We start from the raw sequence: 56709 nt of genomic DNA on the forward strand, positions 1-56709 counted from the left end.
AAAATTGGTCCCATTCTGGGGCCACCACCTACTGAAACTGCAGCCATTCCCATTACGTAAAGTCCTGGGAAAACTTCTTTAGTATTTTCAACTACAAATTTTTCTCCTTCTTTTGCATTCATAGGATACTCCCTAATTTTCCCTATAGGAAGGTCGATATCAATTCCTCTATCAACTAACATATTCACAACATTTGCAGGATGTCCCGTACCATCAACTACGAACTTTGCCATAATTGTTATAGGATCAACATGGAGTTTTTGCCTTATAACTGGTGCCCAATTTATTACAATTCCATTCACTTTATTTTCATATAATACAATATCTTCAACTATAACATTATTGAATAAAATTGCACCAGCTTTAGTAGCATTGTATAGCAAAGAAGACGCAAAATGTACAGAATCAACTGAAATAAAATTGTTTTTAATTAAGTAATTCATTCCTAATTCATCTAAAAAAGATTTAATATCGTTTTCAACAACTAGTTCATTAAACATCATTCCTCCACCCCATGTACCACCACCAGGTTCGTTTTTTGCTTCAAATATAGCAACTTTCAATCCTTTTTTTGAAAGATAGTAGGAAGCCGATAAAGCGCTTGGACCACCTCCGACAATGGCTACATCAACGTTCAAATTATCATTCAATTTTTCAAAAAACCTTTCTACAATAATTTTGGAAACTTCATAATCCCACATTCCGTCTACCTCCTTAATAAAAAATTCCCCTCCGCAAAAGCGGAGGGGTTATTATAAACTTATAGACTCTTATCTTTTCCTTCCCAATCCCTCCGCCGGTATTACCCGGTTCAGGTTCTAAGGGTCGAAGGTTTCCACCTTCCTCTCAGCCCCGGATTATGGAGCTCCCCTTGGGATTTTATTCACTTTTCTTACACTAATATAGTACTACTAAATTTTTAAAATGTCAATTTAGTTTTTTAATTTCTTTTATAATGTCATAAAAGAAAAAGTAAGAATATATTCCAAGAGTTAGTATGGAAAATACAATAAACTTAAAAATTGATTTTTTTGACTTTATTATACTCAATATTACCTTAAGATATAACAAAATAAATAGAAAACTCATAAACTGCGCAACAAAATACGTAAAATATGATGAGGTTAAATACAAAGGAAGCAGAGAGAAAAGTGCAAGAAATAACGCTATATAAAAAATCCACATAAAGTTTACATTAAATTTCTTTCCAATTTTTCTACCAAATAAGAATAGTAAAAACATTAAAAATAACGATGAAATAGTCAACAATATTTGCGAAATAGGTTCATTAAAGAAAACAAAAATATTAGCTAAAATTGAAAAAAATGTATAACCCCAAAAAGAAATAATCATTATTAATATACCTCCATTTTTTTGTTTAATACTATTCTAAGTATAAAAAAATAATCGATTAAAGTCAAATATTTTCAACAAATAAAAAACATGGCTTCAAACAAATTGAAGCCATGTTTTCAAGATAAGAAATTTCCAAATATTCAACTTTTATCTTCAAACTCTGGAATCTTCTATTTCTTCTATCTCACTAAAATGAATAATATCTATCTTTTCTCTTTTTAACATATTTGATAAAACATTTTTAGGACCAACTTCAATAAATTCTTCTACTCCAAGTTCTAACATTCTTCTTATCGATTGCAACCAGTAAACTGGTCCTGCTATTTGTTCAAGTAAATAGTATTTTAATTCCTCTGGGTCAGTCGATTCTTTTGCTGTACTATTTAAAACAATCGGAACTTTTGGTTTTTTGAATTTAACATGTTCTATTTCTTTAGAAAGTTTTTCGCGAGCACTTTCTAAAAAGGGAGTATGGAAAGGTCCAGAAACAACCAATTCTGTTGCTCTAATACCTTTATTTTTACAATCTTCTATAAATTTTTGAATAGATGATTTCAAACCACTTATAACTGTTTGTGTTGAAGAATTATAATTTGCAACATAAAGACCTTCATAATTTTTAACAAGCTCTTCTACTTTCTCAGCAGAGATTTTTAGAACCGCAGCCATACTTCCTTTTCCCGGCTCGATTGCTTGAGAAATATATTCTCCCCTTTTTCTTACCAAATATATTCCAAAATCAAAATCGTATACCCCAGCTGCAGCAAAGGCGGTATACTCTCCCAGGCTATGCCCTGCAAATATATCATAGTTTATTCCTAAGCTTTCTAAGTGTTTAAAAGCCACAAAACTAGCTAAAAATATTGCAGGTTGCGCATTTTCGGTTAACTTTAGAGTTTCTTCATCTCCATTCATGATATTTATTAAATCAATATTAAGCACCTCTTCTGCTCTTTTACTTAGATCATTCCAAAATGGATATTTAGAAAAATCCTTTGCCATTCCAGAATATTGTGAACCTTGACCTGGAAATAAAAAAGCTTTCATGCTTCCACCACCTTTAAAACTCTTTTTGAAATTATAACTGCTAAGCACATTTTCAAAAAATCTATTCCAATAAATGGAACAACTCCGATCATAAAAGCTTTTTTAAAATCGTGCAAATGATAATTTAAAACCAAAACCCCTAATGTGTAGATGATTGCAATTCCCAATATCCCATGTAAAAACATAGAAAAATAATCTTTCTTAGATAGAGAAATTATCCAAGCAGCTAAAGGAAAAGCAATTAAATATCCACCAGTTGGACCAATTATACTTGCAAATCCTCCTGAAAAGTTAGCAAAAACAGGAAGGCCAATGATACCTAAAAGAAGATAAATAGATTGTGTTAAAAGGGCAAGTGTGGGTTTTAAAAAATAACCAGTTAAAAATACCATTAAGACCTGTAAAGTTATAGGTACAGTCCCAATTGGAATTGATATTTGTGCTCCGACTATGGTTAAAGTTACAAATAACGCAACTAATGATATATCTTTAGTTTTCATAACCTTACCTCCCCTAATTTTCTCACAGTCTCGTTAAATTCTTCCATTATTTCTTCAATAATTTCGTGTACAGGCTTTATATCTTTAATTAACCCAACACTCTGTCCTGCCATGAAAGAGCCTTGCTCAATATTTCCTTCCTGAACAGCTTTTCTAAGGCTACCAACCAATATATTTTCGGCATCTTGTGGACTTTCAACTTCCAAAGTTTTGACTATTTTTGCAAACTTAGTTTTTATAACTCTTGCTGAATGACCCAAACTTGCTCCAGTAATAATAGTATCTCTTATTCCTGATTTTATAATTAAATTTTTAAAGTTTTCATGAACTTCTGCTTCTTTACTAGCAATAAATCTTGTTCCCATTTGTATTCCCTCAGCCCCTAACGCAAAAGCAGCTGCCATTCCTTTTCCATCTGCAATTCCACCTGCAGCAATTACAGGAATTTTTACACTCTTTGATACAGAGTTAACTAAAACAAAAGTTGTAACTTCGCCTATATGCCCACCAGATTCCATTCCTTCAGCAATAACTGCATCAGCTCCAGTCCTTTCAACAAGTCGAGCAAGATTTTCCGAAGCAACTACTGGAACAACTTTAATCCCTGTACTTTTCAAATCATTTATGTATTTTGTTGGATTTCCCGCTCCAAATGTTACAACTGGAACTTTGTTTTTTAATACAACTTCAACTAGTTCATCTGCAAACGGTGACACTAATATTATATTTACTCCAAATGGTTTATCTGTGTGTTTTCTTACCTCATCAATCGCATTTTGTAAGTCTTCACCTTTCATAGCTCCTGCACCTATTATTCCTAGGCCTCCAGCATTTGATACAGCTGCAGCAAGTCTTGGTGTACCAGCCCAAGACATTCCACCCATCAATATTGGATATTTAATATTAAAGAGTTTGCAAATTCTATTCATAAAATTCACCTCTTTGAACCTAATAATAGAACTGCTTTCGCTACCATTTTACTACTAACATATGCTTTTGCATCTACAAACACTACTCCAGCTTTTATTTCTTTTATCTTAACTTCATATCTTAGTGTACAATCGGGCCTTACTTCTCCTTTAAAACGCGCATTATCAATCCCTAAAAATAATGGTATTTCATCATTTCCTTTTAAAAGCAGTATTCCTGCAGTTTGTGCAAGACCTTCTAAAATATAAACACCTGGATATATATGGTAATTTGGAAAATGACCTTTAAATATAGGATCAGAATCTTTAATTTCTCTTTCAGCAACAATATAATCTTCTCCTTTTTCAACAACTCTGTCAACAAGCAAAATAGGATCTCTATGAGGCAAAATTTTCATTATTTCCTCTTTTTTCATTATTAGTACCTCCCAATAACAACAGAAGCATTATGACCACCAAAACCGAACGAATTTTTAAGAAAATTATTAATCTTTGCTTCTCTAGTTTCTTTAACTAAATTTAATTTCGAAGCAATTTCATCAGGTTTCTCAAGATTTGGCATTCCATGTACAAAACCTTCATTCATTTCTAATATTGCTGCAATTGTTTCTACAACACCTGCTGCTCCTAATAAATGTCCAGTTAAAGCCTTGGTTGAATTTACAAATAAATTATTCCTTTCTCCAAAAACATTCAAAATTGCTTGAGCTTCAAGTTCATCACCAACTGGTGTACTTGTAGCATGACAGCTTACAAGATCAATTTCATCCGGAGAAAGGTTTGCATCTTTTAATGATTGAAGCATTACTGATGTAGAACCTTTTGATTGAGGATCGGGAGCACTAAAATGATAAGCATCATCGTTCATTCCAAAACCCTTAACTTGGGCTAATATATTTGCATTTCTCTTTTTAGCAAATTCTTCGGATTCTAAAATTAGTATTCCGGCTCCTTCTGCCATTACAAAACCATCTCTTTCAACATCAAATGGCCTAGAAGCTTTTTTCGGCTCATCATTCCTTGTAGACAAAGCTTTCATAGCCGCAAAACCTGCAATTGGTAATGGAGCAATAGTAGCTTCTGCACCACCTACAACAGCTACATCCACATAGCCGTGCCTTATTAAAAGTGCTCCCAAAGCAATAGCATGAACTGAACTTGCACAAGCACTAACAACTGAAAAATTAGGTCCTTTTAGCTTATAATTCATTGCAACAACACCACTTGCCATATTTGAAAGTATCATTGGGATCATAAATGGACTAACTCTATTTGCACCACGTTCTTTGAAAACATCATTTTGTTTGTCGAGAGTTATAAATCCTCCCATACCACTTGCTACTATTACCGCAACTCTTTCTTCTATTCCTTCAAAATTGATCTTTGAGTTTTCAATAGCCTCTTTTGCAGCAACAAGTGCAAATTGAGTGTACCTATCAATACGTTTAGATAATTTTTTATCAATGTATTCTTCTGGCACAAAACCTGTTACTTCTCCAGCAATTTTTACAGGTAAATTTTCAGCATTGAAGCTTGAAATTTTATCTATTCCTATATGCATTTTTTTCAGATTTTCAGAAAACTCGGAAATATTTTTTCCAATTGGATTTATGGTCCCCATTCCAGTTATAACAACTCTTTTCACATTTACACCTCCTATTAATATTTTTACAAGTAAAATTATATCAGTTTAACTTTTTTAAGTCAAGCAAACTTATCATGCTTTTATTTATCATCATCCGCGAAATTAGTTACATTAATCTTAACACAATAACGGAATTTAAAAATATTGAAAAGCTATTTATATAATAACATTCGTGGTATAATTTTATAAGAAAAAAATTTTAGGAGGAAAAAAAGATGGAATTAACAGCTGAGGTATACGGTGTAGAATTGATACCTATGGGACCGATTATTTATTATACTGAAAATGGCGAAGATATAAAAGTAAATGATACAGTTATTGTTATTAGTGAGTTTGGTTTAGACTATGGAGTTGTAAGAATTGGTAAAAGGCAAATGAGCATAGATGATATAGGGTACGATTTAAAACCAATAATTAGAAAAGCTACTGAAGAAGATTTAGAAACAATTGAGAAAAATAAAGAAATTGCAAAAAGAGCATTTGAAGTTACAAAACAACTTGTAAAAAAACATGGTCTAAACATGAAGGTTTTATATTCAAAAATGATGGTTGATGGTTCAAGACTAGTAATTTATTTTAGTTCTAAAAACAGAGTAGACTTTAGAGAACTTGTTAAAGATATTGCTAAAGAATTTAAAACAAGAATAGAACTTAGACAAGTCGGTGCCAGAGATGAAATGAAATTTATAAAAGGTTTGGGACTTTGTGGAAAAAAGTCATGCTGTTCTTACTGGCTTAGAAGTTTTGACAGTATTACTCTAAAACATGCAAAAAGGCAACAGATGATGATAAATACCGCAAAAATTACTGGTCCATGTGGTAGATTACTTTGCTGCTTAAAATTTGAGTATGATTTCTACATAGACGCATTGAAAAACATTCCAGATGAAGGAAGTATGATTAAATATAATGGTAAAGATGCAAAAGTTATTACTGTAAATGTGTTTCTAAAAAAGGTAACAATATACACAAAAGACGGTGAAACTATAGCTCTACCCTTTGATTATTTTAGAGGTGGTAATAATGTGGAAATTGTTGATGACAACAGGGATAATATTGATCTTGATATCACTGATGATGTTTTTAATGGAGAAGAGTAAAATTTTTCCTTTGCCTGGAGATATTGTTATAAAAAGAGGCAATTTTGTTCTTATAATACCAATTACAAGCATGATTATACTAAGCATTATATTAACAATTGTTATGAGTCTTTTTAGAAGGTGATACACTTGATGTTTGAGGCATTAGAACTAAACGATTTAAAAAAACTCTCGCAAATTATTTCAAAATTTTATATTAAGTATCCAGTCAGATTTCTTTATTTAAACGGAGATCTTGGAGCTGGTAAAACAACGTTTTCAAAATTTTTTTGTGAAAATTTTGGTGTTGATCCTGATTTAGTAAGTAGCCCGACTTTCTCAATTGTAAACGTATACGAAGGTTATAAAACAATTTACCATGTAGATTTGTATAGATTAGAAAGTCCTGATGAACTTTTTTATGTACTAGAAGAAAATTTCGAAGATGAAGATGGAATATTTTTAATCGAATGGAGTAATCTATTTGAAAACTATTTTACTGAGAAAGGTATAACATTAAATTTTTTTCATAGAAATGATGGAAAAAGGAATGTGGAAATAATAATCGATACAAAACTTTCTAGTTTAGACTTGATAGAAGATTTAAGGAGGTGGCAAGATGACCGAGAAAAAGTTCGAAAAATTGGAAAAGAAAGTAGCAAAATTGAATGAAGAAGAAATAGAAATACCTGATATATTACCTGCTATAGCAATGAGAAGTAATGTTGTAGTTTATCCTAATACTGTAGTACCTTTCTATGTTGGTCGTGAAAAATCTTTATATGCACTTGAAGATTCAATGGAAAATTACAAACAGTTAATTTTTCTTGTTAATCAAAAAGATACTAAGATTGAAGATCCTACAAAAGATGATCTATTCAAAGTAGGAACAGTTGCAAGAATAATGCAAATAGGAAAACTCCCAGATGGAACTTTTAAAGTTTTAGTTGAAGGACTTTCAAGAGCAAAATGGATAAAGTCAGTTGAAGAAAAATATTTTAAATTTGAAATAGAGCTCTTAAAATCAAAATATAGGAAGACGAAAAAACTAATAGCTTTAATGAGAGCTGTAAGAGATGAAATGCAAAAGTATATCCAATATTCAAGAAAACTTCCTACAGATGCTTTAATGTTTTTGGAAGATATGGAAGATCCTGATATTTTTGCAGATCTTGCTGCTTCAATTTGTCCAGGAAATCTTGAAGAAAAACAAGAGTTGTTAGAAATATTACATCCAGGTAAAAGACTTGAAAAAATCCTAGAACTTTTGTCTAAAGAAACTGAATTGTTAGAAATTGAACATCAACTCGATCAAAAAGTCAAACAAAGGATTGAAAAATCGCAGAAGGAATATTTTTTAAGAGAAAAACTTAGGGTAATTAGAGAAGAGTTAGGCGGAGAAGAAGATGCCGAAATAAAAGAAATTGAAGAGAAAATAGAAAAAGGGGATTATCCAGATTTTGTAAAAGAAAAAGCAAGATTTGAACTTAATAGACTTGAGAAAATGTCTCCCTATTCACCAGAAGCAAATGTTATTCGAAATTATCTTGATTGGATACTTAACTTACCTTGGAAAGAAAAAAGTGAAGAAAATTTAGATTTAAAAAATGCTAGAGAAATACTTGAGAAGTACCATTACGGGCTAAAAGAGCCGAAACAAAGAATTCTAGAATTCTTGGCAACTAGAAAAGTTTCAAAGTCAATGAAAGCACCCATAATTTGTTTTGTTGGACCTCCTGGTGTTGGAAAAACTTCACTTGGAAGATCAATTGCAGAGGCATTAGGAAGAAAATTTTTAAGAATGTCTTTGGGTGGTTTAAGAGACGAAGCAGAAATAAGAGGGCATAGAAGAACTTATGTAGGAGCTCTTCCCGGAAGAATAATTCAGCTAATTAGAAAAGCTGGTGTAAAAAATCCAGTTCTTTTGTTAGATGAGATCGACAAAATGGGTATAAGTTTCCAAGGAGATCCTGCATCAGCTTTATTAGAAGTACTTGATCCTGAACAAAACAAAGATTTTGTTGATCATTATCTAGAATTGCCTTTTGATTTATCCGAGGTTTTGTTTATAACCACTGCTAATACTCTTTATAATATTCCAGATGCTCTTAGAGATAGGATGGAGATAATAGAAATACCGAGCTATACAAATACTGAAAAATATTATATAGCAAAAGAATATATTATTCCTAAAGCACTAGAAGAAATTGATATAAAAAAATCTCAAATTATATTTAAAAATGAAGCAATTAATCATATTATATCTGATTATACTCTTGAACCTGGAGTTAGAGAGCTTGAGAGAAAGATTAGGGCAATTATTAGAAAAGCTGTTCTTGAGATAGTTGAAGGTAAAAATAAGGTAATAATAACAGAAAAAAGAGTAAGAAAATTTTTAGGAGCACCAAAAATACTTGAAGAAAATAAATTAGAAGAACCAACAATTGGTGTTTCAACCGGGCTTGCTTGGACCGCGTATGGTGGAACAACACTTTTTATTGAAAGTACTTTATTCCCTGGAAAGGGAAATTTAATACTTACGGGAAAATTAGGCGATGTTATGAAAGAATCTGCACAAATCGCTCTAAGTCTTACTAAAAAAATTTGCGGAAAAGATTGTATGGATATATTTGAAAAAAACGATATACATATACATGTTCCAGAAGGTGCTGTTCCAAAAGACGGACCTAGTGCAGGTGTTACAATAGTTACAAGTCTGGTTTCAGCTGTAAAAAAGATCCCTGTTAGAAATGACATCGCTATGACAGGTGAAATAACACTTAGAGGTAGAGTTCTTCCAGTTGGCGGAATTAAAGAAAAAGTATTAGCTGCATACCGTAAAGGAATTAAAAAAATAATTCTACCATATCAAAATAGATTTGATATTGAAAAAATACCTGAAGAAGTAAAATCTGATATTAACTTTATCTTTGTAAAGGAAATAGATGAGGTTTTAAAGGAGGCATTAATTTGTGAAAATAAAGAGTGTTGAACTTGTAAAAACTATATATAAAAGTAATGATAAGTATCCAGAATCATTGAATGGAGAATTTGTATTTGTAGGTAGATCAAATGTTGGTAAATCAACACTTTTAAACATTTTAACTGGTAGAAACATAGCAAAAACAAGTAAAAAGCCCGGAAAAACGGCCTCCATAAATTTTTACAAAATAAATAATTCATTTTATTTTGTTGACTTACCTGGATATGGCTATGCAAAAGTTTCTGTAGAAGAGAGAGCGCGTTGGCGAAAGATAATTGAAAATTATTTTTCAAAAAGAGCTTGGAATATAAAATTAGTCTTTGTCTTAATTGATGGCAGACATGAACTTCAAAAAAATGATGAAATATTACTCGAATGGTTGAAAGAATTAGAATTAGATTTTGCAATTGTTATGACTAAGATGGATAAATTGAAAAATTCTGAGAGAGCTAAAATGATTAGGTATTACAATGATCTTTACGGAGAAAATTACACTATTATTCCATACTCTGCCATCACAAGAGAAGGAATAGAAAAAATTTATGAATTAATAGAAATATTTGGAGGTGTTTGAATTGATTAGGGAAGTTATAAATGAGCGTTTAGAAAGTATTTTGCGTGAAGAAGGTCTCGAATATCAATTTAACGTTGAAATTCCTGATGAAAATTTTGGAGACTATTCAACAAATATAGCACTTATTGGAAGTAAGCATTTTAGAAAACCTCCAAGAGAGGTTGCAAAATTGTTTGTTGATAAGCTTTCAAAAGACCCTATTTTTTCTGAAATTACAATTGCAGGTCCCGGTTTCATAAATTTTAGAATATCAAAAGATTTCTACCTTAGTATTCTTTCAGAAATGATAAAAAAGGAAAAGGCATACTGGAAAATTCAAAAAAATAATAAAAAAATACAATTAGAGTATGGAAGTGCAAATCCAACTGGTCCGTTTACAGTGGGCCATGGAAGACAAATTGTTATAGGAGATGTTCTTGGTAATGTACTAGAATTTCTTGGATATGATGTAACAAAAGAAATGTATATTAATGATGCTGGAAGACAAATAAGACTCTTAGGAAGGTCCTTATGGGTTAGATACAATGAATTGTTCGGAAAAGAATATGAACTTCCAGAGGATGGTTATAGAGGAGATTATTTGATAGATTTTGCTAAAAAACTTAAAGATGAAATTGGTGATAAATATGTAGAAAAATGGGATGATGAAGTTGAAAAATTTTTCATGAAATATTCTGTTGAAAATATCTTAAAAACCATGGATGACACCTTATCAATGCTTGATTGTGGCTTTGATTCTAAAGTCAAGGAAAGCTTTGTAATAGAAAAAGGTTATGTAGATATTGTTCTTAATAAGTTTAAAGAAAAGAATATGATTTATGAAAAAGACGGGGCAGTTTGGTTAAAAGTTTCAAAAGTTATAGACGAAAATGATAAAGTTTTAATTAGAAGTGATGGAACTTACACCTATTTCTTAACTGATATTGCTTATCATTACTACAAATTTACTAGAGGATATGACAGGGTATATGATATTTTTGGAAGCGATCATCACGGACATATTCCGAGAATGATTGCAGCTATGAAATTATTAGATATTGATGAAAGCTTTGTCCACTTTATACTTCATCAATTTGTAACTTTAAAGAGGAATGATGAAATAGTAAAAATGAGTACAAGAGCAGGAAATTTCATTACACTTGATGAGTTAATTAAAGAAGTTGGAAAAGATGCAACAAGATACTTTTTTGCTATGAACGATGTAAATACACATCTTATTTTTGACCTTGAACTTGCAAAATCAAAATCAAATGATAATCCTGTATATTATGTACAATATGCATATGCAAGAATAAATAGTATTTTCGAAAAAGCAAAAGAAAAAGATATAGATTTTAAAATTTTAGATAATATTGAACTTTTGGAAAATGAACATGAAATGAGTATAATAAAAATGATGGATGAGTTCATCCACTCACTATATCAAGTTGAAGAAAAGCTTTCACCTCATTACTTAACAAATTATATATTTAGCTTGTCAGAAAAATTTCATAGCTATTATTCAAAATACAAAATTTTAGATGAAGAAAATAAATCTCTGTCAAATGCAAGAATGAACCTTATTTTTGCCTTAAAAAATGTATTTGAAATTTCCTTTGAACTTCTTGGAATAAGTGCACCTGAAAAAATGTAGAAGGTGATAATTTGAACTTAGATCTTCTTTTTTCATCTTTCATGCATGAAATTGGAAAAGCTACAAGTGAAATGGAGGTTTACAAAGCTTTATTAAACTCCGTTAAAAGTGTTCTAAATTATGAAAAAGCTCTTGTAATGAAAGAAGATAAAATAGTTTATTATGAACCTGAAATGTTAGACATTCAAAAGTTTGAAGATTATATTGCTTGGATAAAGCAAAGACTTTTACCAGCATTTTTTTCAGAAGAAGATAAGTTTATTGGAATAATTCCAATTGTCAAACAGAACAAACTCTTAGGGGTAATTTTGTTGCTAACAAAAAATGAACCAAATAATGAAATATTAAATTTATTACAAACATTTGCTTTTCTAACAGGTGTCACTGTAGAAAATTTAATTTTGGTTGATCAAATAAAAAAGTCAGAAAAATTTATGTCAGATGTTTTAAACTCGATCAATGAAGGTATTTTTGTTTTAAACGAAAATGGAAGGATAGAATTTCTGAATGATTTTGCAAAGGAAATATTGGATTCAGCCCCTCATATTAATGAATTTTTAAAATCAGCAATAAATGATGAAAGAAAAATTCTAACAAAAGAATTTAACAATCACTACTATACTATAGTTAAGGTTAAATTTAATTTTTCAAATGAAACAAAATATGTTGTTACTTTCAATAATGTAACCTATGAAATTGAATTAGAAAAACTAAAACAATTAGACAAAATGAAAACAGAATTTGTCGCAAACATATCTCATGAGCTTAGAACACCCCTAACTGCGATTAAAGCATATACAGAAACATTACTCAATATGGAAGTTGATAGAGAAAGTCAAAGAGAATTCCTTGAAACGGTTTATGAACAGAGTGAAAGATTAGAAAGCTTATTGAATGATCTGTTAGACTTTACTTTAATAGAATCTGGCACCATGGAACTTGAATATAGTGAGTTTGATTTGTGTGAATTAATTAAAGAAGTGGTTGAAAACTTGAAACAACTAGCTGAAAAATACAAAGTAAAAATTAATGTAAGTTGTGAAAGTATTTCTATATCAGCTGACAAAAGAAGAATTAAACAAGCAATACATAACTTAGTTGACAATAGCATAAAATTTTCGGATAAATCTAAAGAAGAAAGATACGTAAATATATCAGTTGAAAAGAAAGAAGAAAACTTAAGTATAATTATTGAAGATAACGGAATAGGAATTTCACAAGAAGACAAAGAAAAAATATTCGAAAAATTCTATAGAGGGGATAGAAGTCTAACATACGAAGTTCCAGGAACAGGTCTGGGGTTAACTATAGTCCAGGAAATAATTAAACTTCACGGTGGAAAAATAAATGTGAATAGCACCTTAGGAGAAGGTACAACGTTTGAATTGGTTATTCCATATAGGAAGTGATAAAGTGATAGCGGAACTTTTAAAAGATATTGAAGAATTACCAACACCAGATTTTCACGTGCAACAAATAATTAATATTGCTTCAAATCCAGATGCTTCGGTTAAAACACTGGAAAAAGCTATTTCTACTGAACCTACTCTTTCATTAAAAGTGTTAAAACTCGTAAATTCAGCATATTATGGTTTACCGAAAAAGGTTACAAAAATTAGCGAAGCAGTCATGATTTTAGGTTTTAAAACTGTTAGGAATTTAGCTTTATCTTTATTTACTTATTCTTCATTAAATAGGGGGACATCAAAGATAGATAAAAAAATGCTGTGGAAACATTTTATGTCGACAGCAATTATTTCTGAGGTAGTTGCTAAAAATATTGGATATCCAGAACAAGAAGAGGCTTTTATGGCAGGTCTTTTACATGATGTAGGAAAAATTGTTCTTGATATAGCTTTCCCAGAATATTTGACTATGCTGGTCAATAAAAGTATGGAATCAAAAATAAACTTATACAAACTTGAAAAGATGTTAGAAGTTGAAACTCATAACGAAATAGGTAGTTACTTGATTGAAAAATGGCAACTTCCTGAGTTGTACCAAATTGTTTCAAAGTTTCATGATGAACCAGAAGAAAATACTTCACCAGGTTTTAATAGTATAGTTTTTATAGTACACCTTTCTAATTATATATCAAATTTATTGTATCCAGGCTTTTCCGGATCTTTTGGCAAACCAATTCTTTCGAAAGATACATTTAAAGTACTGGGAATTAAACCATCAGATTTACTGAAATTAATTGTTAAATCTAAAGATTCTTTAGTAAAAGCTAAGGACCTTATGGAAGGAGGAGAAGATAATGAGACCTGAATACAGAAATAAAAAAATAGAAGCCTATATTAGGGAATTAATTGCTCAGGCAATTCAAAAAATGAAAGAACCTGAATTTGAATCTTTAAAAGATTATATCGTTATTTCACGTGTTTTGATTTCCAAAGATAGAAGATTTGCAGATGTATTTGTCAGTGTTATTGGAAATAGCGAGCAGAGAAAAAAAGCTGTGGAATTACTTGAAAAGTATAAAGGATATTTCAGAACTTTTGTAGCAAAAAATGTAAGACTTTATACTGCACCTGAACTGAGGTTTAAGGAGGACAAAGGTATAGAAGAAAGCGTTAGAATTAATAAATTATTAGATGAAATTATGTCTAAAGAAGATGAAAATGGTTCCGATAATTAAATTGAGGTATATTACACTTTAATTGTGGGAGGCAAATGCTATGGATGGAATTAAAGGGGTGGAAAATAGAAGAGTCGATGACCAGATAATTTATAGTGATAGAAACGTAAAAACAAGCGATAATGTTCAACAAAGAAACAAGGAAAAGGTGGATCCAGAATTTGCCGCTAATATTTTTAAAGAAAATTTGGAAAAACTTAAAGTGATTTTTAACGCGGAAGCAGAATTTAAAATTGATCAAGAAACAGGAATGATTATAGTTAAAATAAAAGAAAAAGATACAGGAGAAATCATAAGGCAGATTCCACCTGAGGTTGCATTAAAGTTAGCAAAAAATATAGAAGAGCTTTTAGGCATGGTCTTTGATGAACATGTATAAGTGAGGTGGAAAGCATGGATTATAGTTCAATAGCAAATAACATAAATTACAAATATACGTCAAATGCCCCGCTTTTTCAATTTGGCGGAGTAACTAGTGGTTTGGATACAGCTTCCATAATCGAAAAACTTATGGAAGTTGAATCTCAACCATTAAATAGATTAAACGAAAAGTTTAAAGAATTAGATTACAAAGAAAAAGCTTATAACGCAGTATCTGACAAATTAAGAGAATTAATGGATTATTTGACAGATTTTAAGCTTCAGTCAAATTTAATTCCTAAAAGTGCTTCAGTTTCAAATGAAAGTATTTTAACCGCAACCGCTAGTTCTTCAACGTTGGATGGTACTTATTCTATTGAAGTTAAAAGCTTAGCTACAAGGAGCTTTTTTGAAAGCTCAAAACTCGGTCAAGATATTACTCTAACCACATTATTTTCAGATATTAATCATAGGTATGTTCCGGTAGATTCTGTCGTAAAATTAACCGTAAATAATACTGAAGTTGATATAAATATCAGTACTTCAGATACGATAAATGATATACTTACAAAAATTTCTGATGCATTTACAACTGCAGGCAGTTCTGCAACCGTAAGCTTTGATGATACAAATAATAGATTGATAATTCAATCTTCAGATGTATTTGAACTTTCACAAACAAGTGGTAATTTTATGTTTGTGTTTAATTTAAACGATGCAAATCTAATAGCTGATGGTAGTGGGAACTATACTCTTCAAAGTACTAAGGACATTGGAAGCTATTTTACTAGTAAAACACTTTCAGAACTTGGAATTACTGGTTCGGGTACTTTTACAATTAATGGTGTCTCAATTAGTTATTCTCAAGATGACACAATTGCTGATTTAATTTCAAATATAAACAGCAATTTGGAAGATGTAATTGCTAGTTATGATGAAGTGAATAATAAAATAATTTTAACAGCAAAGGATATGGGAGATGTTATTATAAATGTTGCAAATGCTCCTAGCGAGTTAGGTTTTGATACTGGAACATTTACTCTTGGAAATGTTGCACACGCTGTTTTAAAAACAGATTCTGGATTAACATATGATTTATATTCTGATACTAACTCATTTTCTTATAATGGTCTTGAATTTACAGCTTTAAATGTTGGAACAACGAATGTAAGTGTAAATACTGATACAGATTCAATCATTGAAAAAGTAAAAGATTTTGTGGACAAATGGAATGAAACTACAGATTATTTATACACAAAATTAACTGAATCAAAAGTTGAAAATAAAGATGAATCTGAAATGACTGATGAGGAAAAAATACAAGGTTATTTGAAAAATGATCAATATTTGAGAAAAGTTTTTGATAAAATGAGAAATTATTTGTATGAATCCTACGGAGGAAAATATCTTTGGGAACTTGGAATAAAATCTGGTGATGCTGGTATAGGTTTTGAAAATACAATGAAAGGGCATATTGAACTTGATGAAGATAAACTAAGAGAATTTATTTCTAAAAATGGTTCAGATGCTGTTTGGGAATTTTTTGGTGATGAAAATGGTTTTGCATCTCAGGTAAAAGATTATTTATATGAACTTACAAAATTTAATGGAGAGATAGATCAGATAGCCGGAGTTAGTGGGCGTATTGAGCGCGAAAAAAGAACGCTCGCAAAGCAAATGGCTAATTGGATTGAAATTTTACAGAAAAAAGAGCAGGATTTGTGGCAAAAATTTACTGCAATGGAAGAGGCACTTTCAAAACTAAATGCACAAGGTGCATACATTGCCCAAGCTTTGGCTAAAAAATAATTTGTTATTTTACCATTTTATATTAAAGGTTCTCTTTAAAGAGAACCTTAATGTTTTTTATGATAAAATATAATTGTAAATATGAACTGGAGGGAAAATAATGAAAAAAAACATTCTTGATTTTAATTATGAAGAATTGGTAAATGAATTTAAAAGTTTAGGTCTTGAAAAATATAGGGTAGATCAGGTATTTGACTGGATTTATAAAAAGAAAGTCTTCGATTTTAAAGATATGACTAATTTATCAAAGGAATATAGAAGAATATTAGATGAAAATTTTGGAATTCAGATCCCCAAATTACTCGATATGCAAATTTCAAAAATCGACAGGACAACAAAGTTTTTATGGGAACTACCAGATGGTAATACAATTGAATCAGTAGCACTTTTTCATGAAGGAAGAGTTACTGCTTGTATTTCAACTCAAGTTGGTTGTCCTGTAAAATGTTCTTTTTGTGCTACAGGTCAAAGTGGCTATGTAAGAAATTTAACAGCAGGAGAAATAGTATCACAAATTTTAGGTATTGAAGTTCATAGAAAAATTAGAGTTGGAAATGTTGTATACATGGGTATGGGTGAACCCCTACTAAATTATGAAAATACAATTAAAAGTATAAAAATGCTTAATAATAGAAAAATGTTGGGAATTGGAATAAGAAGAATAACTATTTCAACGGTTGGAATACCTGAAAAAATAATTGATCTTGCAGAAAGTGGTTTAGATGTTAAGCTTGCACTTTCTTTACACGCAACTACTAACTTTAAGAGAGATCAAATTATCCCATTAAATAAACAATACAGCATAGAAGAATTGATTTTTGCTGTAAAAAAATATCAAGAAATAACAAACAATAGAGTTACAGTAGAATATATACTAATAAAAGAATTTAATGATTATCCCGAAGATGCTGAAAAGTTGGCTGAACTTTTAAAAGGTTTAAGTGTTTATGTCAACTTAATTCCAGTCAATCCTGTAAATCCAAATTATTACAGACCAAGCAGATGGGCAATGGAAAGATTCAAAGAAATTCTGACAAAGTATGGAATAGAGTGTGAAATAAGAGCTGAAAAAGGAACTGATATCGATGCAGCTTGTGGGCAATTACGAAGGAGGAATCTAAAATAAAGATTTTAAAGTTGATAATTATGTTTTCTATTGGGGCAATATTTGGAGGACTTTTTTTCCTAGGAGTTTTTTATTATATACAAAATACTTCTTACGTTCAAATCCCATCAATTGAAGAGTTAAAAAACTTAAAAGTGACTGAAGTAACTAAAATCTTAAAAAAAGAAGGTTTAGAAACCGAAAAAATCTTTGGCTGGGGTAATTTAAAACTAATTACACCAGAAGGCGGTAATTTAGTAAAAAGAGGAAGAAAAATACAAATATATGGGAATATAGAAATAAAAGACGGGATTTATATTCCAAATCTTTATGGTGTACACTATTTTATAGGTATAGATATTTTAAAAAACTTAGGCTTAAAAGTAAATCTAGTAAAAATAAATTACCCTGGTGCAGATGGAAGAATTCTTGCCGCATATCCAAGTTTTGAAAGTACTATATCTAATCTAGAGAAAATAAATTTATTGGTCGATAACGGAGAAATTGGAGGGAGCAAATGAGAAGAAAAGGCGTTGTGATAAAGTTTTTGTCGAATATGGCAATTGTTCAAGATTTTGAAACTGGCGAAGAATTTTTGTGTAAATTAAGAGGAAAGTTTAAGGAACAAAAAATTAGACCAATTGTTGGTGATCTTGTTGAATATCGCCCTATTGTTTCAAAAGAAGGAGTTATTGAGAATATATTAAATAGAAAAAATGAGCTTCCAAGGCCAAAAATCGCAAATATTGATCAAGTTGTTGTAGTAACATCCTTAAGAAAGCCTGAAGTACCTTTACAAATTTTAGATAAATATTTAGTTTTAGTTGAAAACGCTAAACTTCCGGCTGTAATTGTGTTAAATAAGATTGACTTATTAACCAAAGAAGAAATAAATAAATTTAAAAATATTTATGAAAAAATATATCCGGTTTATTTTGTTAGCGCAAAAACAAAAGAAGGAATTGAAGAATTAAAAGAAGTATTTAAAAATAAAATTTCTACAATGGCAGGAATGTCAGGTGTTGGAAAAAGTAGTATTCTGAATGCGATTAATCCAGGCCTTTCACTAAAAGTTAATGATGTTTCGGAAAAATTAGATAGAGGTCGTCATACAACGACAGTTATTGAACTTATGCATTTTGACTTCGGTGGGTGGATAGCTGATACTCCTGGGTTTGCAAATTTAGATATAAGTCATATAGAGCACGAAGAGCTAAAAAGATTATTTCCAGAATTTAATGACTTTTATTGCCTTTTCCCTGATTGTAACCATGTTGATGAACCAGGATGTGGAGTTAAGAAGGCGGTTGAAGAAGGAAAAATTTCTAAGACTCGATATGAATCATATTTGCAAATATATAAGCAATTATTGGAGGGGTAAGTTTTGTTTTTACCTACTACTAGAGATGAAATGAACGCACTAGGCTGGAAAGAATTAGATATTATATTAGTAACTGGTGATGCTTATATTGATCATCCATCAATAGGTATTTCACTAATAGGACATTATCTTTTGTCTAAGGGATATAAAGTAGGGATTATAGGACTACCTGATTATAATTCTGATGATATAACGAGGTTAGGAAAACCTCGTTTATTTTTTGGAATTACTAGCGGAAATGTTGACTCTATGGTAGCAAATTATACTGCTTCAATGAAAAAAAGAAGATTTGATGATTATATACCTGAAAAATTTAATATCAGAAGGCCCGATAGAGCTTTGATTGTTTATTCTAATTTGGTTAGGCGATACTTCAAAGGAGTTCCAATAATAATAGGTGGAATAGAAGCAAGTTTAAGAAGGTTTGCTCACTATGATTGGTGGTCGAATAAAGTTAGAAAATCAATCTTATTAGATTCAAAAGCTGATATTTTAGTTTATGGAATGGGAGAAAAGGCTATTTTAGAAATTGCCAGATGTATAGAAAAATATGGTGATATAAACAAGTGTAAAGATATTGATGGAGTAGTATGGTGGTCTTCTAAAAAACCAGAAAAGTGTGTTGAAATTCCTTCATTTGAAGAAGTTAAAGAAAATCCAGAAAAATATAATGAAGCTTTTAGAAAAATGACGCTTTTAACAGATCCAAATAAGAAAATAAGGATAGTACAAAGGCAGGATAATCGATATGTTATTCAAAATCCTCCGCAATCACCTCTAACTCAAAGTGAATTTGATAATTTATACCTTTTGCCATTTGAAAGAGAAGTGCATCCATATTACAATAAATTTGGAAAGGTTAAAGCAATAGAAACTGTAAGATTTTCTATCACTGCCGTAAGAGGCTGTTATGGAATGTGTGCTTTCTGCGCCCTGACTCAGCATCAAACAACACATGTAATATCAAGAAGTATTGATTCAATTCTTGAAGAAGTAAAAATTTTAAAAAGAATGAAAAAATTTCGTGGAACAATAAATGATGTTGGTGGTCCCACTGCGAACATGTACGGGTCTGATTGCTCTATAAGAGAAAATAAAGGACAATGCTCAAAGTTTTGTTTGTTTCCTAATATATGTAATAACGCAAAGGTAAATCACGAAAAGTTATTGAATCTACTATACTCAATAAAAAAGGTTCCAGGTATTAAAAATGTTTTTATTTCCTCAGGAATAAGGCATGATTTAGTATTAGAAGACAAAAAATACGGTGATATTTTCATTAAGGAACTTCCAAAATTTACACCAGGTCAATTAAAACTTGCTCCAGAACATTCTGATAAAAATGTTTTACAAATAATGAGGAAACCTGATATATCTTTGTTTTTGCAATTTAAAGAAAAATATGAGAAAGTTGCAAAAAAAAGATATGTTGTAGCTTACTTTATTGTTGGACATCCAGGAGAAGGAATGAAAGAAAATAACAACTTAAAAAAATTTATTAAGGAAAAGCTTGGCTATAGGCCACAACAGATTCAAATTTTTACTCCTACTCCTGGAACATTGAGTACAACAATCTATTACACAGGAATTGATCCTTTTACCAACAGAAAAATTTTTGTAGAAAGAAGCTTAAAAAAGAGAAATCTCATGAAGAAAAACATACTTGATATATGATATAATCTTTTTGGAGGTGGTTTCTAAGATGGAAGATCCTTTAAGTTATTTGTTAAATTTATTTTTGTTAATTTTTCTACTTTATCTTTCTTCTCTGTTTTCAGCTTCTGAAACTGCTTTAACTTCTGTTAGTAAGTTAAAACTTAGGGAATCTTTGAAAAAGGGTGATAAGAGCGAAGAGGAAAGCGAACTTCATCTTTTTAACAAGCTTTTAACTGTAATACTTATAATGAACAATTTAGTCAACATTTTAGCCTCATCAATTGCGACATTAGTAGTTGTAAACGCATTTAAAAATGTATTGCCAGAAAGTCTCTCGGCACTTTTTAGCACGTTAATTTTGACATTTTTTATATTAATTTTTGGTGAAATTACACCGAAAATATATGCAAGGCAAAATAATGAAAAGATATTTAATAAAATGATTGGCATTCTGATATTTTTGTCCAAGATATTTTCACCGATAATAAAACTTCTTGTTTCAATATCCAATTTTGTAATCAGAATAATTGGTGGTACATATGTTGAAGAAGCACCATTCATAACAACAGAAGATATCATAATGTATGTTGAAGTTGGAAGAGAAGAGGGAACCATCAAACATGAAGAAAGTTTTATGCTTAAAAGAACTTTAGAAATGGAAGAATCCGTTGTAAGAGAAATTATGATTCCAAGGGTTGATATAGTAGCAATTGAAGAATCGGAAACTTTGGATAAGGTAATGGAAATAATAAAAGAGGAAGAGTATTCAAGGATCCCAGTTTATAAAGAAACAATAGATAATGTAGTTGGTATTTGTTATGCTAAAGACGTTTTAGCATTTATAAGCGATAGAGGATCGGAAATATGCGAAAAGGTTAAGGTGAAAGAATTGATGCGCGAACCACTCTTTGTCCCAGAAACTATGAAAGTTTCTGAACTTTTAAAAATTTTCAAGGAACAAAAGATGCACATGGCAATTGTTGTAGACGAATACGGAGGAACTGCTGGACTTGTAACTATGGAAGATATTCTAGAAGAAATTTTTGGAGAAATTATGGATGAATACGATCAAAATGAAAATCTTGGGATAAAAAAACTCGAAAACGGCTCTTACATAGTAGATGCAACTGTACCTATTAATGATATAGAAAGAGAACTAAAAATAGAGTTTCCAGAAACAGACTATGAAACATTAGCAGGTTATATTCTAGAACATCTTCAAAGAATCCCAAAGGTTGGTGAGGAAATTATAATCGATAAATTCAAATTTAAAATAATTGCAGCATCAAAAAATAGAATTGAAAAAGTATTGGTTAAGGTGGTGAAAGATAATGAATGATAAGTTAATTGAACTTGCAAAAAAGGCACAAAAAAATGCATATGCTCCTTATTCAAATTTCAAAGTAGGCGCAGCAATTTTAACAAAGAGTGGAAAAATTTTTACAGGTGCAAATGTTGAAAATGCATCATACGGATTAAGCTGCTGTGCTGAAAGAAATGCTATTTTCAAAGCAGTAAGTGAGGGAGAAACTCAATTTTCGAAAATTGTAGTTGTTGGTGATACTGAAGAACCAATATCTCCCTGTGGTGCTTGTAGACAAGTTATGGCAGAATTTGGAGATTTTGAAGTAATTTTAGTAGGGAAAAATGGAAATATTAAGAAAACCACAGTATCGGAATTACTACCATACAATTTTGACAAGGAGAATCTTAACAAATGAAGAGTGTAGAGGTAGTATCTGTACACCTTCACGATTATTTGTATTTTAAAGATGTAGATATTTACTTTGATAAAGGATTAAATGTTATTACCGGTGAAACTGGTGCCGGAAAAAGTTTAATGTTGGATATTTTTGGGATATTGCTTGGAGTTACCCCAGGTAGAGTAGACAACTACAGCGTGGAAGTAGTAATTGATATTCCAGATGATATCTTGGAATATGAAATTTATAAGGGAGAAAATGTATTTTCAGTTAAAAGAAACAATTCAAGAACAACTTTTAAGATAAATGGAAGAGTATATCCAAAGAATATTGTATCTTCAATTTTATCAAATTATATAACTTTACATAGACAAAATTCACACATGAAATTTTTGGAACAAAATTTTTTGATATCTATTTTAGATGAAATTTCAAATAATAAAAACTTATTAAATGAGTATAGAAAATATTATGAATTATATAAAGAATTAAACGAACTTATTAAAAGTGAGAGTCTGAATAAGCTATATGAAAAGTTAGAATATTTAGAGTCAGTTATAAAAGAAATAGAAGAAGTAAACCCAACTGTCGAAGAAGAAGAACTCTTAAATGAACAGTACAACGTTGCTACTAAGCTTCAAGAAACCGTAGAAAAGTATAATGAAATTTTAAACGAAAGTGAAGTTATTTCAGAAAAATTGTGGAACATAAAAAAGATAATTAATGATAAGTATGAAGAATCAGTAAATGCAGCTTTAGATATTGTAGAAACATTAAAATTAGATATTCAAAAAGAACTTTCAGAAATTGAAGGATATGATGTTAAAGAAATAGAAGAAAAGATCTGGCAATATAACCAACTAAAGAGAAAATACGGTCCCACTCTAGAAGATGTTTTATTAAATTATGAAAATTATATGAAAGAATTAAATGAAATTAAAAAGAAAATAGAATTATTAGAAGATTCTCAAAAAAAGATAGAAGATTGTTTAAAAAACATGAAAGAACTTTCAGAAAAAATTTCGTTAAATAGAAAAAAAGCCGCTGAAAAAGTAAGTGAAGCATTCTTAAAGCACTGCAATGATTTAAATCTAAATATAGAAATTCAATTCAACTTTTCAAAAATTGATTATAATTACAATGGATTTGACAAAGTTGAATTATTAGGAAGAACTGTAAAAAATCAACCTCTAAAACCGTTGAAAGTTATAGCCTCTGGCGGTGAACTTTCAAGGTTAATGCTAGCTCTGGAACTTTCAGTAGTATCAGATGGTATCCTAATTTTTGATGAAGTAGATGCAGGAATCAGTGGTGAAACTGGTAATAAACTAGCTGAAAAGCTTAAAGAAGTGTCTGAAAGATATCAAGTAATCGTAGTCACACACCTTCCACAAGTTGCAGTAAGAGCCGACAAACATTTCGTAGTTTTAAAAGATCAAAAATCTGGATTAATAAAAGAACTAGATGAAGAAGAACGTTCAATTGAAATCAAAAGAATGGTAGGTTCCGATGATGTACTTAAGTTTATAGATTAAATTAGGGTGGTAATTTTATGAAAAAGGCGATAATTTATACATTACTTTTAGCGATATTTTTGTTTTTTTGGGGCTGTAATTATGAAAAATATAATAATTGTGTATCAATAGGGAATGAAAAGTATTGCCTTCAAGATAATGATGAAATAATTAGTATAAATACTAACTTTGGTTATCTAATAGGCAATAAAAAAAATTTGATTTACTTTGAAGGTATTTCTCAAAGCGGCGGAGTTGATATTGAAGATTCTCTTAACAAGGCAAGAATTGATGCAGCTTTAAAAATGATAGATTTTTTTGGCGTAAAGGTAGGAACTTACAACGGTAATGTAAAAATAAATTATGGAAGCATAAGTGAAGTCTCATTAAAAATTATTAAAATTTTAAACAGTTCATTAGAATACCTGGTTTTTAGAAGAAATAGAGGCAATTTTTATGAAATTCATACCATACTGATCTATATACCAGGTAATAAAAAATTCATCCCCATTTATGAGGATGAATTTTCAAAAAAATTATGGCAATATGCTAATCAATAATCATTTTTTTAAATTCATCTTCATTTATAATTTTTACACCAAGTTCCAATGCTTTTTGATATTTCGAACCAGGTTTTTCACCAACTAATAGATAATCCGTTTTTGAAGAAACAGTATTAGTAACTTTTCCACCAAGTTTTTCTATAATTTCTTTTACTTCTTCCCTTGTAAAAGAATTAAATTTTCCGGTTATTACAAATGTTAAGCCTGCTAACTTAGAAGACTTTTTAGTGTCTTCTTCCTGTTCTAGTTTTACACCTGCATTTTCTAATTTTCTAATTATTTCTTTTGTCTTTTCATTTTTAAAGTACTCGATAATATTTTTTGCAACTTCAGGTCCAATTCCTTCAATAGAAGTTAACTCATCATAACTAGCTTGAGAAAGTGCTTTAATACTTTTAAACTTATCGGCTAATATCTTGGCAGTTTTTTCGCCCACAAGTGGAATTCCAAGACCAATAATAACTCTATATAAAGGAGTATTTTTAGCCTTCTCAATTTGTTCTAAAATATTTGCAATAGATTTTTGACCTAATCCACTTATTTGTGCAAGATCAAATGGGGTAAGATAAAATATATCTGCTACATCATTTATTAATCTTGCATCTACTATCTTTTCAACTATTTTTTCTCCCAAGCCACTTATATTAAATGCAGATTTAGAAACAAATATTTCCATATGTCGCTTTAATTTTTGTGGACAATGAGGATTTAAACATCTTATAGCAACTTCTTCTTCTGAAATTTTACCAACTTTCCCACCACAAATTGGACATGATTTTGGAATTTCAATTTCAAGTTCTTTTCCCGTTCTCTTTTCTTTTATAACACTTACAATTTGAGGAATTATACCACCAGCTTTTTCTACATACACGTGATCTCCTATTCTTATATCCTTTTCTTTTATGTAATCAAAATTATGCAAAGAAGCTCTTTTAACAATAGAACCTTCTAAATTAATTGGTTCTAAAACTGCTACGGGTGTTATAACTCCAGTTCTTCCAACATTAAGTTCTATATTCAAAATTTTTGATTCAGCTTTAATGGAAGGAAATTTGAAAGCAATAGCCCATCTTGGAGCTTTTGCAGTTTCGCCCAATTTCCTTTGATATTCAAAATTATTAACTTTAATTACAAGTCCATCAATCCAATAATCTAATTGTGTTCTCTTCTTGGTCATTTCTTTCCAAAAATCTATTACACAATTAACATCATGACATAACCTTGAATAAGGATTAGTTTTAAATCCTATTTCTTTTAAGAATTTTAAAGCTTCCCATTGAGTTTTTAAACCATAATTCTCTGGGTTTACTACATAATAAATAAAAGAATCAAGATTTCTTTTAGCAACTATAGAAGAATCTAGTTGTCTTATAGTTCCAGCAGTAGCATTTCGTGGATTTGCAAAGGGTTGTAAGCCCTCCTCTTCTGCAATTTTGTTATACTTTTCAAATTCTTTTACTGGCATGAAAATTTCTCCTCTAACTTCAATTGTCAAATTTTTAAATAACCTAAGTGGAATAGATTTTATTTTTTTTACATTTTCGGATATATCTTCACCTTCAATGCCATCTCCTCTACTTAATGCAGTAACAAATTGGCCATTTTCATATCTTAAAGCTACAGAAATACCATCAATTTTTAATTCACAAACATATTCAACTTCATTAACCCCTAGTAATTTTTTTATCCTTTCATCAAATTCCTTTATTTCTTCTTCGTTATATGTATTATCCAAGCTTAACATAGGAATCGAATGCATAACTTTTTTAAATCCGTCAAGAACTTTTCCTCCAACTTTTTGTGTTGGCGACGTAGGAGAATAAAACTCAGGGTATTTTTTCTCTAACTCTATAAGTCTTTTAAGAAGTTTATCGTATTCTTCATCACTAATTACGGGATCAGCAAGAACATAATATCTGTAATTGTGATATTCTATTTCTTCCCTTAATTTTTCAATTTCCTCTTTAAATTTTTTCTTATCCATACCATCACCTCAAATTTTTTGATAAATTTGCAAAATTTTTTGTTATATGGTAAAATATTTTTGCAATACAAAAAAGGAGGGATAATATGATAAATTTTCTTGCCATTTTAGGAGTAATATTTTTAGTATTACTTGGTATTAAATTTTTCCCATTTTTATCTCCTATATTATCTATAGTTTTAGGAGCTTTATTAATTGTATTAATATTTGTGGGGCTTGTAACAATAGTTTTCCCAGTTGTTTTAGTTATAATAGCAATCGCCTTAATAGTTAAAGGTATAAAATATATAGCAAATAAAAGGTGAGGCTATTTAAGCCTCACTTTTTGCAATTTCAAAGTCTATTTGCATTCTTGTTTTGTTTGCATTTACAACTTTTGCTTTTAATTTGTCGCCAATTTTGAATACTTTCCCTGTGTGTGAACCAATTAAGATACTTCTTTCTTCGTCATAGAGAAAATAATCATCTAAAGTTGAAATATGAATTAATCCGGATATGTTTTTATCTATGATTTCCACAAATAATCCAAATTTTGTTACTGCAGTAACTACTACATCAAATGTCTCACCAATATGTTTTGATATATAGTCAATTTTCTTCAAAGCTGTATAATCCCACTCTGCTTCATCTGCTACTCTCTCCCTCTTACTTGAATGTACCGCAATTTTTGATAGTTTATCATTTAGTTTTGTAATTTCCTTTTTAGTTAATTTGCCATTTGTTGATAAAAATTGCTTTATTAATCTATGAACAACTAGATCTGGGTATCTTCTAATAGGAGATGTAAAATGTGTATAAGCATAGGATGCTAAGCCGAAATGTCCAATATTGTTTGCAGAATATACAGCCCTTTTCATAGATCTTACAAGAAGTCTTTCTATACTTCCACGAAGTGGATGGTTTTTAGTTTTTTCTAAAAGTTCTTGTAAAAGTTTTGACGTTATTTTTTTTGGAACTTTAAAGCTAATACCTATTGCAGAAAGATAATTTTTTAATTGAATTATTGTATCTGGATCAGGTTTTTCGTGAATCCTGTATACGAAAGGCAAATCAAAATTATAGAACAATTCTGCAATTGTCTCATTAGCCTTTATCATGAATTCTTCTATAATTACCTCGGCTTCTCCCCTCTCTCTTGGTATAATATCAATTGTGTTCCCCTTTTCATCTAGGATTATTTTTACTTCTCCACCTTCAATATCTAAAATCGCCCCACGTCTTTTTCTTGCATTTCTTAGAACATCTTTTAATTCTTTCATTAAAATAAGTTGGTCATACAAATCACCGATTTTATTAAAGGCTACTTTATCGCCCTTAAATAAAGCATTTACATCGTCATATACTAATCTTCTATGGCTTCTAATTACACCAGGTGCAACTTCAAAATCTACAACGTTTCCTTCTCTATCTATTTCCATAACAAGTGACATAACTAACCTATCTTCACCTTGTACTAGACTACAGATACCATGAGATAACTTAAAAGGAAGCATTGGAAGAACTCTATCTATTAAATAAACACTCGTTCCTCTTTTAAATGCTTCTTTATCTAATTCACTTCCTTCTTTTACATAATGAGAAACATCGGCAATATGTACGCCAAGTAAATAATTACCATTTTTTAATTTTTTAACACTAACTGCATCGTCAAAATCTTTGGCATCAGGTCCATCAATAGTAACTACAATTTCATTTCTAAAATCTTTTCTATTTCTAAGGTCTTTTTCTAAAACCCTATCTGGAATTTTAGATGCTTCTTTTAATACCTTATCTGGGAATTCAAGTGGAAGATCATGTTTAACAACCACAGTAGGAAAATCAGTTGCCGGATCATCGGCATATCCCAAGACTTCTATAATTTTGGCTACAGGATTTTTAGTTGGCGTTGGATACTTAATTATCTTTCCAACAACTTTTTCCCCTGGTTTTGCATTATTGAAAAATTCAATGGGAACGTAAAAATCATATTGAATTTTAGGATCATCTGGAATTATAAAAGCAGCCCTGCCAATAGGCTGAAAGGTTCCAACAACTTTTTTTAAGCCATGATCTAAAATTTTTACAACTCTTCCTTCTGGTATGTCGTACCATTTTCCTGTAATTTCTACAACAACCTTATCTTTATGAATGGCTCTTCCTGCCTTTTCAGCTGGAACTGCAATTTCTTCTCCGTTTTCAGTCCAAACAAAAGCCATAGTCCCATTTCTTGTAAACTCAATTGTTCCAACAATCATGTTCTTTCCTATAACTTTGTATCTTCCTTTTGAATCTTTATATATTTTTCCTTCATTTTGTAATTCTTTAAGTAATCTTCTAACAATTTTCTTTTCATCTTTATTTTTAATTTTCAAGGCATTATAAATTTCTTTTTGTATCATTGGTTTATAACTACTTGAATTAAAAAAACTTTCTAATTTCTTTTTGTTAATCATTTAATCACTCCTTTACCTTTCTTAAGATTGAAACATAGAATGGTGTTAATGTTTCGTCAGGATAAAATAATGCACCGTACCCATCCCAAATATATTTTATATTAAATTTTTCTAATTCTTCTCTTATATCAACAAATTCTGCATAACGTGAAAATTCTTTAACTACTTGTGTGTTTTCTTCGTAAGTAACAGTACAAGTTGAATAGATCAAAAGGCCAAATTTATTTAGATACTTCCAAAGGTTTGAAACAATCTTTTTTTGCAGTTTTGAAAGTTCCAAAATATTATTTTTAGATTGACGTCTCAACACTTCCGGATTTCTTCTACCTGTTCCAAGACTTGTACATGGGGCATCCACAAAAATTTTGTCGAATAAATTATCTAACTTTAATTTCGAAGCATCTTTGCACATTATTTTTTTAGGTGAAAGTCCTAATCTTTCAAATTGCTCCTTAAGAATACTAATTTTAAACTTTTCATAATCATTTACGTATAAATTAACATCGCTAATTTCTAAAATATGCGTTGCTTTTCCACCAGGTGCAGCACAAGCATCAAGAACATTTTCTTTACTTTCATAATTAACCAATAAAGGAATAATTTGCGAAGATTCACTTTGAAATGTTATGTATCCATTTTTATATTCTTCTAATTCCCAAGGGTTAGTTTCCAATCTTTCAAAAATAATACCTACAGGTGAATGAGGAGCAAATGTTATATTTTCTAATACTAAATCCTTCCTATTTATTTTTCTCATATTTACCCTTGCTGTAGTTTTTAATGGTTTTTGATTGTATTCTAACATTTCTAAAAGATAATCATTTGGAAGAAATGTTTTCCAGTATCCAATCAACCATTTTGGATGTGAATATTTAAGATGTAATTCTTTAGGTTCAATATACCCAATTTTTGCAATTTTTCTCAAGACAGCATTTACCAATCCTCTAAACGATTTTTTCTCAACCAATTCCACACAGTTATTAACTACAGAATAAGAGGGCTTGTTGGTAAAGATGAGTTGATAGGTTCCAATCCTTAAAATGGTTCTTATAGAAGGTGGAATATCACGCTTTTTTAAGAATGAATCAATTATCCAGTCAAGATATTCTTGTTTTCTCAAAACTCCAAAAATTAAATTCTTAAAAAAAGCTTTCTCCTCCACATAGGAGAAAGCCTGATAGAATTCTGTTGAAAATATTCCCCTTCTAAATTTTTTCCTTAAAAGCCGATACGCAATTATTAGATCATTCAATCTCTATTTCCTCCCAAAAAGCCTGCTATTAAAAGCATCCTAAGTAATTGTAAAAATGCCATCAATGTTCCAGCAACATATGTCATTGCAGCAGCCCCTAAAACTTTTTTAACACCTTCAAGTTCATTCGGTGACATCATAAGATTTGTTCGTAGAATTTTTACTGCACGATTACTTGCATCAAATTCAACCGGAAGTGTTATTAAGGAAAATATCACAGCAAGAGAAAATAATAACACACCGATCCTAATCAAAGCAATGTTCATAAATATAAAACCTGCAATAAATAATATCCAAGATAAATTAGACGCAAAAGATACAACTGGAGCAATTCCAGTACGGATTACCAAAGGCACATAATGTCTAGCATGTTGAATAGCATGTCCAATTTCGTGGGCTACTACTCCAAGAGCAGCAATAGAGTTTGAATTATATGTTGCATCAGATAATCTGACAACCTTTGTTCTTGGATCATAATGGTCTGTCAAATGCCCTGGAATTTTCTCAATTTTTACGTTGTATAATCCAGCTGATTCAAGCATGTATTTTGCTAGTTGAGCTCCTGTCATATTTAATGATGATGGAATTTTCGAATATCTTGAAAACCTTTCTTGAACGTAGGCTTGTGCTATGAAAGCTAGTAATAACCCCGGTATAAGTATAATGAATGTTGGATCAAAAAAGAACATTTAATCACCTCCAAATAATGATTATGATATAGTATATCCTATTCCCCTGACCGTTTTAATTATGTCTGAGGATAATTTTTTTCTTAAATAGTTTATATATACCTCAACAGTGTTTTCAGAACCTTCATAGGAAATCCCCCATACTGCATCTAATATTTCCTCTTTTGATACTACCCTACCAGCATTTTTTACTAGGTAAGCCAACAGATCGAATTCCGTTTTTGAAAGATTGATAGGCTTACCCTTAAATTTAGCCTCCCTCTTTGAGATATTTATTATTAGATCCTTAATTTTAATTTCATCATTCAAAGTTATATTTTTTCTTCTTGCAATAGCTTTTACTCTTGCAAATAATTCTTCAAAGTCAAAAGGTTTTACTACATAATCATCCGCGCCACTCTCAAACCCTTCAAGTTTATTCTTTTTTTCTGACAATGCAGTTAACATTATAATCCCAGCAGATGGATCTAATTTTCTTATTTTTTTTGCTACTTCTGTTCCATCTATATCCGGAAGCATAATATCTAATACAACAACATCAGGTTTAAACTCTTGATATTCAATTATAGCATCTTCACCATATTCACAAGTTTTTACTGTACAATTTTCATGCTTAAATTCAAGTTCAAGTAACCTTCTTAGCTTATCATCATCTTCAACTACTAAAATTTTCATTTTGTCTCATCACCTCATAAAGTAATATACCAGCACTAACTGAAACATTCAGTGATTCTACACTATTTTTCATAGGAATTGTTATTAAAGCATCGCATTTTTCTTTTACGTTAGGCCTAATTCCAGCGCCTTCATTTCCTAAAACAATAGCTATTGGTTTTCTTAAATCTGTTTTATAATAAACTTTTCCATTAGTATCTGCACCGTATACCCATATTCCCATTTCTTTAATATTTTTTATAAAACGTGCAATATTGATCGTTTTTATTATATTTATTTTAAAAATTGTTCCTACTGAAACTTTAACCACAGTTGGAGTAACTTGAACAGAATTCTTCTTAGGTATTATTATTGCATCTGCACCACTTGCAACAGCTGTCCTTATGATTGCACCAAAATTATGAGGGTCTTGTAATTGGTCTAAAATTACTAAAAATGGTTTTTCTAAACTTTCAATAATACTTTCATCTTTATATTCAAATTCTCCAATATCAATAACAACACCTTGATGCTTTTCCGTATTACTTAACCTTTGCAGAACTTTCTTATTTGCAATTGTAAAAGGCAATCTTCTTTTTTTTACTTCCTCAATTAGCTCAGTTAATTCAGCAGAGTTAGTATCTGAAAAGTAAATCATTCTAACTTTAGTATTTGTTTCAAGAATTTCTTTTAGAATATTTCTTCCATACACTTTCATTTTTTTGACTCCTCCCAGTACTTGTTTAGTTCATCAAGTGGAAGATCTTCAAATTTTTTACCATCTTTTTCGATCAATTTTTCCATTTTTTTAAATCTTTTTACAAATTTTTCGGTGGCTTTTCTCAAAGCAACTTCAGGATCAATCTTTAAAAATCTAGATAAATTCACAATTGCAAAGAGTAGATCACCTAATTCGTCCTCGGCTTCTTCACCATTTTTTGCATTTTTCAATTCATCAATTTCTTCATAAACTTTTGAATAAACATCTTCAATATTATCCCAGTCAAATCCTACATTGGCAGCATTTTCTTGAATTCTTCTTGAAAGTGATAAGGCGGGCAATGAATAATTTACTTTACCTATTCTTGAAAAATCGTTTTCTCCCTTCTCTTGAGCTTTTATTTTTTCCCATCTTATGTAAGAAAAATCTTGCTCATTCCCAAAGACATGCGGATGTCTCCTTATCAACTTGTCTGATATTGTATCGATAACATCATCAATCGAAAATTTTCCTTCTTCACTCGCAATCTGTGCATGAAAGATAACCTGAAGTAATATATCTCCAAGTTCCTCCTTGAGATTATCGTAATTTTTATTTTTTATTTCTTCAATTAACTCATAAGCTTCTTCAATTAGATAAGGTATCAATGAATCATGAGTCTGTTTTTTATCCCAATCACATCCATTGGGACCTCTTAATTGTTTCATTATATTAATTAATTTCTCAAACTTTTCCCCTGTTGTTGCCATAACTACCTCCTAAAATATAATATTTCCAAAATTTCTTTATGAATAATATCGTTGGTATAGCAATTAATATTCCTATAAACCCAAAAAAGTCATTGAATATTAAAAGGCTAATTATTAGTACAAACCAATGAATCTTTAAATTGCTACTTTGAATTTTTGGTGCAAAAAACCAACTTTCAAGTTGATTTACAATTACCAATATTATAATTCCTAAAACTATACCTGTAAATCCTTTTGATGTCCAACCTAGCATTAACATCGGTATCGAAACAATTATTACACCAAGAAATGGTATAAAATCAGTTATAAACGATAAAATACCCAAAAAAAGGGCACCTTTTATTCCAAAAACAAAACAAAGAAATCCTACAGATATCCCTACAAACAAAGCAACCAATACTTGCCCACTTACAAACCTTTCAAAATCTTTGTAGAAACTCCTAAAAAAGTTATATCCTTTTTCTGGATTATACACAAAAAAACTCTTTAAATTTTTTTTCAAATATGCTTTTAAATTAGAAACAGCAAGTGTAGTGACTATTATAAGTATTCCCATTGTTATGATAGATGGAGTGTAAGAAAATAATTGATTTAATACATTTAAGGCAAAATTTGAAATTTGTTTATTAGAATTATTCAAAAAGTCAAGTATCCAGGAAGGTAGTTGTGGATTTCCATTTATAGAAATTTTTGAAAGTTCAGAAAATATCTTTTTTCCTTCTTCTAATATAACTGGTATGAATGTTATAAACGAATAAAAAATTAAAGACAACATCAAAGTATATGAAATCACTTTAGATAGATTTTTATTTAACTTCTTTGATAATAATTTTGCTGGAACATCTATAACGATAGAAAAATAAAATCCTATGATAACTGCACCAAATACAAATGGGGAAAACTTTATTAAAATCAAAAATAAAATAAAGTATATTAAAATTAAAAATTTATCATCCATTTTAATCACCACTTTTTTTCCTTAGTTTATTTATAAAACTGCTAAAAAAAGAATTTTTTGATTCAACTTTTGAAACATGCGTTTCTTTAATTTTTGTTTCCGACAAATGTTTTACAAATAAGCTTAGTATAGCATCTTTGGTAGAATAGGATGGATACAAAATTTTACTTATAGCTTCTATTACTACTTTTAATGTAAAATCAAAGCTGTTTAATACATCCCTCTTTAGATAGATAACATTATCTTTAATATAATAAAAACTTTTTGAATCAATCCTTTCCAACATGTTAGTTGATATTAAAACACTTATATCTTTATCTATCGTAGAAAGAAATTTTTTTAAGCTTTGAAAATTTTCTTTTTCTTTTTCAGAAAGCTTTTTCTCATCTATTATTTCAAAAACGAAATTTTTAGAATATTTTTCAAAATAATTTTGTATAGTATTGATCCTATTTCCAAGAATATCTCTTTCATTTAAAAGTTCTTCTTTTATTTCTTCGGGAATTTCTATAATTTTATACCCAGAATTTCTTGCATTTCCCAGTAAATGATTATACTGAATTATTTCTTTTTTAGTAATAAATAAGTAGTTATTAAGAGCATTTAATAATTTTAAAGCATGAATTTGAACATCTTTCCATCTGATTTCATCATGGATATTTTCAGAATTAATAATTTCGTTTGCAAGTTTCATAGCAATTTCCGTATTTTCACAAAGTAAAAGTATATTTTTAAGCTTGTATACAAACGCAGTTTTTTTAAATGGTAAGTCTAGATTCTCTAGTTTCTTTATCATATTTTTTGTTGGATTTTTTATATTATAACTATACAGCAAGTTATCTTCCTCAGCAACTAAAATTCCTTTTACATAAATTTTTGATTTATCATTTCTTTCTATTACTTCACCTTCAAAGTTAGATTCAATAACTTTTTCATTTGAAAGATCTTTAATAAAATATTTAAGCTTTTCAAGAAATTTCTCATCTAAATCATTAAAAATAATTTTGCCTGACTCAATAACAGCAGGGGATTTATTAATATCAATTTTTTCTCCGTTGCTGTCAAGAATACTTACTCTACTTTTGGAATTTAAAATATTTACAGGAATATTTGAAGATGAAATAACTAATTTATTATTTTCAATAGTTATTTCATAATCTTCAAGCTTAGTAAAAACCTTTATTAAAGATTTAAATAATTCAGAAGCTATCATTTCTTTAAAATCAAACATTTAATCCCCCCTAGAACATAAAAATTATATCATAAAAAGTATGGTATAATTATTATGGGAGGTGAATTTATGAAAATCAAAAAATTATTAGTTATATTTGTTTTAGTTTTATCATTGATTGCCGTTTCACAAACATATATTAACATTGGAACTATTGAAAGAAACAATGAAAAGTTTTTTGTTTATGAGCTTTCACCAGAATTTTCAATTGGACCAGTTACTATTGGAATAGGTTTTACCAGTTACTCTACTGATGTTGTTTATGGAGAAATGTATTATGGTATTCCTAGCTCCACGCCAAGTACAAACATTTTGAATGCATTTGTTATAAATACCTTTGCATTAAATACTGATTTATTTGAATTTAGGTACGGGAAAGTAAAACCTGTTACTTTGGCTATGGGTTTCAATGTAAGAAAGTATGTTAATCCTAACACCAGAGCATTTGACATAACATTGAAATTTTCTGATCTTTCATTATATACACATTTGCCATATGAAATATCAAAATACATTCCATTTGAATTTTTAAGATCAGATAGTATATTTATGACAAGTTTAGGTTACAACTTAAGTTCTTTATTAAAAATTCAATCTTACCTGATTGCAGATGTTGATGCAACTGTAAGTTATACTGAAGATTCTTCAACACCAGTAAAATACGGTGGAGGAATTGCTGCTTACATTCCTATTTTAAATTCAATTAAAATAGGCGGGGAAATAGCTGCTCAATCAGATGAAAGTTTTCAAAAAATTTCAAAAGGACTCTTTGCTGGAGTATTTGCAGATTTAGGGTTAATAAATCCAATGGGAGGAATATATTACACAATGGATGGTTATATCCCATTTTTGTTTAATAAAAAATATTCATCGCTTAAGTTTGATAGTAATTTACCAAGTATGTCATCAACAGACAGTGTTTTAGGATATTTTGCAGGTGCAGATATTGATTTTGAACCTTACATAACTGGAGAATTTTATGTTTATGGATTACTAGAAAACAGTACTCCAGTTGCGGAAGGAAATGTAAGAGTTATTCTTCCAGAGTTAGGTAACTTCTCTGGACTTATCATTGACGGAACATATTTTGATGATTCACCATTTGAAGGTGGAAAATTATTAGATGAAAATACAGAAGCAATTTTAAGACTTTCTTACCCATTAATTGGAAATAATTTCGTTGCAGGAATTCAATATAAATGGGAAAGTGATGAGTGGTTTAAGAGTATATTTATAAGTAGCGTAAGTAGCTTTTAAAATTAAAATTTAATAATAAAGCTCAATTATTTAGCCCCATTCCTAAATTTGCTAGAATGGGGCTTTTTAAATTTATATCTCCAGAATATAAATTTAGTAAATCAGTTATCAATTAGGTTCTAAATATGATAAAGTTTGAATTATTCATTACACCAAAATATCATTTCTGAATAAATTACTTATATTCCATTACATTTTTCATTTGTATAAAATATTTTGCCAGACAAATATGTTCCTTTAAATCTTTTTCCCCCATTTTTTAGCAATTAAAAAAATATTTATTTTTTTACTTAATAGACTCTGGGCAAAGTAAAAAATAAGTTTAATTAGAATATAAAAAAAGTACTACACCTGCTAAAATTATTTTTGGACCAAATACAAACCAACAAGAAGATGTAACTCAACATTATTTTCTTCAATATTATTTGACCCCTAAAATTATTCAATAAAATATCTAATCTTGTCTTTGATAAATATAAAAGGATGTATATAAGAAAGTATCCTGAAAGACTTTTTAGTACAGTATTAGTTATTGAAGCAGTAAAATTGTAGAAAAAAAAAGAAAGTCTTTATCTATTATATGAAGCAAAGAATTTATGGATAGAAAAATAAATAGGTTAATATAGCATAAGGTGTAAAATAGAGTGGTATATAGAAAGACTGAAGCAGAGGATAAATATGATCGGAATGAAAGAAATGACACTAAAGACACAAATTACATATATGTAACTAGGACAGCAGTTAACAATATTAATAGACACACTCTCTGCTCATCCTAAAATGACTAGATTGATTGAAAATAATTTTTACATTGCCCGGGATTTATTTTATCTTAATTCTTTCAAACAAAAAAGATAAACTAAATTATTGAAATTTAGTTTTAAAACCCATTTTTATTCTTAATATGTTAAGATATAATAAACGAAAATGGAAAAAAATTTAGGATGTGAAAATTATGTTAGAAGAAATCATTAAAGAATTAGAAAATAATTCTAACGAAAAGAAGGCCAAAGCTAGTTATAAATTCTTAAAAGCTTTTCCTGGTGGGTATGGTGAAGGTGATGAATTTTTAGGTTTAACCGTACCTATACAAAGAAAAATAGCAAAAAAATATAAAAATTTACCTTTAGAAGATGTAGAAAAGCTTTTGCAATCAAAATATCATGAACACAGATTAACTGCATTATTTATTTTAATCCTTAATTATAAAAATAAAAAAGAAGAAGTGATAAATATATATTTAAGAAATTTAGATAGAGTAAATAATTGGGACTTAGTTGATTCTTCTGCTCCATATTTATTAGGACCTTACTTAGAAAATAAAGATAAAAGTATACTATATGAGCTTGCAAAATCAGATAATTTATGGAAACAAAGAGTTGCAATTATAACAACATTTTATTTTATCAAAAAAAAGGATTTTAAAGATGCTTTAAAAATAAGCGAATTGCTATTAAATCATAAACATGACTTAATCCACAAAGCTGTTGGATGGATGTTACGAGAAATCGGAAAGAGAGATAAAAAAGTTGAAGAAGAATTTTTAAAAAAATACTATAAAAAAATGCCAAGAACAATGCTAAGATACGCAATTGAAAAATTTCCTGAAGAAGAAAGACAAAAAATTCTTAAAGGAATATGGTGAATTTTGTATTTCAAAAAATATCCTTATAGACAAACAAAATAAAAGCCCCTTTATCGGGGCATTTTTTTGCTTGAATACTTAATTTTTAATCGAACCGGAAACCGTTGGATTTACTAAAAAAATCTGGTGGCGAGGGACGGAATCGAACCGTCGACACGTGGATTTTCAGTCCACTGCTCTACCAACTGAGCTACCTCGCCACCTTTAAGAACTTATGGTGGGTGCGGCAGGACTTGAACCTACGACCTCCTGCTTGTAAGGCAGGCGCTCTCCCTCTGAGCTACGCACCCTTATATTCTGGCGCCCCCAACGGGATTCGAACCCGTGCCTCTGGCTTGAAAGGCCAGTGTCCTAGACCGCTAGACGATGGGGGCTTATTAATCCAAAACTTCCTGCTTATTTTCTTTTCAATTTCGTGAGCAACCGATAATTATCATATCAAAAAACACTCCTATTGTCAAGCAGAATTTTTGTAACTTTTCTCTGACAAGTAAAAAAATATGTTGTTAATATAAAAAATATCTCTTTATCATATTTATAGAATTTATGGTAAAATAAATATGACATATTTTTTCAGAGGTGATTAAATGGCAAAAGGTACTGATATAATTGTAGCAATAATGATTGCTGCTATTGTTTTATTAATGATTCTACCTATCCCAGGTTTTTTATTAGACTTTTTTCAACTTTTAAATCTTTCACTTTCACTAATAATCCTTTTTTCAACAATGTATATTAGAAAAGCACTCGAACTTTCTTCATTCCCTACAATATTGTTAGTTATAACATTATTCAGACTTGGATTAAATGTAGCTTCTACAAGATTAATATTACTTCAAGGCCCAAAATTTTCTGGTAAAGTTATCAGAGCTTTTGGTGACTTTGTCGTTGGTGGTAATTATGTTGTTGGTCTTGTAGTATTTTTAATACTTGTTATAATTCAATTTATAGTAATTACCAGAGGTTCAGAAAGAATTGCAGAAGTTGCAGCAAGGTTTACGCTTGATGCAATGCCTGGAAAACAAATGAGTGTTGATGCAGATTTAAATGCAGGTTTAATTACAGAAGATGAAGCAAGAAAAAGGCGTGAAGAAATAAGGAGAGAAGCCGATTTCTATGGAGCAATGGACGGTGCTTCAAAATTTGTTAGAGGTGATGCAATAGCTAGTATAATAATAGTTCTTGTAAATATAATTGGTGGATTAATTATAGGAATATTGACCCACAAAATGACTGTATCTGAAGCTGCTCAAACATTTACTTTATTTACTGTAGGTGATGGCCTTGTAACTCAAATCCCGGCATTAATGGTTTCTACCGCAACTGGTATATTAGTATCGAGGGCAGCTTCAGAAGATAATCTTGGAAACGAATTAGTAAGAGAATTAAGCGGCGAAAAAAAGGTAATAATCCTAACAGGATTTATTCTCATATTCCTTGGAATCTTTACTCCTATTCCTTTTTCTGCCGCAATTTTAGGAACATTATTTATGATAACAGGTTTCTTAATTAAAAGCACCACAGAACCACAACTTGAAAGCATTGGTGGTAGTGCTGAAATTCCAACATCTCAAACACCAAGCGGCCCTATTTTAACTACTCCACAGGAAGTATCAGAAATTTTGCAAACTGATACTGTTGAAGTTGAAATTGGATATGGTCTTATACCTCTTGCTGATACATCTCAAGGTGGAGACTTATTAGAAAGGGTAACAATGGTAAGAAAACAAATTGCATATGAATTAGGATTAGTAATATCACCAATAAGGGTACGTGACAGTGTCTTACTAAAATCAAATGAATATGCTATATTTATTAGAGGCGCACAAGTTGCAAAATATGAACTCATGCCCAATAGATTACTTGCAATCAATCCAGGAACTGTTACTGAAAAAATACCAGGAATCGAAACAAAAGAGCCAGCTTTTGGGCTCCAAGCATTTTGGATTGATGAAAGTAAAAAAGAAGAAGCTAGTAGATTAGGATATACCGTTGTTGATCCTCCAACAGTTTTTGCAACACATTTAACAGAAGTATTAAAAAGAAATGCTCATGAACTACTAGGTACCAGAGAATTTGAACTACTTGTTGAAGGCTTAAGAAGTAAATTTGAAAAACTTGTAGATGATCTGTTTAATGTATTAAAACCATCTGATGTAAAAAAAGTTCTTCAGAGATTACTAAAAGAAGGTATTCCTATTAGAAATCTTTCTTTAATATTTGAAACTCTATTAGAATATGGTGAACAAACAAAAGATGTAATTTATTTGACAGAAAAAGTAAGAAAGGCCATGAAAAGACAAATTATTACTCCTTTAATATCACCAGATGGAATTTTACATGCAGTGGCTATTGATAACGAACTTGAAAAAAATTTGGTAAATCTTGTAAGAGAAAATGATACTGAAAGATATCTTGACCTAAACCCAGAAATTATGAGAGAATTAATTGAGTCAATTTCTAACTCTCTAGAAAATATTATGAAAAAAGGATATAATCCTGTTTTAATTTGTTCATCCTCATTAAGACCACTTATATCAGATTTACTTTTAAAATTTATTCCTGGAGTTTATGTAATATCATATGATGAAATCCCAGAAAATGTTTCCGTGCAAATCGAAGGAGTGGTTAGATTATGATAGTTAAAAAATATGTTGTAAAAGATATAAAAGAAGCACTCGAGAAAATTAAAATTGATCTTGGGAAAGATGCAGTAATTTTAGGAACAAGAAAAATTAAAAAAGGTGGTTTTTTAGGTATAGGGGCTAAGATTTTCTTAGAAGTTACTGCTGCTGTTGAAGAAAAAGAAGTAGAAAAACAAAAACAAAATGAAAACAAACAAATATATCAGTTACAAGAAATATTATCAAAAAATTCTAAAACTACAACTTCTAGTTCTGAATTATCCGAAATAAAAAAAAATGATGTACGAGCTAAAAACAATGGTTTCTAGTCAAAAGGCTGATAATGAGCCTGAATGGAGCAAAGATTTAAGAAAATCTTTATCATTTCATGATGTTAATTTCGAAATTATTGAAAAAATTATCGAATACATAAAAATAAAATATGGGAGTATAGACTTCAATGACGAAAATAGTAGGTTCGTACTATCTGAAGTTTTTTTGCCATTTATAAAAACTGAAGTTCCAGATTTAACTGGAAAGATCATGTTTGTTGGGCCAACGGGTGTTGGAAAAACTACAACACTTGCAAAGCTTGCAGCAAAAATGTCAATTAATAACCACAAAAAGGTTGGAATACTTACTCTAGATACATACAGAATCGCCGCAACTGAACAATTAAAAACTTATGCAACATTGATGGATATTCCAATGAGAGTAGCATATACTCCAAAAGAAGCAAAAATTGAACTTGAAGCAATGTCTGATTTTGACCTTGTTTTTATAGATACTGCCGGAAGAAGCCAAAAAAATGATCTACAAATGAATGAAATTAAAGCAATGTCAGAAATTATAAACCCGGACTTTATTTTTTTAGTTGTAGGAATGCAGTATAGAAGTAATGACGTAGAGTTAATTACCAAAAAATTTTCATCAGTTTCTCCAACACATGTAATCTTAACAAAAATGGACGAAACATCTTCTTTAGGACATTTCTTAAATATAGGTCATTATATAAATAGTCCTATAATCTTTGTTACAAACGGCCAAAGGGTTCCTGATGATATTATGGAAGCAAACAACAAAGAACTCTCTATAATCTTGTCCAGAGAGGTGCTAAATTATGTTAAATCAAGCAAGCAATTTGATTAATCTTGAAAATGTTGTTTTAATTGGTAGTGGAAAAGGCGGAGTTGGAAAAACATTAATTACAGTAAACCTAGCTATTGTTTTAAAACAGCTGGGATATAAGGTACTAATATTTGATTTAGACGTTGGTTTTACAAATTCTGATGTTCTTTTAAATGTTCACCCACAATATTCTATAAATGATCTATTACTAAATAAATGCGAAAGGGAAGATGTAATCTGTTCAACTGAATATGGTGTAGACCTTGTAAGTGTAGGAAGCGATATTGAGTCAATTTTCAACTTTAATCCAGAAAATATTAAAAACTTTTACATAAAATTTGCACAAATTGCAAAAGATTATGATTTTACACTCATAGATCTTCCACCTGGCTATAATAACAATTATGCTCCATTCTTTAATAGTGCTTCACATACTATTACAATTACTACCACACATCCAACTTCTCTTGTAAACTCATATACTTTTGTTAAAATTTTAATCCACAAAGGAGTTTCATCTTCTAACATACACTTGGTTGGAAATAATGTTGAAAATTATAACGAATCTCTTGAAAATCTTAAACGTTTTTCATCGGTTTTAGAAAAGTTTACAGGAGAAAAAATGGGCTCACTAACAATTATCAAAAGACATAATCTTGTAGAAAAAAGTGTTTTTAATAGAAAACCTTTTGTCATTGATCACCCTAAAATACAACCAACTTTCGCTCTATACAGAATTGCATCTATTTTAACAAAAAAAGATATTTTATACAAAGAAAACATATTAGACAAAATCCTCTCATTTTTTAGGAGTGATCAGGAATGACTATTATTGAATTTATAAATAAAAACTTAAGTGGTATTTATTTATTAGCAAAGGATCATAATAAAAATGATTATCAAGTAAGACTAATTAATATACAAAAAACTGGAGTTGTTGAAATAGAAAGCAACGAACAGTTTAACATTGGAAAAACATTGCAATTAAATATTCCAGTAAAAGAAGCTCTACTACTTTTCGTTGGTGAGGTATTTGATATTAAAGAAAAGAGACATTTTTTAAAAACTCATGAAAAAGTTGGAATAATTCAAAGACGCAAAGAAAAAAGATATCCATACTTTAAAAGAGCTACTTTCTCTAATAATAAAATACTTATAATCGATGTCTCGAAATCTGGAATGCAAATTTTTTCAGAGAAAGAAATGGAATTAAAATCAAGTTATGAAATAGCAATAGATGATAAAAAAATTAATATTATTCCTATGTGGAGAATCTATGAAGAAGAAATATATAGAATTGGATGTAAAGTTTCCAATGAATCTTTAAATTTATGGAATAACATACTAAATATTTAGAAAGGGTGCAGCCAATGGCATCATATGTAACAAACATTCCTGCTGAAAAGGCATTAAAAATTGGCCTTCCTGGAGTTGTTGAAATTACAATGGTAAAAGAATTAGAAGGTACTTATAAAACATCCATTGCTGATATGGAGCTTTCAAAAAAAATAATTTACTTGTCTATACCTACATACAAAGGCAGGATGATCCCTATACCAAAAGGCGTAAGAATGAATGTCAAAATATTTGATAAAAGTTCCATGTTTTCATTCACAACCGTTTCCCTGGGTGTTATAAAAAGAGATAATCTTTACATGCTTCCTGTGCTTGCACCTGATGAAGTTAAAAAAACAGAAAGAAGAAAATTCAAAAGAATTCCATTATATGTATATGGAATTTTAAAAAAATCATTGGATGAAAATTCAGAAGCTATACAATTTTTAACAAAAGATTTTAGCGCTGGTGGAATTAAATTTGTTACAAATACAATATTAAAAGAAGGAGATATAATATATGTAACTCTGAATCTCGATGACGAATTACAAATAGATAATCAAAAAGCAAAAATTGTAAGAGTAGATCAAAAAACAGAAGAAGGATATCAATATGGAGCCCAGTTTTTAGAAGTTCCACGGCAACTTGAAAATAAAATGGTAAGGTTTGTTTTTCAAAAAGAAATTAAGGCAAAAAAATAGGAGGGATTATAATGCTTGAAAAATTAAATGATTCTCAGCTTGATTTTTTAAAAGAAATAGGAAATATTGGATCTGGAAATGCTGCTACCGCACTTTCCACTATGATTGGGAAAAAAGTAGATATATCTGTCCCTTCAACAAAAGTTGTACCCATTTCCCAAATTCCTTTTATCTTTGAAAATCCAGAAGAAATAGTTTGTGCAATAAAAATGAAAATGAGAGAAGATGTTGAAGGAGAAATACTTTTAATCTTGAACTCTAATACAGTCAAAGAAATAAATAAAATATTAACTGGAAGTACTTTAGAAGATATTACTAGCCTTGATGAGTTTTCTGCTTCAATGCTTAAAGAAATTGGAAATATAATGTGTGGTTCATATGTAACTGCACTTTCAGGATTTACAGGTTTCTTTATAAACCCAGATCCACCAGAACTTGCCGTTGATATGATAAGTGCGGTTTTGGCCGAAGTATCATTATCTGTATCAACAACAGAAGACTACATTCTGTTGATTGAAACCTCAATAAAAATTGAAGACATAGACAAAGAATTAACAGGATATCTGCTTTTACTTCCAAATGAGGAATCACTAGAAAAAATACTTAAAAAATTGGGGATGTGGAATTAATGCCAATCAAGTCAAAGAAAATAATTGGTATAGGCGATTATGCCATTGGTGATAAAAATACGATTCTTGTAACGTTAGGCCTTGGATCATGTGTGGGTGTATGTATAAGAGACAAAAATAAATTGATAGGTGCAATGGTACATGTTATGCTTCCTGATAGTGATGGAAAAGAAATTAATAAACCTGGAAAATATGCAGATACTGGGATTAAAATAGTTGTTGAAGAACTCAAAAAATTAGGTGCAACTACATTTGAGGCTAAAATTGCTGGTGGGGCTTCTATGTTCGAAAAATCAGCAATGGATGTGGGTAAACGAAATGTGGAATCTGTCAAAAAATGGCTTTCAAAATTTGGAATTAGAATTGTTTCAGAAGACACTGGAGGAAATCGTGCAAGAAGTATTGAATATGATATTGAAACTGGAAAACTAATGGTAAGGAAAGTTAAAACTGGTGAAAACGTGGAGGTAATTGAAATTTGATAAATAAAGAAGCATTAGTAAGTGAATATCTACCATATATAAAAAAAATTGCATACGATTTGAAAAGAAATCTTCCTCACAACGTGGAAGTTGATGATTTAATACAGGAAGGTTTAGTTGCTTTTTTACAAGCTATAGAAAAATTTGACCCTAAAAAGGGAGCAAAATTAAGGTCATACTTGCTTACACGCGTAAAAGGTGCAATGTACGACTATCTTAGAAAAATCGATTGGATGCCAAAAAATTTAAGACATGATATAAAATTAGTTGAAGACGCAATTGTAAATATGGAATCTGATACCAATGATATAGATTTTGAAAAAATAGCAAAAATTACTAATCTGCCTATTGAAAATGTTAAACGTGCTTACAATGAATTAACTAGAAAACAACTTCTAATGTTAGATAGCTACATTTCTGATGATTCCGAGTTAATTGATAAAATTGCTTCAGATGAAAATCCTTATTCATATGCAATTAGCGAATTATTAAAAGAACAACTTATTGAGGCGATAAAAAAATTAGACGATAAGGAGCAGTTACTACTAAGCCTTAGATTTGAGCATGAACTTTCACTAAAGGAAATCGGAAAAGTTTTAAATGTCACAGAATCAAGAGTGTCTCAATTACTTTCCAAGACATTAGCAAAGTTAAAGAAATATTTAGGGGGGGAATAATATGGACCCTATTGAATTACACCCAATTTATACAAGAGCAAGCGTAGAAAAATCTGCTCATTTTAGCAATTTACAAAATTATGCAAATGTTTTATCAGAAATTAATGCAAATCAATTAAAAGAAAAAATAAAAAGAGAACAAAGTTCACCAAAAGTTGTTGAAAAAACATCAAGCAATTTAATAAAAAATTCTACTGAAAAAAATGAAAGCAAAAACAATCAATTTTATAATAAAGAAGGAAAGAAAAATAAAAATAAAGAAGACATTGTCAAAACTGAAAATAATCATATACTGGATGTGAGAATTTGATCGGATATCTTTCTGTAAAAAAAATAATAGATAAATACATTGGTGGAATATTAATAATCAATGATAAGGGAATTCCAGTGGAATTTAAATACACAGAACCAATTATTCCAACAGCAATACAAAAAATCATATATGGTTCTTCGCTAGAAGAATACCTTAGTACTGAAATAATTGGTAAAACACTAATTGAAAAAATTGAAAATAAACCAGAAATTATATTTGTTGACAGTCAAGAACTATTATCACTCGAGAATGTAGTCTTTTTAGCTGAGCTTAAAACTCCTACTGATGAATCATTGGAAATAAATAATAGATATTTTAAAATAATACCATTAAAGGAAAATATTAAAGGTATTTTAATTGATATATCAGAAAAAATAGATATTACGGAACCTTTCTCACGACTTGAAAAGGCGTTGAATTACGTATGCGAATCATAAAAAATATTATCGAAACACTAAAAATGGAACTTGGATTTATAAAAGTTAATAATCTCAAACTCGAATTTTCAGCAAATACTTCTGAAAATTCTATAAATTTGAGCACAAAAACTTTAGATAAAACATTAAGAACAAAGGTTCTGAGGTTAGAATTTGAAAATAAAGTGAATGTAAAAAATGAAGTGATAGAAAAAAATAGCATTCAAATAAAAGATATCGCGTTTTCTGGAAATAATTTAAAGCTCAACGAACTAGGCTTTAAAAAATTTTCTAAAGTTAAAAATCAAACCTTAGCATTTAAAACCCCTAGTTGTACTAAAATGCCAACAGTGATAAAAGATATAAAAATATATAAAACTAATGTTTTTAATATTAAAGTTAATAAAAACTATATTTCATCAATATATACTATAACATTTTCGCCTACACCTTCCGTAAAGAAAGAAAAAATTTTAAGATTGCTGAAAAATATTATTGCCAACTATAAAAATAGCGATATTAAGTTTGTAGGTTATTACAAAAATATTCCTATAGGATATGCCTATAATATAATAATCTCAGACAGAAAATTAATATTACATGCTAAAAGTAAGGGAAAAGATATTTTAAAAGACATTGCTGTTTTTAAAATTGGTGAAAAATATAAATTGGAGGTCATTGAAGATTGATTTATGATCCAGAATATCTCTCAAGACTTACAACTTTAAAAGGAAAAAGAAAAGTAATTGTTGATATCCTGAAAAGTATTAAACATATGAACTCAAACAACTACAAAATATTAATTAATAATTTAGAAAATAAAAAACTAAAAGAAAAATTAAAAAAAACAAATATAAATTATTTTATCATTTATACCTCAAACCTATTACACGGAAACGGAAGCATAATATCTAGACTAAAAATGTTTAAAGAAATAAACATAGAGCCAAACGAAATTGGTGAAATATTGTTTTGGGCTAACCCTAAAAAGTTTCCATTTCCCGATACTTCCGAAAATTACGATAAAAAATATTTTGAACAAAAAAATAAACTACTAAAAAAATATAAGGTATCAGATTTTCTCGAATTATATGTTATCGAAAGTCTTAATAAAGAAACTTTTTTAAATGATATCATTTCTGAAATAAATTCAATTACTTTTCAAAACATAGATAAAATTAACTGGATCAGAGAAATTATATATGAACTTGATCCTGTTTCAAAACAAAAAGTTAGAGAAAAAATATCAATCCATCCATATCTGAAAAGAGCTCTTTTTTCAAAACCAATAAGTCCTGTAATTTTAGACGGCAATAACATCGCTTTTTGGTCTATACCACCGTCCACAAAAAACATTTATAACCTTCTAGAAACTCTCTCAAAAGCCAAGGAGTTTTACTTCCCATTTTATATTGTTTTTGACAAAAACGCTAAATACATGTTCAAAAATGATGGTATATTTAATTTACCAAACGTATACTTTCATTCACCAGCAGATGAATTGATTATTTCACTAGCTAAGACAAAAAAAGGAAAAATTATATCAAAAGACAAATTCAGAGATTGGGATAAAAATATTAAAAAGTTGATTTTAGAAATCTAATTTTTTAACAAAAATATCCGGTTCTTCTCCATCTTTATAAACTGAAAAGAATAAAAGGCCATCACTTACTGTAGGATAAAATACATCATAATTAATATCACTAGTTAAACATGTAACACTAGATGTATCCAAATCTTTCATCCAAATTCTATATATTCCATCCCTATTAGACGTAAAAAACAATTTGTTTTTATAGATCACTGGATCGTGCTCGTTGTAAAAACTATCTTCCACTTTTAAATTTTTCCCATCCACATATTTATATATACCAAAATTTGCACCATTTAAAGAGGTATAATATACATCTCCATCATAAACAAAAGGTGTGAAAACCATATCTCCATAAACATCTAAAACCTGTTTTTTACCATTATAAATGTTTGCCATTATCATTACATTTCCTTTTTCAGTATCTTGTATATATAAAACATTATCATTGTCATACCACACAGGGGTATACGATGGTAAGTTACTGTCAGAAATCTTTTTAATTTTTTTTGAATAATCACTAACCCCAAAAGGCATAGTATATATACTCCAATTTCCATGCAATGAACCTTGAAATAACAGCATTTTCATATCCGGTGAAAACTTTGGATAGTACTCACTGCTACCCCAAACAGGCAAAAGTGTGATTTTCTCATTTTGAATATCAATATATGCTAAATTTCTATTTCCACCTAATCTATCAGTTATGTAAAGAAATTTCCCATCTTTAAAATCTCCATATTCATCAACACCTGGATAAAATGTTAATCTTAAATAATTGTCAAAATCTCTTCTTTTAAGTTTATATATTGAAATTTTTTCTAGAGGATAATAAACTATTTCCTCTAAAAATGTACTATATTTTTTATAACCTTTTGGAGAATAAACACTACTTACAATATAGTCAAAATCCTTGTATGTTGCCTTATATAAATTATTTGTTGAATCATAAGTTAAATAGAGATTTACATAATAATCACATGTTAAATCTGATGAAGAATTAATAAATTTGACGTAATCTTTATATTCACTATATTCTTCATTTATAAGATTACTTGCATCAACAAGTAAGCTATATGTTTCTGTACTATAACTAGTTATTACACCAATAGTGTAAGAAAACAAAATATAAGAAACAAAGGAAAAGGCTAAAATTAACACTCTCTTCATGTTTCATCCTCCAATATTTTTTTTAATTCTTCCTCTTCATTAATTGACGGGTTATCTAATTTTCTACAGTACAATTCATTCATAACTTTTCCAATTTCAACAGAATTTTTCACATTCATTTTTTCTTTTAAATAATTTCCAGAAATGCTAAGCTTTGTTGAAAAAACCCTTTTTAAATATTCTACAAAATATTCTTTAGAATCCTCATCGTCAATATACGACATTATATGCGCAGTTGTTTCAGCTGAAGGTTTACCTATTACTTTATAAATATCTGAAAACCTTATTTTATATTTTATCATGTTTAAAAGAGGAGGCAATCTTGTCTCTGTCGCTTTTATCTCATCTATAAATTTTTTAGGAATACCATATTTTTTGATAACCTTTTTTAATGTATCAATATCATAATATTCAAGCAAAATCCTCAGTAATGAATAAAAAACATTAATCTTTTTATACAATTCTTTTATAATTCTAAGGTTATTAAACAAATTTTCTAACTTTTTTTCCATAACAGATGTAAAATAGGTTTTAGGAAATATGTGTTTTAAAATCTTTAGCTGCGCTAATCTTTTTATTGCATTTAACGGCTCTCTTTCTTCTAGAATTTTTTCTAACTCCTGTCTTATCCTTTGTCCACTAACTTTTTCAAGAAAACCTCCATTGAGTGTTTCATTTAAAATCCTCAATGTTTCTTCTTCTATTTTAAACCCAAATCTCTGCTCAAACCTCACAGCTCTAATTATTCTTGTTGGATCTTCAACAAAGCTTAATTTGTGCAATACTCTTATTAAACCTTCTTTTAAATCTTTTCTTGAATCGAAAAAATCATAAAGTAATCCAAATTCTTTAGTATTTAATTTTATTGCCATTGCATTAATAGTAAAATCACGACGATATAAATCCTTTTTTATGGTACTAATATCTACTTGCGGTAAATCAGCTGGTTTTTCATAATATTCTGTCCTAGCTGTTGCTATATCTATCCTAAAACCATCTTTAAAAAACAGCGACGCTGTCAAAAATTTTTCATGTTCTACCATCTTAGCTCCTAACTGCTTGCTTGCATACTTTGCAAATTCTAATCCGTTTCCTTCAACCACAATATCTATATCATAATTTTCTAATCCTAAAAGTAAATCCCTAACAAAACCTCCAACTACATAAACAGGCATTTTTTTATCTTCACCATAGCTTCCAATAAGTCTTAAAAGATTTAGTATCCGACTAGGAATTCTTTCAACCATCAAATGTTTAACATCTTCAAATTTCAGTGTTGATTCATTTCCTTTTTTCAACTCTTTTTCATCAAGGTTAAGTAAATCTGATCGAGTAATTATTCCAACCAAAATATTATTTTTATTCAAAACAGGTATCCTACCAACATCGTTTTCAAGCATTAGCTTTTTTACCTTAAAAACCGGATCATCTTCATACACGGTAACAAGTGATGTAGTCATTATAGACTTTACCGGACGATCTGAAAAACCATGCCTCATTGCCTTATCAACTGCTTTTCTTGTAACAATACCAACTAATTTATTACCTTCAATTATTGGGAAACCTCCATGCCCCGTCAAATTCATCATTTCATATACTTTACCAATGCTTTCATGTGTAAAAACTGTCCTAACAGGTGATGTCATTATATCTTTTGCCCTTTTAGAAAAATTTATAAATTTTGGAAGAACATTTTTTAATTTATAAATTACCTCATCCAAAGAAACATTTTGAAGAGTTGCAGAACCAGCTTTTTCATGCCCGTTACCACCAAAATATTGCATTATTTTCTTTATACTAATATCATCGTTTTTTGTTCTTCCCACCAAAAAGACCTTTTTCCCCATTCTCACTACAACTATTAAAGTTTCTAAATCTTCAAATTCCCAGAGCTTATATGTAATTACATTCAATCCACCAATAAATTTCTCAATCTCTGCTTTAGCAATTGCAATTTTGTAATCATATACATTAAAAGTTTCAACATTCTCACTTAACAAATGCAGTAATTCTTTTTGTTCACTATTTAACTCAAAACTTATAAATTCTTGAACCCAATCAAGTCTTGCTCCATTTTCTAACAAAAATTTTGCAGCTTCAAGATCTTCTGCACTCGTTGTATCATACAAAAAATTACCAGTATCCTCATATATTGCAATTAAGAATAGAGTTGCTTCCTCTGGAGAAATATCTATACCATTTTCTTTTATTTTTAAAACAAAATAACTCGTTATTGCTCCAATTTCAAAGCTATTTACTTCTATTTTTTCATCTATTAACTTCAATTTTGGATGATGATCATATGCAACTATCTTAGTATCATCAGTTACTTTTTCTAAAATCTTACTTCCAACTCTATCTAAACTTGCCGTATCCACAAGAACAAGCTCTTTTAAATTTTCATTGATTTCTACATCCCTAAAATATTTAAATTCAAATAATCTTAAAAATTCTTCAAGATTTTGTTGAAATCTTCCGCTAACTACTATTTCAAATTCTGGATTTATTTTCTTAAATGCATATGCAGATGCAAAACCATCAAAATCAGGAGTTCTATGTGGAGTAACTATTTTCAAAATATCACTTCCCGTTTTTTCAAAACATTCACAGTTGAAGTAACAATTTCAACATCACCATTAACCGTCAAGAGAGCATAAAATAATTCACTTCTTCTTTGAAATTTTTTGCCATGCATTTTCTCTACAACAGGTTTCCACGAGCCACAATTGATATAATACTTTGGATTATTTGACACGTTAAAAATATTAAATGTATTTTTATGTATGTGTCCCATAATAACCCCATTGACTTCTTCTATATCATTTCTATAGTCATACCCTACAAAATGTTTTTCATAATTAATCCGGCCTTTTAATACCTTTTTAGCCTTTTTTATCAAATAATCAGTTCTTTTAAATTTTCTCAAATTCATTATTACCCTTACGATTATTTCACCTAACTTTATACCTCCAAAATTATTCAAAAATAACTTTGAAAAATTACTCCAAAAAGGATAATTGGTTTTCATCCATTTTTTTGCTTCAAGGCTTTTCATCATTCCTAAAAACTCTTCCATCCAAAATCTCAAAAGATCAATTCCTAAGTCATACTTCTTAGACACTATCTCAAACCAATCAAATAAATCAAGGGTAGGGCGAACATTATCATAATCTCTTAAAATCTCGCTTGGTACTTTTCCATGCACCTTTTCATCAAAATTTTTTATCATATATCTTACTATATATTCACCAAGTGGTGGAAGTATTTTTCCTGTTGCTTTATCTACAGCAAATTTATTTACTGGATCAAACTGATTACCGTGGACAACTAACATTTTTAGAGTTTCGTCATAATGATATGGCTTTATAGTTAAATTTGGAATTTTCTCCAAAAGCTTTTCTGATAAACCCTTATTTTTATAAATATAATAATCGTGATTTCCAATTATATAGAAAATTCTATTACCGTTTTTAGCAAATTTTCTTAAGCTCGAAAAAACTTTTGGATGTTTTATCTCAATTTCTTCTATAATATCAGAACTAACGCTTTGAATAGATTCTTCATAATTAAGCAAATCAAAATCTAACTTTGAACTACTTTCAACCAGTTCAAATCCATCGCCAACTATAAATAAATCTACATTTGAAAAATCAGAAAAATCTAGCATTAACTTTTCAAAATGCTCGTCGTGTTCAAAATCATCCTTTGCGCTCCCATTTCCTATGTGCAAATCACTCAAAAATAGGTACCTTTTCATTCTAATTCACCTTCATAATTTAAATAGTTTATCAGGCTTTACAATATGAACATCAATGTTTTTTAATTCTTCTTTAAAATTTTCGAGAAAACGCTCAGGCCTTTTTCCGTATCTTCCAGAGATGTGATACAAAATTAATGTTTTAATTTTGGTGTCTTTAATTAAATCAATAATGTCTTCAAGAACCGCATGATTTTTATATTTTCTATCTTCCTTCTTAAAAAATGTACATTCATGAAATAAAATATCCGTATCAAAAACATCCTCTTTCTTTAAAAGATAAGTATCACCAGATACTGTTAAAATTTTCTTTTCAAACTTTTCAGAAACATAACCACTTCCATACTTTCTTGAAAGTTCAGCAATTTCTTTTTGACTTAGACTTTGAAATTCTTTTTTTAATCTCTTTCTTACCTCATATAAATGATACCCAAAGCTTTTTTCACTGTAAGTATGAACCACAGAAAATGCTTTAATGTACTTTGGCTGATTTTCTTCTCTTAAATAAACAATTTGGCCATCTTTTAGCGGAAATACATTTAAATTAAATCTTAAATCAGAATTCATCTTTTTAATAAATCTCAAATATTCTTCAATTCCCTTATTTCCTATTGGATAATAAATGTTTAATTCCTTTTCTCTATCTCCCATTGCATTATTTCTAGTATTAATTAAAGCCCACAATCCAGAAATATGATCTACATGGCCATGAGTTAAAAATATATGCTTAATAGCATATATTTTATTATTTAATAAAGTTGCAACTCCTTCACCAGCATCAAATAATATTCGCTCAGGTGAATAATAAATCCAAGTTGTATATAAAGCTTTTGAATATGCTATTACATTCAATTTTTACCCTCCTGAACTACCTCTACTTTAATTTTGCCAGTAATTCCCTCTGGTAACTTTACTGTTATTTCATACAAACCAAGCTCTTTTATTGGCTTATTCAAAACAATATGTTTTTTGTCAATATCTTTTCCCGTTTTTTCAGAAATTGCCTTAGCAATATCCGCATTTGTAAGTGCACCAAATAATTTCCCGCTTCCACCAGTTTTTACAGGAATTTTGTACAAATGCTTTTGTAAAAGTTTTAGCAACTCTTCACTTTCTTGCTTTATTTTTTTCTTTTCTTCTTCTTCTTTCATCTTTTGTGCTTTAAGCTGCTTCATAACAGCAGGAGTAGCTTCTAACGCTAAACCTTTTGGTATAAGAAAATTTCTAGCATATCCATCAGAAACATTTTTTACTTCCCCTTTTTTACCAATTTTTGCAACATCCTTTAATAAAACAACCTTCATTTAAATCACCTCCGAAAATCTTTTATTACTATTCTATCGTTTCCTGAATAATCCTTAATTACATTCCAGTCCTTTTTTCTAAAAAAATCTCCTTGATCATGTCCTATTTCCATAACTACAATTTTTCCATTTAGATCATAGCTGCTTAAAAATTCTCTATAAAAATCTAATCCATCTTCTCCTCCAAATAAAGCTTCCTTAGGTTCAAACATAACTTCCTTTTGAAGGTTTGAATTATTTTTAACATAAGGTGGATTTGATACAATAAGCTCAATCTCATCATATTCATTTTTGAATGGTTCCAAAAATTTACCTAATCTTAAATCTAATCTATCAATTACTCTGAACTTTCTTGCATTCTTTTTTGCTATTTCCAAGGCTTTTTTTGAAATATCCGTTCCAAATCCAACACAATTTGTTTCAAGTAATATAGAAATGATTACTGCCCCACTTCCAACACCTATTTCGGCGACTTTTTTTATTTTCTCTTTATCGATTACTTTCAATGCATTTTCAACAAGTAATTCTGTTTCAGGTCTTGGGATTAAAACTCCTTCTTCTACATAAAAATTATGTTTATAAAAGCTTTTTTCATTTAATAAATATGATAATGGAAATCCCACTAATCTTTTATTTAAAAGATCAAAAAAACTTTGCTCACAAAACTGATATTCAGGGTGAGCAACCAAATATTCTTTAGTTTTACCAGTAATTTTTTTTATAACAAGATAGGCTTCCAATTCAGGAAGCCCTCTATCTTTGTAAATTTTTAATGCTTCATAAACCGTCATATCCCTAACTGAGCTCTTACACTTGGATCAACTCTATCAGGAGTCCAAGGTGGATCAAAGGTAAGTTCAACTTTTACATCATTTATTCCTTCAATTTCTCTAAGTTTGGTTTCTGCATCTTGCAAAATTAGACCTGCAAGCGGACACATTGGAGTTGTCATTGTCATTAACACATACACGTTATCATTTTCATCAATCTTTATTTCATACACTAATCCTAATGATACTACATCCAATCCAATTTCAAAATCAATTACTTCTTTTAACTTGTTATAAACCATTTCTTCTGTTATTTTTCCCATAAATATCACTCCTTTTTATTATCAAATTTTTTTATTAAATCTGCTATATCATTAGCAATAATTGTTGATTCATCCATATCTGGACCTTCAACCAGAACTCTTACAACTGGTTCTGTTCCAGATGGTCTTACTATAACTCTATAATCTTTAATTGATTTTAATTTTTCAAATACTTCTTTTGATTTATAAACTTCCTTATCATTAACCTTTACATTTATCATCACTTGCGGATAGTCAGGTATTAAATTCGACAAATCAGCCAATCTTTTTCCAGAATTTACCATAGCTGATAACGTTTCTAGTGCTGTAATAAGCCCATCACCTGTTGTAGATCTATCTAGATAAATTATATGACCACTTCTTTCTCCGCCCAAAGTTATATTTTCCTTTAACATCTCTTCCAAAACATATCTATCTCCAACTTTAGTTCTTACTACATCTATTGAATTTTCATTTAAAAATCTTTCAAGTCCCATATTAGACAAAATTGTTACCACTACCTTATCATTCTTCAAACGCCCTTCTTTTTTTAACTGTAATGCTGTCAAACCTATAATTTTATCTCCATGAAATTCCTGACCATTTTCATCCAAAAAAATACACCTATCCCCATCTCCATCATGCAAAATTCCAATCTTTCCATTAACTATGTAATTTTTTATGTTTTCTGGATGAGTTGAACCACAATCTTTATTTATATTAAAACCATCAGGTTCATTATTAACAACTTCAATTTTTGCTCCAAAATATTCCAAAATTTTGGGATTCAGATTAAACGTTGCTCCGTTAGCAACATCCATTACAATTTTTATTCCTGACAAATCTAAATTCTTATAAAGTTCCTTTATATAATTAAAATACTCTTCTTCAGCCAACCTATAATCTATTACTCTTCCAACCTTTTCAAAAGAATTATACTTTACATTTTGCATTTCATTTTCTATACGTTCTTCTAAACTATCAGGCAACTTATAACCCTTCATTATTACCTTCAATCCATTATATTCAGGAGGATTATGAGATGCAGAAATCATTATTCCTGCTGCATCTTCAAGTTTGGTTATTAAAGCAAGTGCTGGAGTCGGCATTATTCCACACCTATATACATCAGCGCCCGCAGAAGTAATACCAGCAATAAGAGCTGCTTCTAACATATCACCTGAATTCCTTGTATCTTTTGCAATAAAAACTTTTCCATTAACCATGTTTCCTACAGCATTACCAAGTCTAAAAGCTAGCTCTGGAGTTAGAAATTCATTAACAACTCCTCGAATTCCATCTGTTCCAAAATATCTCACTGTTCTTCCTCCTTGTCCAATATATACACCGAATCTTCTCCATCCACTTCACTTATCCTAACTTTAATAGTTTCTCTTTCCTTTGAACTTGGAATATTTTTTCCAACATAATCTGGGCGTATAGGAAACTCCCTATGACCT

57 protein-coding genes, 3 tRNA genes, 2 pseudogenes and 1 riboswitch are annotated in these 56709 nt (G+C 29.6%); of the genes and pseudogenes, 34 read left to right on the forward strand and 28 right to left on the reverse strand.

The features are described from left to right. The 7 genes from JG780_RS01920 to fabF form a co-directional block, all read right to left on the reverse strand. Positions 1-701: sulfide-dependent adenosine diphosphate thiazole synthase (locus JG780_RS01920; RefSeq protein WP_287569054.1), on the reverse strand; the 701-nt coding region annotated here is incomplete at its 3' end. Positions 702-770: 69 nt separating this feature from the next. Continuing rightward, positions 771-882, reverse strand: a riboswitch (TPP riboswitch). A 45-nt stretch (positions 883-927) separates the two neighbouring features. Beyond that, positions 928-1353 (reverse strand): DUF4234 domain-containing protein, encoded by a 426-nt coding sequence (locus JG780_RS01925; protein WP_012580422.1) that lies wholly within the window; start codon positions 1351-1353, stop codon positions 928-930. Between the two features lie 156 nt (positions 1354-1509). After that, positions 1510-2403: an ACP S-malonyltransferase gene (fabD, locus tag JG780_RS01930; RefSeq protein WP_114702471.1), complete on the reverse strand. Its 894-nt coding sequence runs from the start codon at positions 2401-2403 to the stop codon at positions 1510-1512. Then, positions 2400-2903: a biotin transporter BioY gene (locus JG780_RS01935; protein WP_012580420.1), complete on the reverse strand. Its 504-nt coding sequence runs from the start codon at positions 2901-2903 to the stop codon at positions 2400-2402. Before JG780_RS01935 ends, fabD begins: the two co-directional genes overlap by 4 nt. Next, positions 2900-3832: an enoyl-[acyl-carrier-protein] reductase FabK gene (gene fabK, locus JG780_RS01940; protein WP_012580419.1), complete on the reverse strand. Its 933-nt coding sequence runs from the start codon at positions 3830-3832 to the stop codon at positions 2900-2902. The genes JG780_RS01935 and fabK overlap by 4 nt, the downstream gene beginning before the upstream one ends. Before the next feature lie 5 nt (positions 3833-3837). Then, entirely contained in the window at positions 3838-4248 is a 411-nt protein-coding gene (fabZ, locus tag JG780_RS01945) for a 3-hydroxyacyl-ACP dehydratase FabZ (protein WP_012580418.1), read from the reverse strand. A 2-nt stretch (positions 4249-4250) separates the two neighbouring features. Next, positions 4251-5477, reverse strand: a complete 1227-nt coding sequence (gene fabF / locus JG780_RS01950) for a beta-ketoacyl-ACP synthase II (RefSeq protein WP_012580417.1) — start codon at positions 5475-5477, stop codon at positions 4251-4253. 215 nt (positions 5478-5692) lie between these two features. On the opposite strand from fabF, the gene JG780_RS01955 reads away from it, so the two are divergent. The 19 genes from JG780_RS01955 to JG780_RS02045 all read left to right on the forward strand — a co-directional run bounded on the left by JG780_RS01955 (position 5693) and on the right by JG780_RS02045 (position 24475). Further along, complete coding sequence (locus JG780_RS01955; RefSeq protein ID WP_012580416.1) at positions 5693-6577, forward strand: PSP1 domain-containing protein; 885 nt, start codon at positions 5693-5695, stop codon at positions 6575-6577. Beyond that, complete coding sequence (locus tag JG780_RS01960) at positions 6564-6701, forward strand: DUF2905 domain-containing protein (protein ID WP_004102707.1); 138 nt, start codon at positions 6564-6566, stop codon at positions 6699-6701. The genes JG780_RS01955 and JG780_RS01960 overlap by 14 nt, the downstream gene beginning before the upstream one ends. Before the next feature lie 8 nt (positions 6702-6709). Further along, positions 6710-7228 (forward strand): tRNA (adenosine(37)-N6)-threonylcarbamoyltransferase complex ATPase subunit type 1 TsaE, encoded by a 519-nt coding sequence (gene tsaE, locus JG780_RS01965; protein WP_012580414.1) that lies wholly within the window; start codon positions 6710-6712, stop codon positions 7226-7228. Beyond that, on the forward strand, positions 7176-9548 hold the full coding sequence (lon, locus tag JG780_RS01970) for an endopeptidase La (RefSeq protein ID WP_114702475.1): 2373 nt from the start codon (positions 7176-7178) through the stop codon (positions 9546-9548). The genes tsaE and lon overlap by 53 nt, the downstream gene beginning before the upstream one ends. Further along, positions 9529-10113 (forward strand): ribosome biogenesis GTP-binding protein YihA/YsxC, encoded by a 585-nt coding sequence (yihA, locus tag JG780_RS01975; RefSeq protein WP_287569056.1) that lies wholly within the window; start codon positions 9529-9531, stop codon positions 10111-10113. Before lon ends, yihA begins: the two co-directional genes overlap by 20 nt. A gap of 1 nt (position 10114) precedes the next feature. Then, complete coding sequence (argS, locus tag JG780_RS01980; RefSeq protein WP_287569057.1) at positions 10115-11746, forward strand: arginine--tRNA ligase; 1632 nt, start codon at positions 10115-10117, stop codon at positions 11744-11746. 11 nt (positions 11747-11757) lie between these two features. Next, positions 11758-13155: a sensor histidine kinase gene (locus JG780_RS01985; RefSeq protein WP_012580410.1), complete on the forward strand. Its 1398-nt coding sequence runs from the start codon at positions 11758-11760 to the stop codon at positions 13153-13155. After that, on the forward strand, positions 13127-14017 hold the full coding sequence (locus JG780_RS01990; RefSeq protein ID WP_287569058.1) for an HDOD domain-containing protein: 891 nt from the start codon (positions 13127-13129) through the stop codon (positions 14015-14017). Before JG780_RS01985 ends, JG780_RS01990 begins: the two co-directional genes overlap by 29 nt. Continuing rightward, the gene (gene rbfA / locus JG780_RS01995; protein WP_004102693.1) at positions 14007-14387 is read left to right on the forward strand and encodes a 30S ribosome-binding factor RbfA; all 381 of its coding nucleotides are present in this window, start codon (positions 14007-14009) and stop codon (positions 14385-14387) included. Before JG780_RS01990 ends, rbfA begins: the two co-directional genes overlap by 11 nt. A gap of 40 nt (positions 14388-14427) precedes the next feature. Beyond that, positions 14428-14766: a flagellar protein FlaG gene (locus JG780_RS02000; RefSeq protein WP_287569059.1), complete on the forward strand. Its 339-nt coding sequence runs from the start codon at positions 14428-14430 to the stop codon at positions 14764-14766. 14 nt (positions 14767-14780) lie between these two features. Beyond that, positions 14781-16556, forward strand: coding sequence for a flagellar filament capping protein FliD (gene fliD, locus JG780_RS02005; RefSeq protein WP_012580406.1), 1776 nt, complete (start codon positions 14781-14783; stop codon positions 16554-16556). A 100-nt stretch (positions 16557-16656) separates the two neighbouring features. Continuing rightward, positions 16657-17682, forward strand: a complete 1026-nt coding sequence (gene rlmN / locus JG780_RS02010; protein WP_287569060.1) for a dual-specificity RNA methyltransferase RlmN — start codon at positions 16657-16659, stop codon at positions 17680-17682. A 20-nt stretch (positions 17683-17702) separates the two neighbouring features. Beyond that, on the forward strand, positions 17703-18182 hold the full coding sequence (locus tag JG780_RS02015; protein WP_051001563.1) for a hypothetical protein: 480 nt from the start codon (positions 17703-17705) through the stop codon (positions 18180-18182). Further along, positions 18179-19042, forward strand: a complete 864-nt coding sequence (gene rsgA / locus JG780_RS02020) for a ribosome small subunit-dependent GTPase A (RefSeq protein WP_287569061.1) — start codon at positions 18179-18181, stop codon at positions 19040-19042. Before JG780_RS02015 ends, rsgA begins: the two co-directional genes overlap by 4 nt. Positions 19043-19045: 3 nt before the next feature. Next, a complete protein-coding gene (locus JG780_RS02025) occupies positions 19046-20716 on the forward strand; it encodes a YgiQ family radical SAM protein (protein WP_287569062.1) in 1671 nt (556 codons plus the stop codon). A gap of 28 nt (positions 20717-20744) precedes the next feature. Beyond that, positions 20745-22037, forward strand: a complete 1293-nt coding sequence (locus tag JG780_RS02030; protein WP_114702484.1) for a hemolysin family protein — start codon at positions 20745-20747, stop codon at positions 22035-22037. Next, positions 22030-22419, forward strand: a complete 390-nt coding sequence (locus tag JG780_RS02035) for a cytidine deaminase (protein WP_012580401.1) — start codon at positions 22030-22032, stop codon at positions 22417-22419. Before JG780_RS02030 ends, JG780_RS02035 begins: the two co-directional genes overlap by 8 nt. After that, entirely contained in the window at positions 22416-23936 is a 1521-nt protein-coding gene (locus JG780_RS02040) for a DNA repair protein RecN (RefSeq protein WP_004102681.1), read from the forward strand. The genes JG780_RS02035 and JG780_RS02040 overlap by 4 nt, the downstream gene beginning before the upstream one ends. Positions 23937-23953: 17 nt before the next feature. Then, complete coding sequence (locus JG780_RS02045) at positions 23954-24475, forward strand: hypothetical protein (RefSeq protein WP_004102679.1); 522 nt, start codon at positions 23954-23956, stop codon at positions 24473-24475. Here JG780_RS02045 and ligA read toward each other — a convergent pair. Next, positions 24465-26462 (reverse strand): NAD-dependent DNA ligase LigA, encoded by a 1998-nt coding sequence (gene ligA / locus JG780_RS02050; RefSeq protein ID WP_287569063.1) that lies wholly within the window; start codon positions 26460-26462, stop codon positions 24465-24467. The two genes, JG780_RS02045 and ligA, sit on opposite strands and share 11 nt — an antisense overlap. Before the next feature lie 86 nt (positions 26463-26548). Between ligA and JG780_RS02055 the strand changes: the two genes are divergently transcribed. Next, on the forward strand, positions 26549-26767 hold the full coding sequence (locus tag JG780_RS02055; RefSeq protein WP_287569064.1) for a hypothetical protein: 219 nt from the start codon (positions 26549-26551) through the stop codon (positions 26765-26767). A gap of 6 nt (positions 26768-26773) precedes the next feature. Here the strand turns inward: JG780_RS02055 and rnr are convergent, their stop codons facing one another. Genes rnr through JG780_RS02095 form a run of 8 tightly spaced genes read right to left on the reverse strand, consistent with a single transcriptional unit; the run spans position 26774 to position 35148 of the window. Next, the gene (gene rnr / locus JG780_RS02060) at positions 26774-28894 is read right to left on the reverse strand and encodes a ribonuclease R (protein WP_287569065.1); all 2121 of its coding nucleotides are present in this window, start codon (positions 28892-28894) and stop codon (positions 26774-26776) included. 4 nt (positions 28895-28898) lie between these two features. Beyond that, positions 28899-30146 (reverse strand): 16S rRNA (cytosine(967)-C(5))-methyltransferase, encoded by a 1248-nt coding sequence (locus tag JG780_RS02065; RefSeq protein ID WP_004102671.1) that lies wholly within the window; start codon positions 30144-30146, stop codon positions 28899-28901. After that, positions 30143-30835 (reverse strand): zinc metallopeptidase, encoded by a 693-nt coding sequence (locus tag JG780_RS02070; protein WP_004102669.1) that lies wholly within the window; start codon positions 30833-30835, stop codon positions 30143-30145. The genes JG780_RS02065 and JG780_RS02070 overlap by 4 nt, the downstream gene beginning before the upstream one ends. Before the next feature lie 21 nt (positions 30836-30856). Beyond that, a complete protein-coding gene (locus JG780_RS02075; RefSeq protein WP_004102666.1) occupies positions 30857-31510 on the reverse strand; it encodes a response regulator transcription factor in 654 nt (217 codons plus the stop codon). After that, positions 31491-32207, reverse strand: coding sequence for a 23S rRNA (guanosine(2251)-2'-O)-methyltransferase RlmB (gene rlmB, locus JG780_RS02080; protein ID WP_287569067.1), 717 nt, complete (start codon positions 32205-32207; stop codon positions 31491-31493). Before rlmB ends, JG780_RS02075 begins: the two co-directional genes overlap by 20 nt. After that, the gene (mazG, locus tag JG780_RS02085) at positions 32204-32959 is read right to left on the reverse strand and encodes a nucleoside triphosphate pyrophosphohydrolase (protein WP_004102664.1); all 756 of its coding nucleotides are present in this window, start codon (positions 32957-32959) and stop codon (positions 32204-32206) included. The genes rlmB and mazG overlap by 4 nt, the downstream gene beginning before the upstream one ends. Beyond that, on the reverse strand, positions 32934-33917 hold the full coding sequence (locus JG780_RS02090; RefSeq protein ID WP_004102662.1) for an AI-2E family transporter: 984 nt from the start codon (positions 33915-33917) through the stop codon (positions 32934-32936). The genes mazG and JG780_RS02090 overlap by 26 nt, the downstream gene beginning before the upstream one ends. 1 nt (position 33918) lies before the next feature. Beyond that, a complete protein-coding gene (locus JG780_RS02095) occupies positions 33919-35148 on the reverse strand; it encodes a hypothetical protein (RefSeq protein WP_004102660.1) in 1230 nt (409 codons plus the stop codon). 69 nt (positions 35149-35217) lie between these two features. Between JG780_RS02095 and JG780_RS02100 the strand changes: the two genes are divergently transcribed. Together JG780_RS02100 and JG780_RS02105 are read left to right on the forward strand one after the other, a co-directional pair. Then, entirely contained in the window at positions 35218-36405 is a 1188-nt protein-coding gene (locus JG780_RS02100) for a hypothetical protein (RefSeq protein ID WP_287569069.1), read from the forward strand. Between the two features lie 955 nt (positions 36406-37360). After that, entirely contained in the window at positions 37361-38050 is a 690-nt protein-coding gene (locus tag JG780_RS02105; protein WP_287569071.1) for a DNA alkylation repair protein, read from the forward strand. A 124-nt stretch (positions 38051-38174) separates the two neighbouring features. Here the strand turns inward: JG780_RS02105 and JG780_RS02110 are convergent. The 3 genes from JG780_RS02110 to JG780_RS02120 all read right to left on the reverse strand — a co-directional run bounded on the left by JG780_RS02110 (position 38175) and on the right by JG780_RS02120 (position 38424). Beyond that, positions 38175-38250, reverse strand: a tRNA-Phe gene (locus JG780_RS02110). A 15-nt stretch (positions 38251-38265) separates the two neighbouring features. Next, positions 38266-38340 (reverse strand) — tRNA-Val (locus JG780_RS02115). Positions 38341-38348: 8 nt separating this feature from the next. Continuing rightward, a tRNA-Glu gene (locus tag JG780_RS02120) sits at positions 38349-38424 on the reverse strand. Positions 38425-38637: 213 nt separating this feature from the next. On the opposite strand from JG780_RS02120, the gene flhA reads away from it, so the two are divergent. The 12 genes and pseudogenes from flhA to JG780_RS02180 all read left to right on the forward strand — a co-directional run bounded on the left by flhA (position 38638) and on the right by JG780_RS02180 (position 47958). Beyond that, positions 38638-40689 carry a flagellar biosynthesis protein FlhA gene (flhA, locus tag JG780_RS02125; protein WP_287569072.1) on the forward strand — a complete coding sequence of 684 codons (2052 nt, stop codon included), beginning with the start codon at positions 38638-38640 and terminating at the stop codon, positions 40687-40689. Further along, a pseudogene (flhF, locus tag JG780_RS02130) lies at positions 40686-41823 on the forward strand (flagellar biosynthesis GTPase FlhF). The gene flhA and the pseudogene flhF overlap by 4 nt, the downstream one beginning before the upstream one ends. Next, the gene (locus tag JG780_RS02135; protein ID WP_012580389.1) at positions 41795-42628 is read left to right on the forward strand and encodes a P-loop NTPase; all 834 of its coding nucleotides are present in this window, start codon (positions 41795-41797) and stop codon (positions 42626-42628) included. The pseudogene flhF and the gene JG780_RS02135 overlap by 29 nt, the downstream one beginning before the upstream one ends. After that, the gene (locus JG780_RS02140; RefSeq protein WP_004102654.1) at positions 42625-43158 is read left to right on the forward strand and encodes a PilZ domain-containing protein; all 534 of its coding nucleotides are present in this window, start codon (positions 42625-42627) and stop codon (positions 43156-43158) included. Before JG780_RS02135 ends, JG780_RS02140 begins: the two co-directional genes overlap by 4 nt. 14 nt (positions 43159-43172) lie before the next feature. Continuing rightward, positions 43173-43838, forward strand: coding sequence for a flagellar brake protein (locus JG780_RS02145; protein WP_012580388.1), 666 nt, complete (start codon positions 43173-43175; stop codon positions 43836-43838). Positions 43839-43849: 11 nt separating this feature from the next. Beyond that, a complete protein-coding gene (gene cheC / locus JG780_RS02150; protein WP_012580387.1) occupies positions 43850-44467 on the forward strand; it encodes a CheY-P phosphatase CheC in 618 nt (205 codons plus the stop codon). Then, positions 44467-44949: a chemoreceptor glutamine deamidase/glutamate methylesterase CheD gene (cheD, locus tag JG780_RS02155; protein WP_004102648.1), complete on the forward strand. Its 483-nt coding sequence runs from the start codon at positions 44467-44469 to the stop codon at positions 44947-44949. The genes cheC and cheD overlap by 1 nt, the downstream gene beginning before the upstream one ends. Next, the gene (locus JG780_RS02160; RefSeq protein WP_287569073.1) at positions 44946-45626 is read left to right on the forward strand and encodes a FliA/WhiG family RNA polymerase sigma factor; all 681 of its coding nucleotides are present in this window, start codon (positions 44946-44948) and stop codon (positions 45624-45626) included. Before cheD ends, JG780_RS02160 begins: the two co-directional genes overlap by 4 nt. 1 nt (position 45627) lies before the next feature. Continuing rightward, entirely contained in the window at positions 45628-45936 is a 309-nt protein-coding gene (locus JG780_RS02165) for a hypothetical protein (protein WP_114702497.1), read from the forward strand. Then, positions 45933-46376, forward strand: coding sequence for a hypothetical protein (locus JG780_RS02170; RefSeq protein ID WP_012580384.1), 444 nt, complete (start codon positions 45933-45935; stop codon positions 46374-46376). Before JG780_RS02165 ends, JG780_RS02170 begins: the two co-directional genes overlap by 4 nt. Then, positions 46364-47044 (forward strand): hypothetical protein, encoded by a 681-nt coding sequence (locus JG780_RS02175; RefSeq protein ID WP_287569075.1) that lies wholly within the window; start codon positions 46364-46366, stop codon positions 47042-47044. Before JG780_RS02170 ends, JG780_RS02175 begins: the two co-directional genes overlap by 13 nt. After that, positions 47041-47958: a hypothetical protein gene (locus tag JG780_RS02180; protein WP_287569076.1), complete on the forward strand. Its 918-nt coding sequence runs from the start codon at positions 47041-47043 to the stop codon at positions 47956-47958. The genes JG780_RS02175 and JG780_RS02180 overlap by 4 nt, the downstream gene beginning before the upstream one ends. Here the strand turns inward: JG780_RS02180 and JG780_RS02185 are convergent. From JG780_RS02185 to JG780_RS02225, 9 genes and pseudogenes are all read right to left on the reverse strand, one after another. Next, positions 47947-49116 carry a TolB family protein gene (locus JG780_RS02185; protein WP_287569078.1) on the reverse strand — a complete coding sequence of 390 codons (1170 nt, stop codon included), beginning with the start codon at positions 49114-49116 and terminating at the stop codon, positions 47947-47949. The two genes, JG780_RS02180 and JG780_RS02185, sit on opposite strands and share 12 nt — an antisense overlap. Beyond that, entirely contained in the window at positions 49113-51692 is a 2580-nt protein-coding gene (locus JG780_RS02190) for a CBS domain-containing protein (protein ID WP_287569079.1), read from the reverse strand. The genes JG780_RS02185 and JG780_RS02190 overlap by 4 nt, the downstream gene beginning before the upstream one ends. Then, on the reverse strand, positions 51689-52873 hold the full coding sequence (locus JG780_RS02195; RefSeq protein ID WP_287569080.1) for a metallophosphoesterase: 1185 nt from the start codon (positions 52871-52873) through the stop codon (positions 51689-51691). The genes JG780_RS02190 and JG780_RS02195 overlap by 4 nt, the downstream gene beginning before the upstream one ends. 12 nt (positions 52874-52885) lie before the next feature. Beyond that, positions 52886-53725: an MBL fold metallo-hydrolase gene (locus JG780_RS02200; protein WP_287569081.1), complete on the reverse strand. Its 840-nt coding sequence runs from the start codon at positions 53723-53725 to the stop codon at positions 52886-52888. After that, the gene (gene rplI, locus JG780_RS02205; protein WP_012580380.1) at positions 53722-54177 is read right to left on the reverse strand and encodes a 50S ribosomal protein L9; all 456 of its coding nucleotides are present in this window, start codon (positions 54175-54177) and stop codon (positions 53722-53724) included. Before rplI ends, JG780_RS02200 begins: the two co-directional genes overlap by 4 nt. Before the next feature lie 5 nt (positions 54178-54182). Continuing rightward, positions 54183-54968 carry a peptide chain release factor N(5)-glutamine methyltransferase gene (gene prmC / locus JG780_RS02210; protein ID WP_004102631.1) on the reverse strand — a complete coding sequence of 262 codons (786 nt, stop codon included), beginning with the start codon at positions 54966-54968 and terminating at the stop codon, positions 54183-54185. Next, entirely contained in the window at positions 54965-55270 is a 306-nt protein-coding gene (locus JG780_RS02215) for a metal-sulfur cluster assembly factor (RefSeq protein WP_004102627.1), read from the reverse strand. Before JG780_RS02215 ends, prmC begins: the two co-directional genes overlap by 4 nt. A 5-nt stretch (positions 55271-55275) precedes the next feature. Continuing rightward, positions 55276-56568: a phosphoglucosamine mutase gene (gene glmM, locus JG780_RS02220; RefSeq protein ID WP_287569082.1), complete on the reverse strand. Its 1293-nt coding sequence runs from the start codon at positions 56566-56568 to the stop codon at positions 55276-55278. Beyond that, positions 56565-56709, reverse strand: a pseudogene (locus JG780_RS02225) (bifunctional pyr operon transcriptional regulator/uracil phosphoribosyltransferase PyrR); the annotation flags it as partial. The pseudogene JG780_RS02225 and the gene glmM, both read right to left, overlap by 4 nt.

The sequence above is a fragment of the Thermosipho sp. (in: thermotogales) genome, assembly GCF_020054775.1.
Taxonomy (GTDB): Bacteria; Thermotogota; Thermotogae; order Thermotogales; family Fervidobacteriaceae; genus Thermosipho; species Thermosipho africanus.

Coding starts and splice junctions, on each gene's coding strand:
- JG780_RS01925 (WP_012580422.1), bottom strand. CDS start 1,353: ATGATTATTTCTTTTTGGGGTTATACATTTTTTTCAATTTTAGCTAAT.
- fabD (WP_114702471.1), bottom strand. CDS start 2,403: ATGAAAGCTTTTTTATTTCCAGGTCAAGGTTCACAATATTCTGGAATG.
- JG780_RS01935 (WP_012580420.1), bottom strand. CDS start 2,903: ATGAAAACTAAAGATATATCATTAGTTGCGTTATTTGTAACTTTAACC.
- fabK (WP_012580419.1), bottom strand. CDS start 3,832: ATGAATAGAATTTGCAAACTCTTTAATATTAAATATCCAATATTGATG.
- fabZ (WP_012580418.1), bottom strand. CDS start 4,248: ATGAAAAAAGAGGAAATAATGAAAATTTTGCCTCATAGAGATCCTATT.
- JG780_RS01955 (WP_012580416.1), top strand. CDS start 5,693: ATGGAATTAACAGCTGAGGTATACGGTGTAGAATTGATACCTATGGGA.
- JG780_RS01960 (WP_004102707.1), top strand. CDS start 6,564: ATGGAGAAGAGTAAAATTTTTCCTTTGCCTGGAGATATTGTTATAAAA.
- tsaE (WP_012580414.1), top strand. CDS start 6,710: ATGTTTGAGGCATTAGAACTAAACGATTTAAAAAAACTCTCGCAAATT.
- lon (WP_114702475.1), top strand. CDS start 7,176: ATGACCGAGAAAAAGTTCGAAAAATTGGAAAAGAAAGTAGCAAAATTG.
- rbfA (WP_004102693.1), top strand. CDS start 14,007: ATGAGACCTGAATACAGAAATAAAAAAATAGAAGCCTATATTAGGGAA.
- JG780_RS02000 (WP_287569059.1), top strand. CDS start 14,428: ATGGATGGAATTAAAGGGGTGGAAAATAGAAGAGTCGATGACCAGATA.
- fliD (WP_012580406.1), top strand. CDS start 14,781: ATGGATTATAGTTCAATAGCAAATAACATAAATTACAAATATACGTCA.
- rlmN (WP_287569060.1), top strand. CDS start 16,657: ATGAAAAAAAACATTCTTGATTTTAATTATGAAGAATTGGTAAATGAA.
- JG780_RS02015 (WP_051001563.1), top strand. CDS start 17,703: ATGTTTTCTATTGGGGCAATATTTGGAGGACTTTTTTTCCTAGGAGTT.
- rsgA (WP_287569061.1), top strand. CDS start 18,179: ATGAGAAGAAAAGGCGTTGTGATAAAGTTTTTGTCGAATATGGCAATT.
- JG780_RS02030 (WP_114702484.1), top strand. CDS start 20,745: ATGGAAGATCCTTTAAGTTATTTGTTAAATTTATTTTTGTTAATTTTT.
- JG780_RS02035 (WP_012580401.1), top strand. CDS start 22,030: ATGAATGATAAGTTAATTGAACTTGCAAAAAAGGCACAAAAAAATGCA.
- JG780_RS02040 (WP_004102681.1), top strand. CDS start 22,416: ATGAAGAGTGTAGAGGTAGTATCTGTACACCTTCACGATTATTTGTAT.
- JG780_RS02045 (WP_004102679.1), top strand. CDS start 23,954: ATGAAAAAGGCGATAATTTATACATTACTTTTAGCGATATTTTTGTTT.
- ligA (WP_287569063.1), bottom strand. CDS start 26,462: ATGGATAAGAAAAAATTTAAAGAGGAAATTGAAAAATTAAGGGAAGAA.
- JG780_RS02055 (WP_287569064.1), top strand. CDS start 26,549: ATGATAAATTTTCTTGCCATTTTAGGAGTAATATTTTTAGTATTACTT.
- rnr (WP_287569065.1), bottom strand. CDS start 28,894: ATGATTAACAAAAAGAAATTAGAAAGTTTTTTTAATTCAAGTAGTTAT.
- JG780_RS02070 (WP_004102669.1), bottom strand. CDS start 30,835: ATGTTCTTTTTTGATCCAACATTCATTATACTTATACCGGGGTTATTA.
- JG780_RS02075 (WP_004102666.1), bottom strand. CDS start 31,510: ATGAAAATTTTAGTAGTTGAAGATGATGATAAGCTAAGAAGGTTACTT.
- rlmB (WP_287569067.1), bottom strand. CDS start 32,207: ATGAAAGTGTATGGAAGAAATATTCTAAAAGAAATTCTTGAAACAAAT.
- mazG (WP_004102664.1), bottom strand. CDS start 32,959: ATGGCAACAACAGGGGAAAAGTTTGAGAAATTAATTAATATAATGAAA.
- JG780_RS02090 (WP_004102662.1), bottom strand. CDS start 33,917: ATGGATGATAAATTTTTAATTTTAATATACTTTATTTTATTTTTGATT.
- JG780_RS02095 (WP_004102660.1), bottom strand. CDS start 35,148: ATGTTTGATTTTAAAGAAATGATAGCTTCTGAATTATTTAAATCTTTA.
- JG780_RS02100 (WP_287569069.1), top strand. CDS start 35,218: ATGAAAATCAAAAAATTATTAGTTATATTTGTTTTAGTTTTATCATTG.
- JG780_RS02105 (WP_287569071.1), top strand. CDS start 37,361: ATGTTAGAAGAAATCATTAAAGAATTAGAAAATAATTCTAACGAAAAG.
- flhA (WP_287569072.1), top strand. CDS start 38,638: ATGGCAAAAGGTACTGATATAATTGTAGCAATAATGATTGCTGCTATT.
- JG780_RS02135 (WP_012580389.1), top strand. CDS start 41,795: ATGTTAAATCAAGCAAGCAATTTGATTAATCTTGAAAATGTTGTTTTA.
- JG780_RS02140 (WP_004102654.1), top strand. CDS start 42,625: ATGACTATTATTGAATTTATAAATAAAAACTTAAGTGGTATTTATTTA.
- JG780_RS02145 (WP_012580388.1), top strand. CDS start 43,173: ATGGCATCATATGTAACAAACATTCCTGCTGAAAAGGCATTAAAAATT.
- cheC (WP_012580387.1), top strand. CDS start 43,850: ATGCTTGAAAAATTAAATGATTCTCAGCTTGATTTTTTAAAAGAAATA.
- cheD (WP_004102648.1), top strand. CDS start 44,467: ATGCCAATCAAGTCAAAGAAAATAATTGGTATAGGCGATTATGCCATT.
- JG780_RS02165 (WP_114702497.1), top strand. CDS start 45,628: ATGGACCCTATTGAATTACACCCAATTTATACAAGAGCAAGCGTAGAA.
- JG780_RS02175 (WP_287569075.1), top strand. CDS start 46,364: ATGCGAATCATAAAAAATATTATCGAAACACTAAAAATGGAACTTGGA.
- JG780_RS02185 (WP_287569078.1), bottom strand. CDS start 49,116: ATGAAGAGAGTGTTAATTTTAGCCTTTTCCTTTGTTTCTTATATTTTG.
- JG780_RS02195 (WP_287569080.1), bottom strand. CDS start 52,873: ATGAAAAGGTACCTATTTTTGAGTGATTTGCACATAGGAAATGGGAGC.
- rplI (WP_012580380.1), bottom strand. CDS start 54,177: ATGAAGGTTGTTTTATTAAAGGATGTTGCAAAAATTGGTAAAAAAGGG.
- prmC (WP_004102631.1), bottom strand. CDS start 54,968: ATGACGGTTTATGAAGCATTAAAAATTTACAAAGATAGAGGGCTTCCT.
- JG780_RS02215 (WP_004102627.1), bottom strand. CDS start 55,270: ATGGGAAAAATAACAGAAGAAATGGTTTATAACAAGTTAAAAGAAGTA.